The 55,526-nt window shown below is 59.4% G+C and carries 52 protein-coding genes; 31 read left to right on the top strand and 21 right to left on the bottom strand.

Translation table 11 applies throughout. The features are described from left to right. Window positions 1-179: 179 nt before the first annotated feature. Together AC07UI_RS25505 and aptA are read right to left on the bottom strand one after the other, a co-directional pair. Window positions 180-1,673, bottom strand: a complete 1,494-nt coding sequence (locus AC07UI_RS25505) for a CoA-acylating methylmalonate-semialdehyde dehydrogenase (protein ID WP_494995081.1) — start codon at window positions 1,671-1,673, stop codon at window positions 180-182. 140 nt (window positions 1,674-1,813) lie between these two features. Continuing rightward, window positions 1,814-3,163, bottom strand: coding sequence for an omega-aminotransferase AptA (aptA, locus tag AC07UI_RS25500; protein WP_494995080.1), 1,350 nt, complete (start codon window positions 3,161-3,163; stop codon window positions 1,814-1,816). Between the two features lie 124 nt (window positions 3,164-3,287). Here aptA and AC07UI_RS25495 point away from each other — a divergent pair, with 124 nt between their 5' ends. The 3 genes from AC07UI_RS25495 (at window position 3,288) to AC07UI_RS25485 (ending at window position 5,557) form a co-directional block, all read left to right on the top strand. Then, a complete protein-coding gene (locus AC07UI_RS25495; RefSeq protein ID WP_494995079.1) occupies window positions 3,288-4,208 on the top strand; it encodes a LysR family transcriptional regulator in 921 nt (306 codons plus the stop codon). A gap of 103 nt (window positions 4,209-4,311) precedes the next feature. Next, the gene (locus tag AC07UI_RS25490) at window positions 4,312-4,962 is read left to right on the top strand and encodes a TetR/AcrR family transcriptional regulator (protein WP_494995078.1); all 651 of its coding nucleotides are present in this window, start codon (window positions 4,312-4,314) and stop codon (window positions 4,960-4,962) included. A 13-nt stretch (window positions 4,963-4,975) separates the two neighbouring features. Beyond that, a complete protein-coding gene (locus AC07UI_RS25485) occupies window positions 4,976-5,557 on the top strand; it encodes an IMPACT family protein (RefSeq protein WP_494995077.1) in 582 nt (193 codons plus the stop codon). A 231-nt stretch (window positions 5,558-5,788) separates the two neighbouring features. Here AC07UI_RS25485 and AC07UI_RS25480 read toward each other — a convergent pair whose 3' ends face one another. Next, window positions 5,789-6,064 (bottom strand): hypothetical protein, encoded by a 276-nt coding sequence (locus AC07UI_RS25480; protein ID WP_494995076.1) that lies wholly within the window; start codon window positions 6,062-6,064, stop codon window positions 5,789-5,791. Window positions 6,065-6,094: 30 nt separating this feature from the next. Between AC07UI_RS25480 and AC07UI_RS25475 the strand changes: the two genes are divergently transcribed. The 3 genes from AC07UI_RS25475 to AC07UI_RS25465 are packed head-to-tail and all read left to right on the top strand — an operon-like array spanning window position 6,095 to window position 9,704. Beyond that, window positions 6,095-7,660, top strand: a complete 1,566-nt coding sequence (locus tag AC07UI_RS25475; protein WP_494995075.1) for an ABC transporter ATP-binding protein — start codon at window positions 6,095-6,097, stop codon at window positions 7,658-7,660. Window positions 7,661-7,671: 11 nt separating this feature from the next. Continuing rightward, window positions 7,672-8,778, top strand: coding sequence for an ABC transporter permease (locus AC07UI_RS25470; RefSeq protein WP_494995074.1), 1,107 nt, complete (start codon window positions 7,672-7,674; stop codon window positions 8,776-8,778). Then, complete coding sequence (locus tag AC07UI_RS25465; protein ID WP_494995073.1) at window positions 8,778-9,704, top strand: ABC transporter permease; 927 nt, start codon at window positions 8,778-8,780, stop codon at window positions 9,702-9,704. The genes AC07UI_RS25470 and AC07UI_RS25465 overlap by 1 nt, the downstream gene beginning before the upstream one ends. A gap of 117 nt (window positions 9,705-9,821) precedes the next feature. Here AC07UI_RS25465 and AC07UI_RS25460 read toward each other — a convergent pair whose 3' ends face one another. Next, a complete protein-coding gene (locus tag AC07UI_RS25460) occupies window positions 9,822-10,265 on the bottom strand; it encodes a hypothetical protein (RefSeq protein WP_494995072.1) in 444 nt (147 codons plus the stop codon). 82 nt (window positions 10,266-10,347) lie between these two features. On the opposite strand from AC07UI_RS25460, the gene AC07UI_RS25455 reads away from it, so the two are divergent. The 6 genes from AC07UI_RS25455 to AC07UI_RS25430 all read left to right on the top strand — a co-directional run bounded on the left by AC07UI_RS25455 (window position 10,348) and on the right by AC07UI_RS25430 (window position 16,455). Further along, window positions 10,348-10,698: a MerR family transcriptional regulator gene (locus tag AC07UI_RS25455; RefSeq protein WP_494995071.1), complete on the top strand. Its 351-nt coding sequence runs from the start codon at window positions 10,348-10,350 to the stop codon at window positions 10,696-10,698. Window positions 10,699-10,723: 25 nt separating this feature from the next. Then, a complete protein-coding gene (locus AC07UI_RS25450) occupies window positions 10,724-11,410 on the top strand; it encodes an SDR family oxidoreductase (RefSeq protein WP_494995070.1) in 687 nt (228 codons plus the stop codon). A gap of 143 nt (window positions 11,411-11,553) precedes the next feature. Beyond that, window positions 11,554-12,912 (top strand): 8-oxoguanine deaminase, encoded by a 1,359-nt coding sequence (locus AC07UI_RS25445; RefSeq protein ID WP_494995069.1) that lies wholly within the window; start codon window positions 11,554-11,556, stop codon window positions 12,910-12,912. 287 nt (window positions 12,913-13,199) lie between these two features. Continuing rightward, complete coding sequence (locus tag AC07UI_RS25440; protein ID WP_494995068.1) at window positions 13,200-14,282, top strand: BMP family ABC transporter substrate-binding protein; 1,083 nt, start codon at window positions 13,200-13,202, stop codon at window positions 14,280-14,282. A 172-nt stretch (window positions 14,283-14,454) separates the two neighbouring features. Then, window positions 14,455-15,420 (top strand): 2-oxoglutarate and iron-dependent oxygenase domain-containing protein, encoded by a 966-nt coding sequence (locus AC07UI_RS25435; RefSeq protein ID WP_494995067.1) that lies wholly within the window; start codon window positions 14,455-14,457, stop codon window positions 15,418-15,420. Between the two features lie 81 nt (window positions 15,421-15,501). After that, window positions 15,502-16,455 (top strand): adenosine deaminase, encoded by a 954-nt coding sequence (locus tag AC07UI_RS25430; RefSeq protein WP_494995066.1) that lies wholly within the window; start codon window positions 15,502-15,504, stop codon window positions 16,453-16,455. A 102-nt stretch (window positions 16,456-16,557) separates the two neighbouring features. Here the strand turns inward: AC07UI_RS25430 and AC07UI_RS25425 are convergent, their stop codons facing one another. From AC07UI_RS25425 to AC07UI_RS25415, 3 genes are all read right to left on the bottom strand, one after another. After that, window positions 16,558-17,151: an HAD family hydrolase gene (locus tag AC07UI_RS25425; RefSeq protein ID WP_494995065.1), complete on the bottom strand. Its 594-nt coding sequence runs from the start codon at window positions 17,149-17,151 to the stop codon at window positions 16,558-16,560. Then, window positions 17,148-18,017 (bottom strand): acyl-CoA thioesterase II, encoded by an 870-nt coding sequence (tesB, locus tag AC07UI_RS25420; protein WP_494995064.1) that lies wholly within the window; start codon window positions 18,015-18,017, stop codon window positions 17,148-17,150. Before tesB ends, AC07UI_RS25425 begins: the two co-directional genes overlap by 4 nt. A gap of 106 nt (window positions 18,018-18,123) precedes the next feature. After that, entirely contained in the window at window positions 18,124-18,693 is a 570-nt protein-coding gene (locus AC07UI_RS25415) for a GNAT family N-acetyltransferase (RefSeq protein WP_494995063.1), read from the bottom strand. Between the two features lie 86 nt (window positions 18,694-18,779). Here AC07UI_RS25415 and AC07UI_RS25410 point away from each other — a divergent pair, with 86 nt between their 5' ends. Both AC07UI_RS25410 and AC07UI_RS25405 read left to right on the top strand, forming a co-directional pair. After that, complete coding sequence (locus tag AC07UI_RS25410) at window positions 18,780-19,700, top strand: histone deacetylase family protein (protein WP_494995062.1); 921 nt, start codon at window positions 18,780-18,782, stop codon at window positions 19,698-19,700. Window positions 19,701-19,889: 189 nt separating this feature from the next. Beyond that, on the top strand, window positions 19,890-21,143 hold the full coding sequence (locus tag AC07UI_RS25405) for a TIGR03862 family flavoprotein (protein WP_494995061.1): 1,254 nt from the start codon (window positions 19,890-19,892) through the stop codon (window positions 21,141-21,143). Between the two features lie 104 nt (window positions 21,144-21,247). On the opposite strand, the gene rhlE1 is transcribed toward AC07UI_RS25405, so the two are convergent. Together rhlE1 and yedA are read right to left on the bottom strand one after the other, a co-directional pair. Beyond that, window positions 21,248-22,582, bottom strand: coding sequence for an RNA helicase RhlE1 (gene rhlE1, locus AC07UI_RS25400; protein WP_494995060.1), 1,335 nt, complete (start codon window positions 22,580-22,582; stop codon window positions 21,248-21,250). Between the two features lie 59 nt (window positions 22,583-22,641). After that, window positions 22,642-23,532, bottom strand: a complete 891-nt coding sequence (gene yedA / locus AC07UI_RS25395) for a drug/metabolite exporter YedA (RefSeq protein WP_494995087.1) — start codon at window positions 23,530-23,532, stop codon at window positions 22,642-22,644. 181 nt (window positions 23,533-23,713) lie between these two features. Between yedA and AC07UI_RS25390 the strand changes: the two genes are divergently transcribed. Beyond that, window positions 23,714-24,175: an Lrp/AsnC family transcriptional regulator gene (locus AC07UI_RS25390; RefSeq protein ID WP_494995059.1), complete on the top strand. Its 462-nt coding sequence runs from the start codon at window positions 23,714-23,716 to the stop codon at window positions 24,173-24,175. A 279-nt stretch (window positions 24,176-24,454) separates the two neighbouring features. On the opposite strand, the gene AC07UI_RS25385 is transcribed toward AC07UI_RS25390, so the two are convergent. The 3 genes from AC07UI_RS25385 to AC07UI_RS25375 all read right to left on the bottom strand — a co-directional run bounded on the left by AC07UI_RS25385 (window position 24,455) and on the right by AC07UI_RS25375 (window position 26,497). Continuing rightward, complete coding sequence (locus tag AC07UI_RS25385; RefSeq protein ID WP_494995058.1) at window positions 24,455-25,066, bottom strand: 3'-5' exonuclease; 612 nt, start codon at window positions 25,064-25,066, stop codon at window positions 24,455-24,457. A gap of 33 nt (window positions 25,067-25,099) precedes the next feature. Continuing rightward, window positions 25,100-25,579 carry a LabA-like NYN domain-containing protein gene (locus AC07UI_RS25380; protein WP_494995057.1) on the bottom strand — a complete coding sequence of 160 codons (480 nt, stop codon included), beginning with the start codon at window positions 25,577-25,579 and terminating at the stop codon, window positions 25,100-25,102. A 138-nt stretch (window positions 25,580-25,717) separates the two neighbouring features. Further along, window positions 25,718-26,497 carry a DUF2076 domain-containing protein gene (locus AC07UI_RS25375; RefSeq protein WP_494995056.1) on the bottom strand — a complete coding sequence of 260 codons (780 nt, stop codon included), beginning with the start codon at window positions 26,495-26,497 and terminating at the stop codon, window positions 25,718-25,720. Window positions 26,498-26,674: 177 nt separating this feature from the next. Here AC07UI_RS25375 and AC07UI_RS25370 point away from each other — a divergent pair, with 177 nt between their 5' ends. Then, on the top strand, window positions 26,675-27,340 hold the full coding sequence (locus tag AC07UI_RS25370) for a YciC family protein (protein WP_494995055.1): 666 nt from the start codon (window positions 26,675-26,677) through the stop codon (window positions 27,338-27,340). An 84-nt stretch (window positions 27,341-27,424) separates the two neighbouring features. Next, window positions 27,425-28,504, top strand: a complete 1,080-nt coding sequence (locus AC07UI_RS25365; protein WP_494995054.1) for an endonuclease/exonuclease/phosphatase family protein — start codon at window positions 27,425-27,427, stop codon at window positions 28,502-28,504. A 94-nt stretch (window positions 28,505-28,598) separates the two neighbouring features. Here AC07UI_RS25365 and hrpB read toward each other — a convergent pair whose 3' ends face one another. After that, window positions 28,599-31,130 carry an ATP-dependent helicase HrpB gene (gene hrpB, locus AC07UI_RS25360; RefSeq protein WP_494995053.1) on the bottom strand — a complete coding sequence of 844 codons (2,532 nt, stop codon included), beginning with the start codon at window positions 31,128-31,130 and terminating at the stop codon, window positions 28,599-28,601. A 119-nt stretch (window positions 31,131-31,249) separates the two neighbouring features. Between hrpB and pmcY the strand changes: the two genes are divergently transcribed. After that, a complete protein-coding gene (gene pmcY, locus AC07UI_RS25355) occupies window positions 31,250-31,669 on the top strand; it encodes a periplasmic Zn2+ metallochaperone PmcY (protein ID WP_494995052.1) in 420 nt (139 codons plus the stop codon). A gap of 30 nt (window positions 31,670-31,699) precedes the next feature. After that, a complete protein-coding gene (locus tag AC07UI_RS25350; protein ID WP_494995051.1) occupies window positions 31,700-32,593 on the top strand; it encodes a cation diffusion facilitator family transporter in 894 nt (297 codons plus the stop codon). Window positions 32,594-32,603: 10 nt separating this feature from the next. On the opposite strand, the gene AC07UI_RS25345 is transcribed toward AC07UI_RS25350, so the two are convergent. Beyond that, a complete protein-coding gene (locus tag AC07UI_RS25345; RefSeq protein WP_494995050.1) occupies window positions 32,604-33,776 on the bottom strand; it encodes a DUF6515 family protein in 1,173 nt (390 codons plus the stop codon). Between the two features lie 414 nt (window positions 33,777-34,190). Here AC07UI_RS25345 and AC07UI_RS25340 point away from each other — a divergent pair, with 414 nt between their 5' ends. Continuing rightward, window positions 34,191-34,670 carry an Lrp/AsnC family transcriptional regulator gene (locus AC07UI_RS25340; protein ID WP_040071220.1) on the top strand — a complete coding sequence of 160 codons (480 nt, stop codon included), beginning with the start codon at window positions 34,191-34,193 and terminating at the stop codon, window positions 34,668-34,670. 232 nt (window positions 34,671-34,902) lie between these two features. Beyond that, entirely contained in the window at window positions 34,903-35,112 is a 210-nt protein-coding gene (locus AC07UI_RS25335) for a DUF2788 domain-containing protein (protein WP_494995049.1), read from the top strand. On the opposite strand, the gene AC07UI_RS25330 is transcribed toward AC07UI_RS25335, so the two are convergent. From AC07UI_RS25330 to AC07UI_RS25315, 4 genes are all read right to left on the bottom strand, one after another. Further along, window positions 35,107-35,748 (bottom strand): pseudouridine synthase, encoded by a 642-nt coding sequence (locus AC07UI_RS25330; RefSeq protein WP_494995048.1) that lies wholly within the window; start codon window positions 35,746-35,748, stop codon window positions 35,107-35,109. The two genes, AC07UI_RS25335 and AC07UI_RS25330, sit on opposite strands and share 6 nt — an antisense overlap. Before the next feature lie 71 nt (window positions 35,749-35,819). After that, entirely contained in the window at window positions 35,820-37,319 is a 1,500-nt protein-coding gene (gene amn, locus AC07UI_RS25325) for an AMP nucleosidase (protein WP_494995047.1), read from the bottom strand. 21 nt (window positions 37,320-37,340) lie between these two features. Beyond that, window positions 37,341-38,990, bottom strand: coding sequence for an acyl-CoA dehydrogenase family protein (locus AC07UI_RS25320; protein ID WP_494995046.1), 1,650 nt, complete (start codon window positions 38,988-38,990; stop codon window positions 37,341-37,343). Between the two features lie 74 nt (window positions 38,991-39,064). Continuing rightward, window positions 39,065-41,455: a hybrid sensor histidine kinase/response regulator gene (locus tag AC07UI_RS25315; RefSeq protein WP_494995045.1), complete on the bottom strand. Its 2,391-nt coding sequence runs from the start codon at window positions 41,453-41,455 to the stop codon at window positions 39,065-39,067. Between the two features lie 289 nt (window positions 41,456-41,744). Between AC07UI_RS25315 and AC07UI_RS25310 the strand changes: the two genes are divergently transcribed. The 4 genes from AC07UI_RS25310 to AC07UI_RS25295 all read left to right on the top strand — a co-directional run bounded on the left by AC07UI_RS25310 (window position 41,745) and on the right by AC07UI_RS25295 (window position 45,285). Continuing rightward, window positions 41,745-42,542, top strand: a complete 798-nt coding sequence (locus AC07UI_RS25310) for a hydroxymethylpyrimidine/phosphomethylpyrimidine kinase (protein ID WP_494995044.1) — start codon at window positions 41,745-41,747, stop codon at window positions 42,540-42,542. A 17-nt stretch (window positions 42,543-42,559) separates the two neighbouring features. Continuing rightward, window positions 42,560-43,183, top strand: coding sequence for a thiamine phosphate synthase (gene thiE, locus AC07UI_RS25305; RefSeq protein WP_494995043.1), 624 nt, complete (start codon window positions 42,560-42,562; stop codon window positions 43,181-43,183). Window positions 43,184-43,214: 31 nt separating this feature from the next. After that, entirely contained in the window at window positions 43,215-44,498 is a 1,284-nt protein-coding gene (hemL, locus tag AC07UI_RS25300; RefSeq protein WP_494995042.1) for a glutamate-1-semialdehyde 2,1-aminomutase, read from the top strand. A 232-nt stretch (window positions 44,499-44,730) separates the two neighbouring features. Further along, window positions 44,731-45,285, top strand: coding sequence for a tetratricopeptide repeat protein (locus AC07UI_RS25295; protein WP_494995041.1), 555 nt, complete (start codon window positions 44,731-44,733; stop codon window positions 45,283-45,285). A gap of 110 nt (window positions 45,286-45,395) precedes the next feature. Here AC07UI_RS25295 and AC07UI_RS25290 read toward each other — a convergent pair whose 3' ends face one another. Next, the gene (locus AC07UI_RS25290; protein WP_419116665.1) at window positions 45,396-45,722 is read right to left on the bottom strand and encodes a DUF1820 family protein; all 327 of its coding nucleotides are present in this window, start codon (window positions 45,720-45,722) and stop codon (window positions 45,396-45,398) included. 133 nt (window positions 45,723-45,855) lie between these two features. Here AC07UI_RS25290 and miaB point away from each other — a divergent pair, with 133 nt between their 5' ends. The 5 genes from miaB to lnt all read left to right on the top strand — a co-directional run bounded on the left by miaB (window position 45,856) and on the right by lnt (window position 51,295). Beyond that, window positions 45,856-47,184: a tRNA (N6-isopentenyl adenosine(37)-C2)-methylthiotransferase MiaB gene (miaB, locus tag AC07UI_RS25285; RefSeq protein ID WP_494995040.1), complete on the top strand. Its 1,329-nt coding sequence runs from the start codon at window positions 45,856-45,858 to the stop codon at window positions 47,182-47,184. A 227-nt stretch (window positions 47,185-47,411) separates the two neighbouring features. Then, entirely contained in the window at window positions 47,412-48,431 is a 1,020-nt protein-coding gene (locus AC07UI_RS25280) for a PhoH family protein (protein ID WP_494995039.1), read from the top strand. Further along, on the top strand, window positions 48,424-48,918 hold the full coding sequence (gene ybeY, locus AC07UI_RS25275; RefSeq protein WP_494995038.1) for an rRNA maturation RNase YbeY: 495 nt from the start codon (window positions 48,424-48,426) through the stop codon (window positions 48,916-48,918). The genes AC07UI_RS25280 and ybeY overlap by 8 nt, the downstream gene beginning before the upstream one ends. Window positions 48,919-48,923: 5 nt before the next feature. After that, window positions 48,924-49,763 (top strand): CorC family transporter, encoded by an 840-nt coding sequence (locus tag AC07UI_RS25270; protein ID WP_494995037.1) that lies wholly within the window; start codon window positions 48,924-48,926, stop codon window positions 49,761-49,763. Window positions 49,764-49,771: 8 nt separating this feature from the next. Next, window positions 49,772-51,295 carry an apolipoprotein N-acyltransferase gene (lnt, locus tag AC07UI_RS25265; RefSeq protein WP_494995036.1) on the top strand — a complete coding sequence of 508 codons (1,524 nt, stop codon included), beginning with the start codon at window positions 49,772-49,774 and terminating at the stop codon, window positions 51,293-51,295. 62 nt (window positions 51,296-51,357) lie between these two features. Here lnt and AC07UI_RS25260 read toward each other — a convergent pair whose 3' ends face one another. Together AC07UI_RS25260 and AC07UI_RS25255 are read right to left on the bottom strand one after the other, a co-directional pair. After that, a complete protein-coding gene (locus AC07UI_RS25260) occupies window positions 51,358-52,119 on the bottom strand; it encodes a YdcF family protein (protein ID WP_494995035.1) in 762 nt (253 codons plus the stop codon). 129 nt (window positions 52,120-52,248) lie between these two features. Then, window positions 52,249-52,569, bottom strand: a complete 321-nt coding sequence (locus tag AC07UI_RS25255) for a hypothetical protein (protein ID WP_494995034.1) — start codon at window positions 52,567-52,569, stop codon at window positions 52,249-52,251. A 270-nt stretch (window positions 52,570-52,839) separates the two neighbouring features. Between AC07UI_RS25255 and leuS the strand changes: the two genes are divergently transcribed. Continuing rightward, window positions 52,840-55,446 carry a leucine--tRNA ligase gene (gene leuS, locus AC07UI_RS25250; protein ID WP_494995033.1) on the top strand — a complete coding sequence of 869 codons (2,607 nt, stop codon included), beginning with the start codon at window positions 52,840-52,842 and terminating at the stop codon, window positions 55,444-55,446. Window positions 55,447-55,526: the final 80 nt, after the last annotated feature.

Below are 55,526 nucleotides of genomic sequence, written 5' to 3'. Positions count from 1 at the left end.
TTTGTTTACCAAGGAGTTTTCCGTTTCGACTGCGCCGGAAGTGGGGCGAATTATAGGCTTCCAGATTCTGCCGTCAACCTCTATTTTCACAATTCTGTCATATGAGTCAAAAAGACCCTGAAAAGCAAAAGGCCGGCACCTTTTTTCAAATAAGGGAGCCGGCCTTTTTACTCTTCTACTTATAAGCTAGGGAAAGCGAACTGCGAAGCTTCGTGACTGGCACGTTGCGGCCAGCGCTGGGTAATTGCCTTACGGCGGGTATAGAAGCGCACACCATCCGGGCCATAAGCATGCAGGTCACCGAACAACGAACGCTTCCAGCCGCCAAAGCTGTGGTACGCCACTGGAACCGGCAGCGGTACGTTGACGCCCACCATCCCCACTTCAATCTCGTCGCAGAACAACCGGGCCGCTTCACCGTCACGGGTAAAGATGCAGGTGCCGTTGCCGTACTCGTGATCGTTGATCAGTTGCATCGCCTCTTCAAGGCTGTTCACTCGCACGATGCACAGCACCGGGCCGAAGATCTCTTCTTTATAGATACGCATCTCTGGAGTGACGCGATCGAACAGGCAGCCGCCGAGGAAGAAGCCCTCTTCGTGGCCCGTTACGCTCAGACCACGGCCATCGACCACCAACTCAGCGCCGGAAGAAACCCCGTCTTCTATATAGCCGCTGACTTTGTCGCGATGCTGACCGGTCACCAGTGGGCCCATGTCCAGACCACAGGAAGTGCCGGCACCAATTTTCAGCGCCTTGATTTGCGGCACCAACTTGGCGACCAATGCATCCGCCACCTGATCGCCGACACACACGGCCACCGAGATCGCCATGCAACGCTCACCGCAAGAACCATAGGCCGCGCCCATCAAGGCACTGACTGCGTTGTCCAGGTCTGCATCCGGCATCAGCACCGCATGGTTCTTCGCCCCGCCCAATGCTTGCACACGTTTGCCGCGCTTGGTGGCTTCGGCATAGATGTATTCAGCAATCGGAGTCGATCCGACAAAGCTAAGCGCTTTAACCTCTGGCGCTTCGATCAACGCATCCACCGCACCTTTGTCGCCGTGCACCACGCTCAACACACCTTTCGGCAAGCCGGCTTCTTGCAGCAGCTGGGCGATCAGCAGCGTTGAACTCGGATCACGCTCGGAAGGCTTGAGGATGAAGCAGTTTCCGCACACGATCGCCAATGGATACATCCACAGCGGAACCATGGCCGGGAAGTTGAACGGCGTGATGCCGGCAACCACGCCCAACGGCTGGAAGTCGGACCAGGCATCGATGTTCGGGCCGACGTTACGGCTGTACTCGCCCTTGAGGATTTCCGGAGCCGAGCAGGCGTATTCGACGTTCTCGATACCGCGCTTCAGTTCGCCAGCGGCGTCTTCCAGGGTCTTGCCGTGCTCTTCGCTGATCAACTGAGCGATACGCGCTTCGTTCTGCTCGAGCAGTTGTTTGAAGCGGAACATCACCTGAGCACGCTTGGCCGGCGGTGTGTTGCGCCATGCAGGAAAAGCAGCCTTGGCCGTGTCGATGGCTTTTTGCACTGTTTCGCGACTTGCCAGAGGAACCTTGTGAATCGGCTGGCCGGTGGACGGGTTGAACACATCAGCGCTGCGACCGTTGTCGGTCACCAGTTCGCCGTTGATCAAATGCTGGATAAGACTCATGCGGGGCTCCTGAAAAGTTGTCCACAGGCGCCCGACATGGGGCACCTGCTAAATAAACATGGCTTTTTGCAGGAGCACGGCTTGCCGGCGATGGCGTCCTTGAGGCCCATCGCGAGCAAGCTCGGCTCCTACAGGCTGGATCAGTCGACTTTGTTCAGCACTTCGCCGACCGCGTCGAACAGGCGATCAAGATCCTGCGGCTTGCTGTTGAAGGTTGGGCCGAACTGTAAGGTGTCGCCGCCGAAGCGCACGTAGAAACCAGCTTTCCATAGCGCCATACCGGCTTCGAACGGACGCACGATGGCGTCGCCGTCTCGCGGGGCGATCTGAATCGCGCCGGCCAGGCCATAGTTACGAATGTCGATGACGTTTTTCGAACCCTTCAAACCGTGCAACGCATTCTCGAAATGCGGCGCGACTTCAGCCACGCTCTGCACCAGGTTTTCCTTGTGCAGCAGATCCAGTGCAGCCAAACCAGCCGCGCAAGCCACCGGGTGCGCCGAGTAGGTGTAGCCGTGGGGGAATTCCACCGCGTATTCCGGCGTCGGTTGATTCATGAAGGTCTGATAAATCTCGGAACTGGCAATCACCGCGCCCATAGGGATTGCGCCGTTGGTGACTTGCTTGGCGATGCACATCAGGTCCGGGGTCACGCCAAAGCTGTCAGCACCGAACATCGAGCCGGTACGACCAAAGCCAGTAATCACTTCGTCGAAGACCAGCAGGATGTTGTGTTGATCACAGATTTCGCGCAGGCGCTTGAGGTAACCCTGAGGCGGAACCAGCACACCAGCGGAACCGGCCAGCGGCTCGACGAACACGGCGGCGATGTTCGAGGCATCGTGCAACTCGATCAGCTTGAGCAGCTCATCGGCCAGGGCAATACCGCCCTGCTCCGGCATTCCACGGGAATAGGCATTGCTCGCCAGCAAGGTGTGCGGCAGATGGTCGACATCCATCATTGCCTGACCGAACATTTTGCGGTTGCCGTTGACGCCGCCCAGACTGGTGCCGGCGATGTTCACGCCGTGGTAGCCACGGGCACGACCGATCATTTTGGTCTTGGTCGCCTGACCTTTCAGACGCCAGTAGGCACGCACCATCTTCACCGCGGTGTCAGCACACTCGGAGCCGGAATCGGTGAAGAACACGTGATTCAGGTTACCTGGGGTCAGCTCGGTGATTTTCTCTGCCAGCTGGAAAGACAGTGGGTGACCGTACTGAAAGCCCGGCGAGTAATCGAGGGTGCCCAACTGCTTTGCAACAGCTTCCTGGATTTCCTTGCGGGTATGCCCCGCACCACAGGTCCACAGACCGGACAACGAGTCATAGACCTTGCGGCCCTTGTCGTCGATCAGGTAGCTACCTTCTGCGGCAACAATCAGTCGCGGGTCGCGCTGGAAGTTGCGGTTGGCGGTGTAAGGCATCCAGTGAGCATCGAGCTTGAGTTGGCTGGCCAGGGAGACCGGAGCGTTTTCAGGCAAGTTCATGAGCAAAACCTCGCAGGGCAATAAGCGGCGTAGGGATCAAAAGCGTTCTTGCAGCTAAATTGCCACGGGGATAAAGTCGGTGAAATCCAACTTTTCTAACGTTCAGTCAGGCCAGCACTAAACTATGAGCAGTCGTCGCCCCGATCCGCTGGCGCAAGTCAGTGACTTTGATATCCGTCTGCTGCGCATATTTCGCAGCGTGGTCGAATGCGGCGGCTTCTCCGCAGCGGAAACCGTGCTGGGGATCGGCCGCTCAGCCATCAGCCAGCAGATGAGCGACCTTGAACAACGCCTCGGCCTGCGTCTGTGCCAACGCGGTCGCGCAGGGTTTTCTCTGACCGAGGAAGGACGCGAGGTCTATCAGTCGGCCTTGCAACTACTCAGTGCGCTGGAAAGCTTTCGCACCGAGGTCAACGGCCTGCACCAACATCTGCGCGGTGAGCTGACCATCGGCCTGACCGACAACCTGGTCACCCTCCCCCACATGCGCATCACCCATGCTTTGGCGCAGTTGAAGGAGCGGGGCCCGGACGTGCAGATTCAAATCCGCATGATCGCCCCCAACGAAGTGGAGCAAGGTGTACTCGACGGCCGTTTACATGTCGGTGTGGTGCCTCAGGCCAGCGCACTCTCGGGCCTGGAATACCAGCCGCTGTACAGCGAGCGTTCGCTGCTCTACTGCGCGGTCGGGCATCCGCTGTTTTATGTCGATGACAAACAACTGGATGACCAGCGGCTCAACAGTCAGGACGCCATCGCACCGACCTTCCGTTTGCCGTCCGAGATCCAGGCGCATTATCAGGCACTCAATTGCACCGCCAGCGCGTCGGATCGGGAAGGCATGGCGTTTCTGATTTTGACCGGACGCTATATCGGCTACCTGCCGGACCATTACGCCAGCCTCTGGGTGCAGCAAGGCCGACTGCGCGCTTTGAAACCCAAGGCGCGCTTCTACGACCTGAGCCTGGCTTCGGTCACCCGCAAGGGACGTCGCCCTCATTTGGTGTTGGAAAGTTTCTTGGAAAGCCTGGCGGCCACGCGGTAAAACCGAACGGCTTCGAGGCTTTTATGGTGACAAGGCTTGTCTGATTCTTGTGGGTGCGCTATCAACGCATTGGTTGCACCCACAGAACTGCTCGGAAACGTCCATGACCCTTGAAGTCCCAGCCCACACCGGCAAACCTGCCAGCCGAATTCGCCAAAAAAACGAAGACGCAATCATCAAGGCCGCCGAAGACGAGTTCGCTCGTCACGGGTTCAAAGGCACCAGCATGAACACCATTGCGCAGAATGCCGGACTGCCCAAGGCTAACCTGCATTACTACTTCACCAACAAGCTCGGGCTCTATGTGGCGGTGCTGAGCAACATCATCGAGTTGTGGGACAGCACCTTCAACACATTAACCGCCGAAGACGATCCGGCCGAAGCGCTGACGCGCTACATCCGCGCCAAGATGGAGTTTTCCCGCCGCCAACCGCAAGCCTCACGGATCTTCGCCATGGAGATCATCAGCGGCGGGGAATGCCTGAGCGAGCATTTCAGCCAGGACTATCGCGTCTGGTTCCAGGGCCGTGCAGGTGTATTTCAGGCCTGGATCGACGCTGGCAAGATGGACCCGGTCGACCCGGTAAACCTGATCTTTCTGTTGTGGGGCAGCACCCAGCATTACGCCGACTTCGCCACACAGATTTGTCGCGTGACGGGCCGCACCAAGCTGACCAGGCAGGACATGGAAGACGCTGGTAATAACCTGATCCGTATCATTCTCAAGGGCTGCGGCCTCAAGCCAACCCTTTAAAAGATCCTCGCACATGCCTTTTACCCTCGCCGGCCTTTGCGAATACCGCGAAGAAATTCGCAAAAGCCGCTTCATCGCCCTCGCTGCGCCGATCAGCAGCGCCGTTGATGCTCAGGCGTTCATCGAGCAGCACAGCGACTTGAATGCCTCGCACAATTGCTGGGCCTGGAAGCTCGCCGATCAATACCGCAGCAGCGACGATGGCGAACCGGGCGGCACTGCCGGACGGCCGATTCTGGCGGCCATCGAAGCGCAGGATTGTGATCAAGTAGCGGTAGTGGTGATTCGCTGGTACGGCGGCATCCAGTTAGGTACCGGCGGACTCGCTCGGGCCTATGGCGGCAGTGCCAACAAGTGCTTGCAAACCGCTGAACGAATTGCGCTGATCAGCCGGGTGCCGTTGCGTTGCGCCTGCGGCTTCGGCGAATTGGCGCTGGTCAAACTGCGGGTGGCCGAACTCGGGGGCCTGATGCTGGAAGAAACCTTCACCGCCAATGGCGTGGAGTTGCACCTGGCCGTAGGTGAATCACAGATCCAGACCCTGCAAACGCAACTGGCCGATCTGAGTCGCGGACGCATTCTGTTGCAGCGGTAAAAGGCTGCGATCTTTTGGGGCAAGACTTAATCCAAGTGTTTCCACGACTTGCCCACATCTGCTGTGCACCCGACTGTGGATAACCTGAGCACATTCCCCGCAACCCCTTCTGCAACGTGGCTTTGCGGCCATTGTTCATTTTTCGTCCAATCGCCCTTCTTCGGGATTAATCCCACTGAAAAACAATCAGTTAGAGCGGTTTATCGCCTTTAGAAGAAAGCCTTTCAGTGCTTATGCCTGGGCTTTTGGCTTGCGCACAAATACTGTGGAGCAATCTGTGGATAACCCGTGCAAGGCTGGCTCAGTCGCATAGGCAGCAACGCTCTCCGTCGGCTGCTCATTTTTTAACCAGTTCGATACGGGCGAAACCGGGGCCTTATCGACGGGCTTGCCCTGAAGTGGTGCCGGAGCAGGGATCAGTATATTGCGCGAGAGGCTGCGCAGCAGGCAGAACAACGACGACACCGGGTTTTCCTGACTCAATGGCCAGGAAATTGCTTTATCCACAGGCACAACTTCAATTGTCCCGAGCCTGTCATGCCAAATCCCGTGCCGATCCCTGATCAAACACCGCGTCTGCAATTGCGCAGAATCAGCAAACGCTATCCCGGCTGCCTGGCCAATGACGGTATCGACCTGAGTATTCAACCCGGTGAGATCCACGCCCTGCTCGGTGAAAACGGCGCCGGGAAAAGCACCCTGATGAAAATTATCTACGGCGTGACCCATGCCGACTCGGGCGAGATGATCTGGCAAGGACAACACTTGACCATGCGCAACCCGGCCCAGGCGCGCAGTCTGGGGATTGGCATGGTGTTCCAGCATTTCTCGCTGTTTGAAACCCTGAGCGTGGCGCAGAACATTGCCCTGGCCATGGGCGCTGCGGCAGGCACACCCACGCAACTGGAGCCGCGCATTCGTGAAGTCTCGCAACGTTATGGCATGGCGCTGGAGCCAGAACGGCTGGTGCACAGTTTGTCGATTGGCGAGCGTCAGCGGGTGGAGATCATTCGTTGCCTGATGCAAGACATTCGCCTGCTGATTCTCGATGAGCCGACCTCGGTCCTGACTCCGCAAGAGGCGGACGAGGTGTTCGTCACCCTGCGTCGATTGGCCGTCGAGGGCTGCAGCATTCTGTTTATCAGCCACAAGCTCGGCGAGGTTCGGGCGCTGTGTCATAAGGCCACGGTGCTGCGCGGTGGTCGAGTGGCCGGACATTGCGTTCCAGCCGAGTGCACGGATCAGCAACTGGCTCGTTTGATGGTGGGTGATGCGGCGGGGTTTATCGCTGATTATCCGAAGGTCGGCGGCCGCGAAACTTTCTTGCAGATACAAAAGCTGTCCTGGCATAACCCGGATCCGTTCGGCTGCTCACTGAGGGATATCCACCTTGAAGTGCGCAGCGGCGAAATCGTTGGGATCGCCGGTGTCGCCGGGAATGGCCAGGACGAATTGCTGGCCCTGCTCAGCGGCGAAGAATGCCTTGCACGTAATGACGCCGCGACCATCAGTTTCGCCGGGCAACCGGTCGCTCATTTACGCCCCGATGCAAGACGCGGCCTCGGCCTGGCATTTGTACCGGCAGAACGCCTCGGCCACGGGGCAGTGCCGCAATTGAGTCTGGCAGACAACGCCTTGCTGACCGCTTTTCAGCAAGGGCTGGTCAGCAATGGCCTGATTCAGCGTGGCAAAGTCCAGGCATTGGCCGAAGAGATCATCCGCCGCTTCGGGGTCAAGACACCGAATACTGAAACCTGTGCTCGCAGCCTGTCCGGCGGCAATTTGCAGAAATTCATTCTCGGCCGGGAAATCCTTCAGCAACCGAAACTGCTGATCGCGGCGCACCCGACCTGGGGCGTGGATGTGGGTGCCGCGGCGGTGATCCATCACGCGTTGATTGCCCTGCGCGATGCGGGTGCCGCGATCCTGGTGATCAGCGAAGACCTCGACGAATTGTTCCAGATCAGCGATCGACTGGCGGCACTATGCAGCGGTCGACTGTCGACGCTCAAACCGACCGCACAAACCAGCCTGATCGCAGTCGGTGGCTGGATGGCGGGGCAGTTCGACACGTCTCACCAATCCACGCCTTTGCCGGTTTAACGGAGTTTCACATGCTGCTTTCTCTCGAACCCCGTGGCCAGCAATCGCGCCTGATGCTGTGGTGCTCGCCGCTACTTGCCGCAACGTTGACCCTGGGTTGTGGCTCGCTGCTGTTTATTGCACTCGGTCACGACCCTTTGATGACCTTGCACACCTTGTTGATTGCGCCGATCAGTGACCTGTATGGCGTCTCTGAGCTGTTGGTCAAAGCCTTGCCGATTCTGCTGTGTGCGTTGGGTCTGGCGGTGGCGTATCAAGCGCGGATCTGGAACATCGGCGCCGAAGGTCAGTTGCTGCTCGGCGCTCTGGCCGGCAGTGCACTGGCAGTGAATATCATCAATGTGCAAAGTCGCTGGGCGCTGGTGTCAATCCTGATGATCGGCACGCTGGCCGGTGCTGCCTGGGCCGGGTTGACGGCATGGCTGCGCACGCGGTTCAACGCCAATGAAATCCTCACCAGCATCATGCTCAATTACATCGCCCTGAACCTGCTGCTGTTCTGCGTCCACGGGCCGCTGAAGGACCCGGCCGGCTTCAACTTCCCGGAATCGGCAATGTTCGGCGAGGCCAGCCGTTTGCCGCTGTTGCTGGAGGACGGCCGCGTGCACGCCGGGGTGTATTTCGCCCTGCTGGCGCTGGTTGCCGTTTGGGTGCTGCTGCACAAGAGCTTTGTCGGTTTTCAAATCAAGGTGCTCGGCCTGGACAAGCGCGCCGCCGGTTTCGTTGGTTTTCGCGAGAAGCGGCTGATCTGGCTCGCGCTGTTGATCAGCGGTGGATTGGCGGGGCTGGCTGGCGTTTGCGAAGTCACCGGGCCGATCGGACAACTGGTGCCGCAGGTATCGCCCGGTTATGGCTACGCGGCGATCACTGTGGCATTTCTTGGCCGACTGAATCCCATCGGCATTTTGTTTTCCAGCCTGCTGATGGCGCTGCTGTACATCGGCGGCGAGAGCGCGCAGATGAGCCTTAACCTGCCGCAGGCGATCACCCAATTGTTCCAGGGCATGATGCTGTTTTTTCTGCTCGCCAGTGATGTGCTGATTCTCTACCGCCCGCGCCTTAACCTGCGCTGGGCACGGCGCTCCTCGACCACCTCTGAACGCGTTGGAGCCCTGTGATGGATATCGATCTGCTGAGTAATATTTTCTACGCCATGGTCCGCTGCGGCACGCCGCTGCTGTTGGTGGCCTTGGGTGAACTGATCTGCGAAAAAAGCGGCGTCCTCAACCTCGGTCAGGAAGGCATGATGCTGTTCGGCGCGGTGATCGGTTTTATCGTCGCCTTGAGCACCGGTAACCTCTGGCTCGGCGTGTTGCTGGCGGTGCTCGCCGGTATGTTGCTGTCGACGCTGTTTGCCTTGGTGGCGCTGGTGTTCAACGCCAATCAGGTGGCGACCGGGCTGGCGCTGACTATCTTTGGCGTCGGCCTTTCGAGCTTTGTCGGTGCGGCCTGGGTTGGCAAGCCGCTGGCGGGTTTCGAGCCAGTGGCGATTCCTTTTCTGAGCGAGATCCCGCTGATCGGGCGGATGCTGTTTGCTCAGGATCTGTTGGTCTATCTGTCATTCGCGCTGTTTGCGCTGGTGGCTTGGGCGATTCTGAAAAGCCGCGTAGGCCTGATCGTTCAGGCCGTCGGGGAAAATCCGGACGCTGCCAGCGCCATGGGATTGCCGGTGCTTGGTGTGCGCACACTGGCGGTGCTGTTCGGTGGCGCCATGGCCGGGTTGGCCGGTGCCTATCTGTCACTGGCCTATACACCGATGTGGGCGGAGAACATGAGCGCCGGCCGTGGCTGGATTGCCCTGGCGCTAGTGGTGTTTGCCAGTTGGCGCGTATGGCGTTTGCTGCTGGGCGCTTACCTGTTCGGGCTCGCCAGCATCTTGCACCTGGTTGCCCAAGGCTTGGGGCTGGCGATCCCTTCGAACCTGCTGGCGATGCTGCCCTATGCCGCGACCATTCTGGTGTTGGTGCTGCTGTCGCGGAACGCGCTGCGAACACGCTTGTACGCACCGGTTTCGTTAGGGCAGCCGTGGCAGGCGGGGCATTAGGTTCTGCCTGGAACAGCAGGCTCTTCGTAGCAGCTGGCGAAGCCTGCGTTCGGCCGCGAAGCGGTCGTAATCCTGACGACTCGAATTTCGTCCAGAATCGCGTTATGGCCTTTACGACTACTTCGTAGCCGAACGCAGGCTGCTACGGGGGCTTCGGTCATCTGCGAGATGCTTGACCGGCAACAACTGTGCAACGCCCCACGCCAGTTCGAAGAACAGGAAAACCGCCAGCAATGAGCTGGCGCCGTGGGCCAGGGCATAGATCTGCCACGTTGCGAACAAAAACCGTCCAGCTGCGTCATAGCGGCCGAACGCTTGCTGCGGATCACGAATCCGTAACACCGACCAGACGCAAACGATCGAGCCCAACAGATTGGCCATCAGCATGTGCATCGGTTCGAACGGCGGCAGTTCACCAGGTAGATTGAATGTCCGGGAAAGACTCAGCATCAACCCGTGTAGCGCCATAAAACTCCAGGGGGTGACGAAAGCGACGGTCACGAGCAAGTCGTACCAGCCGCTCGCACGAACCAGTTGACGGTATTGGCTTGCAGTCCACATTGAGGCGTCTCCATTTATTCAGGGAGCACGCAGGCTAAAGCCTGGAGTATGCTCCAGGGTCAAGCCTCAAAGAGTCTTCAAGATGCGTATCGGTGAATTAGCCCAGGCCAGCGCCGTCAGCCGCGACACCCTGCGCTTTTACGAGCAACGGGGATTGATCGCCGCCCAACGCAGCGCCAACGGTTACCGCGACTATCCGGCCGAGATGGTGCAACTGGTGCTCTACATCAAGACCGCCCAACGCCTGGGCTTCAGCCTCGGCGAAATCGGTAGTAGTGTGGCCTCGCTGTGGCAGGCCAAAGACCCTGACAGCGCCGTGACCCGGTTGCTGCAAGACAAACTGAGCCTGATCGAAACCCGCATCGCCGAACTCGGAGAGCTACGCCAGGAGTTACAACTACGGCTCAGTCAGAGTTGCCCATTAAGACCGTGATCCTCTTTTCCAAAGGAACCCGTTTATGAACGCTGCAAAAAACGCATTAATCATCGGCGCCTCCCGTGGTTTGGGCCTCGGTCTGGTACAACGCTTGCTGGCCGACGGCTGGCAAGTCACCGCCACCGTGCGCAATCTGCAGAAAGCCGAGGCCTTGCAGGCATTGGGTAACGTCCGGATCGAGCAACTGGACATGGATGATCAGCAAGCCGTCATCGCCCTGAGCCAACGGCTGAAGGGCCAGGTGTTCGACTTGCTGTTCGTCAACGCCGGCGTCAAAGGACCGGATGATCAGACCCCAGGCAATGCAACCCTCGCCGAGGTTGGACAGTTGTTCTTCACCAACGCCGTGGCCCCGATCAATCTGGCTCAGCGCTTCATCGGCCAGATTCGCCCGGACAGCGGTGTGCTGGCGTTCATGAGTTCGGTACTCGGCAGCGTGACCATGCCCGATGCGCCGGAACTGGCGCTGTACAAGGCCAGCAAAGCCGCCTTGAACTCCATGACCAACAGCTTCGTCACTCAGTTGGGCGAGCAGAAAATGACTGTACTGTCGTTGCATCCGGGCTGGGTGAAAACCGATATGGGCGGTGAAGGTGCGGACATCGATGTCGAGACCAGCACCCGTGGGTTGATCGAGCAGGTGAATACTTACGCGGGTAAAGGCGGGCATCATTTTGTGAACTACAGAGGCGAGACAATTCCCTGGTAATTCATCGGTAGATCAGCGGCCCTATGTAGCCGACCAAATATGTGAGTAAACTCTGCACTTCGCCCTCCCCGGCGACCCTGGATCAGCAGACAGGGCAACACTGAGCTGGCGAACCTGAACCCATTTTTCAGAGGAGCCGGCCAATGCCTGCGACCCGTATCTGGTTAAAAAACCCCCTGGCCATTTTCACTGCCAACGCGCTCGATGCCCGTGGCGGCCTGGTGCTGCAAGACGGTTTGATCGTCGAAGTGCTCGGTATAGGGCAACAACCGGCCACTGCCTGTGGACAAGTCTTCGATGCTCGCGAGCATGTGATCCTTCCCGGGCTGATCAACACCCATCACCACTTCTATCAAACCCTGACCCGCGCCTGGGCGCCGGTGGTCAATCAGCCGTTGTTCCCCTGGTTGAAAACCCTCTATCCGGTCTGGGCTCGCCTGACCCCGGAAAAGTTGGCGCTGGCGACAAAAGTCGCTTTGGCCGAGTTGCTGCTGTCTGGCTGTACAACGGCGGCCGATCACCATTACCTGTTTCCCGAAGGTCTGGAAAACGCCATTGATGTGCAAGTCCAGAGCGTTCGCGAACTGGGCATGCGCGCGATGCTTACCCGTGGCTCGATGAGCCTGGGTGAAGCCGACGGCGGGTTGCCGCCGCAACAGACTGTGCAGCAGGGTGAAGTGATTCTCGCCGATAGCCAGCGGCTGATTGCCGAGTACCACGAACGCGGCGACGGCGCGCAAATCCAGATTGCTCTGGCACCCTGCTCGCCATTTTCCGTCACGCCGCAAATCATGTCGGCCAGCGCGGAACTGGCCAACGCACTCGACGTGCGCCTGCACACTCACCTTGCCGAAACCCTCGACGAAGAAGACTTCTGCCTGCAGCGCTTCGGCCTGCGCACCGTGGATTATCTGGACAGCGTCGGCTGGCTCGGACCGCGCACCTGGCTGGCCCATGGCATTCATTTCAACCCTGATGAAATCGCCCGTCTGGGCGCGGCCGGTACCGGCATCTGCCATTGCCCTAGCTCCAATATGCGCCTGGCTTCAGGCATTTGCCCGACGCTGGACTTGATCGCAGCAGGTGCGCCGCTGGGTTTGGGTGTGGATGGCTCGGCCTCAAACGATGCATCGAACATGATCCTCGAGACCCGCCAGGCGTTGTACCTGCAACGCCTGCGCTACGGCGCGGAAAAGATCACCCCCGAGTTAGTGCTCGGCTGGGCCACACGCGGTTCGGCGCAACTGCTCGGGCGCACCGATATCGGTGAACTGGCGGTGGGCAGGCAGGCGGATCTGGCGTTGTTCAAACTCGATGAGCTGCGCTTCTCCGGCAGCCATGACCCGCTGTCGGCGCTATTGCTGTGCGGCGCGGACAGGGCGGATCGGGTGATGATTGGCGGTAAATGGCGGGTGATCGATGGGCAGGTTGAAGGGCTTGATTTGAAGGGGTTGATTGCCGACCACAGTCAGGCGGCCAGGCAGTTGATTAGCGGCGTTTGATCAATCTTATCGCGGGCAAGCCTCGCTCCTACGGGTACATGCGATCCGTAGGAGCAAGGCTTGCCCGAGATGCTTTCAAAGCCCTGGCGCACCAGTGGCAGGCATGAGCTTGCAGGGGTGCACTGCCTTGGTTCTTGCTGTGTTCATACACTCCCCTTCACCGGTCAGCCCGCTCCCACAGGAATGCGCTATCCGGCATTTTGTTGTCTTGTTGGTCAGCTATTTGCATTGAGCTGCTCAAGCCTTTGAGCCCAGCCAACCCTCACAACAAAATGGAGTTCGAATTCATGCATGCACGTCCGTTGAAGAAGCTGCTGTGCGCCGTTGCAGCGGCCATTGGCCTGAGCGCCAGCCTGGCTGCCAGTGCGACTGATCCGTTGAAAGTCGGCTTCGTCTATATCGGTCCGATTGGTGACCATGGCTGGACTTATCAGCATGAACAAGGCCGTAAGGCGTTAGTGGAAAAATTCGGCGATCAGGTCACCACCAACTTCGTCGAGAACGTGGCCGAAGGCGCGGATGCCGAGCGAGTGATCCGCAATATGGCCAAGGACAAGTACGACATGATTTTCACCACATCCTTCGGCTACATGAACCCGACACTGAAGGTCGCCAGACAATTTCCCAACGTGACCTTCGAACATGCCACCGGCTACAAGCAGGACAAGAACCTCGGCACCTACCTGGCGCGCACTTACGAGGGGCGGTATGTCGGCGGCTTCCTCGCGGCAAAAATGACCAAGAGCAGAAAAATCGGCTACGTCGCCTCCTTCCCGATTCCGGAGGTCATCCGCGACATCAACGCCATCCAACTGGCTCTGAACAAATACAACCCGGGCACCGAGATCAAAGTGGTGTGGGTCAACTCCTGGTTCGATCCGGGCAAAGAGGCTGACGCCGCCAACGCCCTGATCGATCAGGGCGTGGACGTCGTGTTCCAGCACACCGACAGCCCGGCACCGATTCAGGCGGCCGAGCGTCGTGGCGTGTATGCGGTGGGCTATGCCTCGGACATGGCGCACTTCGGGCCCAAAGCGGTGCTGACCTCCATCGTCAACAACTGGGGGCCACACTATGTTCAGGCGACCCAAAGCGTGATCGACCATCGCTGGAAATCCCAGGACTATTGGGGCGGTTTGAAAGAAGGCACGGTTGAACTACCAATCAGTGATGTGGTGCCGGCCGAGGTGAAGGCTGAAGCCGAGCAGATCATCAGCCAAATCAAGAGCGGTGAATTTCACCCCTTCACCGGGCCGATCAAGGATCAGGCCGGCGTAGAGAAACTGGCGGCAGGTGTGACTGCCAGCAATGCCGAGCTGGCGTCGATGAACTATTACGTCGAAGGCATGAAGGCGGATATGCCGAAGTAATCCCTCAAACCAAACACACCTCCCCTGTGGGAGCAGCCGGTCGACGCTCGATTGCTCGCGATGAGTCCATAACATTCAGCATTTATGTTGACTGTCAGTCCGCTATCGCGAGCAATCGAGCGTCGACCGGCTGCTCCCACAATGGATCTTCGGTGCTATTCAGGACCGCAACATGAACCAACTTCCGATCATAGACATCGGCCCGCTCTACAGCGATGAGCAAACCGCTTGGCAAGAGGTCGCCGACCAGATCGACCGCGCCTGCCGTGAATGGGGCTTCTTCTATATCAAGGGCCACCCGATCACCGCGACACGCATCGGCCAATTGCTCGATTGCGCCAAACAGTTCTTCGCCTTGCCGGTCGTTGAGAAGCTCAAGATCGATATCACCCAGACCCGCCACCATCGCGGCTATGGCGCCATCGCCACCGAGCAACTCGACCCGAACAAACCCAGAGACCTGAAAGAAACCTTCGACATGGGTTTGCACCTGCCGGCCGATCACCCGCAAGTGCTGGCGGAGAAACCCTTGCGCGGCCCCAATCGGCATCCCGACCTGCCGGGCTGGGAAAGCCTGATGGAACAGCACTACATCGATATGCAAGGCCTCGCCCAAACCTTGCTACGGGCCATGGCCCTGGCGCTGGGGATCGAGCGCGACTTCTTCGATCAGCGTTTCGTCGAGCCGGTCAGCGTGTTGCGGATGATTCACTACCCGCCACGTCACACCGCCAGTTGCGAAGCGCAACAGGGCGCAGGCGCCCACACCGATTACGGCTGCATCACTCTGCTCTATCAGGACGCCGCCGGTGGCTTGCAGGTACGCAACGTCCACGGCGAATGGATCGATGCCCCGCCGATCGAGGGTACTTTCGTGGTCAACCTCGGCGACATGATGGCGCACTGGAGCAACGACCGTTATCTCTCGACGCCGCACCGGGTCATCAGCCCTTGGGGAGTTGATCGCTATTCCATGCCGTTCTTTGCCGAACCGCATCCTGATACGCGCATCGAATGCCTGCCCGGTTGCCAGGACAGTCAAAACCCGGCGAAATACCCGACCACCACCTGCGCCGAATTCCTGCTGTCGCGCTTTGCCGACACCTACGCTTATCGGCGAGAACGGAAAGCTGTGTGATGAACCGATTGGTCAGGTTTTGCCATATATTTGAGCGTCGACCTGTAGAATGCCACCATTGCACCTGATGAGAATTCGATAATGTACGACTGGCTGAACGCCCTGCCCAAGGCAGAACTGCACCTGCACCTGGAGGGCTCGCTGGAGCCCGAGCTGCTGTTCGCCCTGGCCGAACGCAACAAGATCGCCCTGCCGTGGGACGACGTCGAAACCCTGCGCAAGGCTTACGCCTTCAACAACCTGCAAGAGTTTCTCGACCTCTATTACCAGGGTGCTGATGTACTGCGCACGTCTCAGGACTTCTATGACCTGACCTGGGCTTACCTGTTGCGCTGCAAGGCGCAGAACGTGATTCACACCGAACCGTTCTTCGACCCGCAAACCCACACCGACCGTGGTGTGCCGTTCGAAGTGGTGCTCAACGGTATCGCCAGCGCGCTGAAAGATGGCGAGCACCAGCTGGGCATCACCAGCGGGCTGATCCTCAGTTTCCTGCGTCATTTGAGCGAAGAAGAAGCCGAGAAAACCCTTGATCAGGCGTTGCCATTCCGCGATGCGTTTATCGCCGTCGGCCTCGACAGTTCAGAGATGGGCCACCCGCCGAGCAAGTTCCAGCGCGTGTTTGATCGTGCCCGCAACGAAGGCTTCCTGACCGTCGCCCATGCCGGTGAAGAAGGCCCGCCCGAGTACATCTGGGAAGCCATCGACCTGCTGAAAATTCAGCGTATCGACCATGGTGTGCGCGCCATCGAAGATGAACGTCTGATGCAGCGGATTATCGACGAGCAGATTCCGCTGACCGTCTGCCCATTGTCCAACACCAAGCTTTGCGTGTTCGACGACATGTCAAAGCACAACATCCTCGACATGCTTGAGCGTGGCGTCAAGGTCACGGTGAACTCGGATGATCCGGCGTATTTCGGCGGTTACGTCACCGAGAACTTCCACGCGCTGTACACCCATCTTGGTATGACACAGGACCAGGCAAAGCGCCTGGCCCAGAACAGTCTGGATGCGCGACTGGTCAAGCCGTAATACCTCTATCGCGTCCCCCCTGCTCCTACAAGGGCCATGTCGAACCATACCATTGTGATCGACACCAAACCTGTAGGAGCGAGGCTTGCCCGCGATTGGGCCTCAAACGGACAACATTTGCCGCAACGCCACACAATCCTGCGCATGCCAATCCGTCAATTCCGGCCACGGATTATCCGGCAAGTTAACCAACACCGTCCGTGCTCCAGCCGCCCGACCGCAATCCAGGTCAAAGCGATAATCTCCGACCATCACCAACTCGCTCGGCGCCACATCCCAGGCTTGCGCCAGTTTCAGCAAACCACCCGGATGAGGTTTTGGCGGGGCTTCATCGCGGCCCAGCACATCCTCCACCGCGAAGCAGTCCGCCAGGCCGATTGCCTCCAGGGTCACGTGGGCCAGCTCACGGGCGTTGCGGGTCAGGATGCCGAGACGATAGCCGCGCCCCGCCAGTTCCCGCACCAACTCCACCGCGCCGGGCGCAGGCCTGGAGCCCAGCGCCAGATCCCGTTCGTGTTCGAGCAACCAGGCATGTTTGGCCGCGCACTCATCAGCAGGTAGCGCGGCGAGGTGGGTCAGAATGTCGCTTTGAGCGGGAATCGCCAGCGCCTCGCGGATCGCCACGAAGTCATGCACGGCAATTGTCAGCGTGCCGTCCATGTCGAACACCCAGTACCGCACCTCGGAGAGACTCATGCCCAATCCTTGCGGTGACGAATCAAGCCTTCCTGAGTGACCGACGCCACCAGTTGCCCGGCACGATTGAACACACTGCCCCGGGAAAAACCACGAGAATTTCCGGCCCATGGACTGTCCATCGCGTACAGCAGCCAATCATCGGCGCGCAGGTCGCCGTGGAACCACAGCGCATGGTCGAGGCTGGCGACTTGCATGTCCTTTTGCCAGACCGACTTGCCGTGGGGCAGCATGGCAGTGGTCAGCAAACCGAAGTCCGACGCATAAGCCAGCAGGTATTTGTGCAGCGCCGGCGAGTCGGCCAAGGTGCCGTCAGCCCGAAACCACACGTATTTGATCGGGTCGCCGGGTTGCGGGTTGTAGGGGTCTTTTTCCGTCACCGGGCGCACTTCGATCGGCTTGGGGCACAGCAGCTTTTCACGCATGTGTTCCGGAATCAGGTGCGCGCTCTGCTGGGTGATCTCCAGTTCCGACGGCAGATTTTCCGGGCCGACCACTTGCGGCATCTGCTGCTGGTGCTCGAAACCTTCTTCGTCGTACTGGAACGACGCGCTGCAGGTGAAGATCGGATTGCCCTTCTGGATCGCCGTGACACGACGGGTACTGAAACTGCCGCCATCGCGCACTCGATCAACCTGATAAACCACCGGCAAACCGGCATCGCCAGGGCGCAGAAAATAACCATGCATCGAATGCACATGGCGCGCTTCTTCTACGGTCTGGCTGGCCGCCGACAACGATTGGCCGAGTACCTGACCGCCGAACAACTGGCGGAAACCCAGATCCTGGCTACGACCGCGAAAAAGGTTTTCTTCGATCGGTTCCAGGGTCAACAGGTCGACCAGATCATCCAGTACATGGCTCATTCAGACTCTCCTCACAAAGAGCAATGCCGCGCAGTCTTGGCTGCAGCGGTCGATTCAGTTTTTGGCCCGAGCCAACTAGGGACACATTGTAAACGTCCGGGCAGGCTTATCCATGCAAGGTTTCCAACCATTGTTCACGGCTGATGCGGTACAGCACATGGTGGCGCAATGGATCATCGCTGCCGAGCTTCGGATGCTCGAAATCGGCCACCGGGTCGTGTTGCATGCCGATCGCCTGCATGACTTTCTGCGACAGCTGATTGGCAGCGGTGGTAAATGCCACGACTTCCTTCAGCGCCAACCGGTCAAAGCCGCAACGCAGAACGGTCCAGGCCGCTTCGCTGGCATACCCCAACCCCCAATGCTCGCGGGCCAGACGCCAGCTGATTTCGGTCGCCGGGGTAAACGGTGCATCGAACCCCACCACGCCGAGCCCGGTAAAACCGATAAACACCCCGGTGTCCTTACGCTCCAGCGCCCACAGGCCGAAGCCATATTCGGCAAAATGGCCGCGTATTCGCCCAATCAATGCCGCGCTTTGCAGACGACTCAAGGGCGCCGGAAAATAACGCATGACCTGAGGATCGGCACACATGACCGCAAATTCCGGCAAATCCTCATCGCGCCACTGACGCAACAGCAGCCGCGCGCTCTCAAGTTCCAGTATCGGCTCCATCATGCCCCTCCGTTTCCATGCCGCAAGTCTACATCGCTGGTAGGATCCTTCATTTATTCCTACATGCCTTCCTAGATGAATCTGCCATGTCCCTGCCGCTGATCTACCACGAAGACTACAGCCCCGAATTTCCGGCGGAACATCGCTTCCCCATGGACAAGTTTCGCCTGCTGCGCGATCACCTGGTGGACAGCGGTCTGACCCGCGATCCCGAGCTGTTGCGCCCGCAACTGTGCCCGCCGGACATTCTCGCCCTGGCTCATGACCCCGGGTATATCGAACGCTATATGGGCGGCGAGTTGTCCCGCGAAGACCAGCGGCGCCTCGGCCTGCCCTGGAGCGAAGCACTGGCCCGACGCACCGTGCGTGCGGTCGGCGGCTCGCTGCTGGCCGCCGAGCAAGCGCTGGAACACGGGCTGGCCTGCCATTTGGCCGGCGGCACCCATCACGCCCATTACGATCATCCGGCGGGATTCTGTATTTTTAATGACCTGGCGGTAATCAGCCGCTATCTGCTGGAAAGCGGTCGGGTGGGGCGAGTATTAATTTTTGATTGCGACGTGCATCAAGGCGACGGGACTGCACGCATTCTGGAAGACACGCCGGACGCAGTAACCGTTTCCCTGCATTGCGAAAAGAATTTTCCGGCGCGTAAAGCCCAAAGCGATTGGGATATTGCACTGCCGATGGGCATGGGCGATGCGGACTATCTCAACGTGGTCGACGATGCGTTGAGCTATCTGCTGCCGCTCTACAAGCCGGACCTGGTGCTGTATGACGCCGGGGTGGATGTGCATAAAGATGACGCTCTGGGCTACCTCAAGCTGACCGACCAAGGCGTCGCCGCTCGTGATGAAAGCGTGATGCGTCACTGCCTGGGGCGGGACATCCCGGTGGTCGGGGTGATTGGCGGTGGTTACAGCAAGGACCGTAAAGCCTTGGCGCGACGCCATGGCATTCTTCATCACAGCGCGCAGCGAGTCTGGGAGTCATCAGGTTGTCACTGAGTTGTGGATGCTTTACCCACAATGCCTGTGGAACTGCCTGTGGATAACCTGAGTGAAAGGACCTACAGGCCACAGACTGTATAGCCTTCAGAGCACTGTGCGTTTTTTAATCAGCTAAAAGCTTCGCGGGCGTACCTCGATTGTGCTGATAGAATGCCCGGCTTATTCCGCCGAACCGCAGCTCAAACCATGACCCAATCCTCCGCCAACCTCCTGCCTCACGTCACCATCATCGGCGGCGGCCCTGCCGGTTTGATGGCGGCCGAAGTACTGAGCCAGGCTGGAATCAAGGTCGAGTTGTACGACGGCATGCCCTCCGTGGGTCGCAAGTTTCTGCTGGCCGGCGTCGGCGGCATGAACATCACGCATTCCGAAGCCTACCCGGCGTTTCTCTCGCGCTATGCCGAGCGGGCACCACAAATCGCCCCACTGCTGCGTGCATTCGGCGCCGAAGCGCTGTGCCAATGGATTCATGAATTGGGGATCGAAACTTTTGTCGGCAGTTCCGGCCGAGTGTTTCCAACCGACATGAAGGCCGCGCCCCTGCTGCGTGCCTGGCTTAAACGCCTGCGCGACACGGGCGTAGTTATCCACACCCGTCACCGCTGGCTCGGCTGGAATAACGACGCCAGCCTGCGAATCGACAGCCCGGAAGGTGAAAAAGCCCTGCAAACCGATGCCCTGCTGCTGGCCCTTGGCGGTGCCAGTTGGGCGCGCCTGGGGTCGGACGGCGCCTGGTTACCTCTGCTGGAACAGCGCGGCATCAGCCTTGCACCGCTGCAACCCAGCAATTGCGGTTTCGAAGTAACCGCCTGGAGTGACCTGATGCGCAGCAAGTTCGCTGGCGCACCGCTGAAGAACATCGCTATTGGCCTGAATGACGACGTGCCGCGTCTGGGCGAATGCGTGATTACCGCCACTGGCATCGAGGGCAGTTTGATCTATGCCCTGTCTGCACCGATCCGCCAAGCCATCACTCAAAGCGGCTCGGCGACCATTCACCTGGACCTGTTGCCGGGAAAAACCCTCGACAAGATTCAAACAGCGCTGACCAAGCCTCGTGGTTCACGCTCGATGGCCAAACACCTGCACAGTCAACTCGGCATCGACGGCGTGAAAGCCGCCTTGCTGCGCGAACTAACGCCCGCTGAATGCTTCGCTGATCCGGTGCAGCTGGCCAAAGCAATAAAGGTCCTGCCCCTGACATTGGTGAAAACCCGCCCTCTGGACGAAGCCATCAGCAGCGCTGGTGGCGTGCCGTTCGAAGCGATGAATGAAAGCCTGATGCTCAAGCAACTGCCCGGCGTGTTTTGTGCCGGAGAGATGCTCGATTGGGAGGCGCCGACGGGCGGCTATCTGCTCACCGCCTGCTTTGCCAGTGGCCGAGCGGCGGGGTTGGGGATGCTGGAGTGGTTACAAGCGCACCGCGGAAAGCTTCTGTAGCAGCTGGCGAAGCCAGCGTTCGAGCACGCAGCGGTCGTGAAATGCCTGACCGTGATTTTTTTGATCGTTCCCACGCGTGGGAACGATCTCGGGTTCAGTCGGGCTTAAGGCTTACGCTTGCGCGGTCCGGTGTTGAACACCGGCACCTTACGCACAGGCTTGATCGCCGGTGCTTCAGCCGCCACTTCACCGCTGTCCACCCACTTGCCCAGGTTACGCTTGCCGCCACCGGAGACTTTGGGCTTCTTCGGCTTTTTCGGTTTCTTGATAACCTGGCCGCTGGCATCGGTGTCCGGCACACGGTGCTCGGGTTCGAAGTCCTGCTCTTCATGACGAGTCAACGTCTGACGGGTCAACATTTCGATAGCCGACAGCAAATTCACTTCATCAGCGCAAACCAGCGAAATCGCCTCGCCGGTAGCGCCCGCACGACCGGTACGGCCGATACGGTGGATGTAATCCTCAGCAACGATCGGCAGGTCGAAGTTCACCACCAGCGGCAAGTCTTCGATATCCAGACCACGGGCTGCCACGTCGGTGGCTACCAGAATCTGAATCTCGCTGGCCTTGAACCGGTCCAGCGCACGCTGGCGAGTAGCCTGGGGTTTGTCGCCATGAATACCGTCGGCATTCACGCCCAGGCCCTGGAGTTTTTCCACCAGTTGGTCGACGCCGTTGCGGGTCTTGGCGAACACCAGCACCTGCTTCCAGCGATTTTTGCGCAACAAGTGGCTGAACAGTTCCGGCTTGCGCTTCTTGTCCACCGTCACCACCCATTGCTTGACGGTGTTGGCGGCGACGTTGCGCGGGCTGACTTCGATGCTCAGCGGATCATTGAGCATTTGCCCGGCCAGCAGGCGGATCGCATCGGAGAAGGTCGCGGAGAACAACAGTGTCTGACGTTTCTTCGGTAAGGCTTTGTAAATGTCCCGCAGCTCTTCGGAAAATCCAAGGTCGAGCATACGGTCGGCTTCATCGAGGACCAGGGTTTGCAGCTGGTTGAACTTGAGCGCGTTCTGCCGATACAGGTCGAGCAAGCGGCCCGGGGTCGCTACCAACAGGTCAACACCCTTGCGCAGCTTCATCATCTGCGGGTTGATGCTGACACCGCCGTACACCGCATAGGTGCTCAACGGCAGGTGTTCGGCGTATTGGCGAACACTCTCGTGAACCTGTTCGGCAAGCTCGCGGGTCGGCACCAGAATCAGCGCGCGCACTGAGTTACTGCTGACCTTCGGCCCTTCCATGGCCAGCAACTGCAACAGCGGCACGGCAAAACCGGCGGTCTTGCCGGTGCCGGTCTGGGCCGCGGCCATCAAGTCGCGACCGGCCAGCACCGCAGGGATGGCTTGCACCTGAACCGGCGTCGGGGTCTGGTAACCGAGCGTCTCAAGGGCGCGCAGCAAGGGTTCGATCAGGCCAAGAGTGGCGAAAGTCATGGGGGGTACCGTAGGGAAATGTCAGCGCATGTGTGCAATGCGCCGCAGTTTACCCTAAATCAAGCCGGTTTCTGCCTGCGCCACTGCGGCAAGCCAATCAACACTACAGCACTGATGATCACCGCCATCGCCAGGGACTCTGCGATGCCGATGCTTTCGCCGGCAAAGACGATCCCCAGCAGCACCGCCACCGCCGGGTTGACATAGGCGTAGCTGGTCGCAGCCGCCGGGCGGACGTTTTTCAGCAGGTACATATAGGCGTTGAAGGCGATGATCGAGCCGAAGCCAATCAAATAGGCCAAAGCAACCCAGCCCTCGACAGGCGGCAAGCTGTCCAGATGCTCACCGCTCAGCGCGCTGCCGATCAACAGCACCACGCCGCCCACCAACATTTCTGCAGCGCTGGCCATCGCCCCTTGTGGCAGCGGCAAGTGTTTGCTCCAGACCGAGCCGAAAGCCCAGGCCGCTGCCGCAGACACCAGCAACACCGCGCCCAACGGGCTCGACTGCAAGTTGGAGCCGAGGTTGAGCATGGCAATGCCAACCAGTCCGAGCACGATCCCGGCCCACTCCAGACGGGTGTTGCGCGCGCCCCAGAAGTAGCCGCAAAGCAAGGTGAACAGCGGCACCGTCGCCACCGCCAACGCCGCGACCCCGGAGGCCACACCGATATGTTCGGCAACACTCACCGCGCCGTTACCCACACTCAGCAGCAAGATGCCGATCATCCCCGCCGCCCGCCATTGCGACCAGGTCGGCGCCGGTACTCCGCGCCAGCGCAGGAAGCCGTACATCAAGGTCCCGGCGATGATAAAACGAATCCCGCCGAGCATCAGCGGTGGCCAATATTGCACACCGATTCGAATCACCAGATAAGTCGATCCCCAAATCACATACAACGCGAAAAAGGCACCCACCAGCTGTAACGGAAAACGCCGTGGGCCAGGCACGGAAAGCTCGATGGCAGACATGGAACGCTCGAAGACTGGATAAGGGGAGCGCTATTTTAGAAAGCTATCGGGCGGAATTTAAGTTACAAAACCTTTTTATAGCGCCCGTACACTTTTCAAAACATGGAGATCACAGCTATAAACCGTGCTTTCGAAAGTTATGCATTTCAGGAGCCGAATGATGGATAAATACGACCGCATGCTCCTCAGTGCACTCCTGGAAAACGGCCGGGCCTCGTATGCGGAACTGGCGCGCAAGGTCAACCTATCCGCGCCGGCTGTGGCCGAGCGCGTGGCAAAACTGGAAACCAGTGGGGTGATTACCGGCTACCAGGCAAAGGTCGACATGACCAAGGTCGGCCTGCCGATCCAGTGCGTCATCGAACTACGACTGAGCCGCCACGGCAGCCAGAAATCCTACGATGAACTGATCAAAATCCCGCAACTGACCGAATGCCACCGAGTCACCGGCGACCCCTGCGTCATCATGCAGGCCGCCGTCGGCTCAATGCCGGAACTCGAAGAACTGATCAACCGCATCGCCCAGTTCGGGTTCAGCAAAACCTCGATCGTGCTCTCCAGCGCGATAGAAAAGCGTGTGCCGCTGGGGCAGTTGGAGAGTAATGGCAAGAATGGTGGGTGAATGCTCTACCGTCTGCCGCAAAGAGCATAGGTATCTACACATTTCTTGATGCTTGGCAGGGCGTAGCAGCTGTCGAGTAGAACGAGGCTGTGTCCGGCTGCGAAGCAGCCGTAAAACCCTGCACCTCGGTGTTTCAGATAAACCGCGCGCGCAGGTTTTACGAGGACTCCGCCCCCGGACGCTGCCTCGTTCTACTCGACAGCTGCTACGGGAGTTCTAACCTTTAGAGATATGTAGATACCTATGCCGTGAAGAGGCCGGCAGGATCAACGCTGAACTTTAAAACCCGCGATGGCGCTTGAGATGCTCATTGATCTTCGCCGCAGGGACTTTCTGCAAGCTGCACAGCAGATCATGAGACAACTCCCGCAAGCCATGTCGCTGACGAAGTTCCCGGGCCAGATGCGCGGTGAGGTTCGCGGCCATTTCGGCGTCGGCCATGGCTCGGTGAGCCTGGCCGGTGTGGGGCAGTTTGGCGAACGTGGTGAGGGTGCCGAGTTTGTGATTGGGTGCGGCCGGCATCAGGCGCCGGGCGAGTAACAGGGAGCAGGCAAAGTTCTGCAACCGTGTACGTTTGATTCGCCCCAGCTCGTAGTCCCAGAACTTCTGGTCGAACGCGGCATTGTGGGCCAACAGCGGTGTCGTACCGACGAATTCGTTGACTTCGTTCATCACCTGTTCGGCAGACGGTGCAGTGCGCAGCATGGCATTGCTGATGCCGGTCAGGCTTTCGATGAAGGCCGGGACCCGCACGCCGGCGTTCATCAGGCTTTGGTAACGCTCGACGATGCGTCCTTGCTCAAGAATCACCACGGCAATTTCCGTAGCCCGGCAGGTGCTGCTCGGGGAGATCCCGGTGGTTTCAAAGTCGATGACCGCTATCCGTTCCAAACCTGTTCCAACTCCGTCAAAAAGTAATCAATCTCAGTTTTTAAGCAGCAACGCGCCTTCGATCGGCACGTAGCGGCTGGCGGCGCGTATCAATGAGTTGGCAGTCAAGCCAGGGACGCCGTAGGCGACGGCTTCAACACCGTGTTTATTGATGATGCGTTCAAGCAGCATGTCGAAATCACCATCGCCGGACGCCAACACCACTTCGTCGACATGAGAGGCGGCGTCCATGATATCGATGGTGATGCCCACGTCCCAGTCGCCCTTGGCCGAGCCATCGCTGCGCTGGATGTAGGGTTTGAGTTTTACGGTGAAACCAATGTTGCGCAGGATCTGCTGGAACTGCTGTTGCTTGCTGTCGCCACGATCGATGGCGTAGGCGTAGGCCTCGACGATCTGCCCGCGCTGGCTGATATCAGCCCACAGGGCGGCGTAGTTGAAGTGGCAGCCGTAAGCCTGGCGCACGGTGTAGTAGAGGTTCTGGACATCGGCGAACACAGCGATTTTTTTCACCGTAAATCCTCATGGCGCAGACGCGCGCAGGCAATTGATCAAGTACAAGACCTGAAAAGTCGCCCAGTATGCCAGCCAGAAGGAAATTTCCGCGAATAATCGGTCTGGGGCGCTATAGCGCCCCGGACGAATGGTGCATCAGACGAAGGAATCGTCGTCGTCGAAGAACGATGAGCTGTCATCGCTGTAGTCGGCGTCGGTAAACCCGCCTTGGTCATTGCCATAGGAATCGTTACTGACCATACGTTGGTCGTCGTTGTCATTGCTTTTGTCATTGACCTGCGCAGGTTCTTCCTTGATGACTTCGACAATTTCCTGCGGCTGCTGATTGCTGTGGAACAGGCTGCTGATACCTTGCGCAAGCATCACACCACCGGCCACACCGGCCGCGGTTTTCAAGGCGCCGCCCAGGAAGCTGCTGCCGGCTGCGGCCGGAGCCTGTTGCTGTGGTGGCGCGTAGTTCTGTTGCGGGGCACCGAAATTTTGCTGTGGCGCAACACCCGGCTGAGTATTGAACGAAGGCCGCGCCGGCTCACGCCAGCCACCGCCAGTCGAGGCCGGAGCGCTTGGGGCCGGTTGCGAATCACGGGAACCGCCACCGAAGATGCTCGACAGGAAACCGCCGCCACCGCTGCTTGGTGCCGGAGCAGGCGCCGCTGCCTGGGATCTGGCTTGCTGCAGTTCAGCTTGCAGCTGCTGGTTTTGCTGAGTGAGCTGTTTGTTCTGTTCGTCGAGGCTTTTGATCGCCGCCTCTTGCACCAGAATCGCCTGGGTCATGAAATACCCCGCCGCAGGCTGGCGAGCCAGGTGCTCCTTGATCCGCGCCTCGGCCAGGGCATCGCGCGGGGCTGAATCCGTTTCGGCTTGCTGCAGCCGTGAAAACAGTCCATCGATCAGGGTTTGTTCTTCGCTGTTCATGGCGACCTCGTTAGATTGCCGGAAAAATCGTTGCCCTTTCCGTTGTGGAGAAGGTGCACACCAGTAATGGGGTTATTACGGGCCGTTTCAATGGCCTTTACCTAACGTTTACGTTTGCTCGCAGGGGCGCTGCATCGGTTAAAGTGTCGAACTGCTTTTTACCTGCGATATCGACCCATGAATCCGTTAGAAGTGCTCCGCGACTCTTTGTATTTCTTTAAGCGCAACCTGGGCCGGATTATTCCGCTGTGCCTGCCGTTGGTGGTGCTTGAGGCACTGATCCAGCAACTGGTCGATAACGCCCAGGGCCCGGATGCTTTCCCCGGTTATAGCGTGATCGTCGGGCTGTTGATCTATCCACTGTACACCGCTGCGCTGATTCTTTTTCTGGATGCGCGCAGCCGTGGCGAATCGCCACGAACCCGTGATCTGCTGGCGATGTCTGCCAGCCTGTGGCCCAGGTTCGCGTTGCTGACAGCGATCAATACACTGCTGATCCTGCTTGGCCTGTCGCTGTATTTCCTGCCAGGTTTGTGGCTGATGGTGACACTGGCCTTTGCCGAGTACCTGTTGGTCCTGCGAGGCCTGCAACCGCTGGCGGCCATCAAGGAGAGCTTTCGCCTGACCCGCGGGCACTTCCTGCGCATCCTGGTCTGCATTCTGTGTGTGATGGGCCCGCTGTGGCTACTCAAGGGCGCAAGCCTTGCGGTTTACCCCGAACCACAAAACCCGGTACTGGCACTGTTGATCGAAAGCGCCCACAGTTTTCTGCAACTCTTTACCAGCGTGGTGCTGTTTCGCCTGTTCATGTTGATCAGCGAAGCCACCGACAAGAATCGATAAAACGCTCTGACAGGCCTGGTCTTGGGGTCTGACCTGCTCTCGGGTATGCTCGGGCTTAATCCTGCAACGCTATAAGCCGAGCCGATGACCCGTCTACTGCGTTATACCCTGCTGGGCCTGCTGCTGATCGCCGGCCTTTTGTCAGCGCTGATCTACAGTTTGACCTGGCGCCCGGACGCCAAGGAGCAAATACCCGTCAGTTGCAGCGCCCAGGCACCGACCCTGGTGCCCGGCCAGGCGCTCAAGGTGATGACCTGGAACGTCCAGTACCTCGCGGGAAAACGCTATGTATTCTGGAACGACCTGGCCCATGGCGACGACGAAACCCCCACAGCCGAAGATATGGCCTTCAGCCTCGATGAAGTCGCACGAGTGATTCGCGATGAGCAGCCGGATATCGTCCTGCTGCAAGAACTGGATGACGGCGCCAAAGCCAGCGATTATCAAGACCAGCTAAAACTGCTCCGCGAGCGTCTGACCGACCTTTACCCGTGCAGCACTCATGCCTTCGACTGGAAGGCTGACTTCGTTCCCGAGCCGCACATTTTCGGCAGTGTCGGCCGACAACTGGCGACATTGAGCCGCTATCGGATCGCAGACGCCGAACGCCTGCAATTACCGCAAGCACCGGCCAATCTCATCAGTAGTCAATTCCAGCCGAAAAACGCGCTGCTGGTGAGTTATCTGCCGCTGAGCGACGGTGGGCAAATGGCAGTACTCAATACCCACCTGGACCGACCGGCTCAGCCTGACGACACGCCGCAACAGCAAGTGATGGAGACCGCCAGAGTGCTCGACACATTCGAACGTCAGGGTACGCCGTGGTTGATCGGCGGCGATTTCAACCTGTTGCCGCTGGGCCAGTATCAGCGCCTCGATCCCCAGCAGCGCGCGCCCTACTCCGTCGACAGCGCGCTGCATGTGCTCTGGGACAAATACCCGATGATCCCTGCCAACAACGAAGCCGGTGGCATCGACCGCGAGCAATGGCTGACCCACTACCCCAATGACCCGGCCCTCAGCGGCCCGGACCGGACCGTCGACTACCTGTTTTATAGCCCGCGGATCAAACGGGTTGAGGCTCAGGTGAGGCAGGACGACACGCTGCGTATATCTGATCATCTGCCGGTGATTGCACGGTTTCTGCTGCCTGCGGCACCGTAGGTCAAAAGCTTCGCGGCTAATAGAAGCGGACGCGGAGCGTCCAGTGTGCATTCCCACGCAGAGCGTGGGAACGATCGCCAATAGGCTCGCCGACTTACTTACGCGGCTTGATCCGCGCTGTCGCCTCGGCCACCAGCGGGTCATCCGGCCAGTAGTGTTTCGGGTAACGCCCCTTCAGATCCTTCTTCACTTCGGCGTAGGTGCTGCGCCAGAAATTCGCCAGATCCTGCGTCACCTGCACTGGCCGCCTGGCCGGTGACAACAGGTGCAGTTTGACCACCTGCCGGCCGCCAGCGATGCGCGGGGTTTCAGCCAACCCGAACAGCTCTTGCAAGCGCACCGCCAGAATCGGCGGCTGCTCACTGTAGTCCAGTCGAACCGAGGATCCGGAAGGTACCGTCAAATGGTGCGGCGCCAGTTCATCCAGGCGTTGAGGCAATGGCCACGGCAGCAGGTTATGGACAATGCTGGCCAGTTCCAGATTGGCGAAGTGACTGAGTCGCGACACCCGCCCCAGATACGGCAACAGCCAATGCTCCAGGCCTGCCAGCAGCGCCGCATCGCTGACATCCGGCCATTCGCTGTGCCCCAGGCTGCTCAGATCCAGCTGACGCAACAACGCCACCCGAGCCTGCCACTGGCGCAACTCCGGCGTCCACGGCAGCAACTCGAGCCCTTTACGTCGCACCAGATTGACCAGCGCCTGGCTGCGTGCCGCTTCATCCAGCCCGGTCAACGGCTCTCGACTGAGTATCAGCTCACCAACCTTGCGCTGCCGCTCGGCTCGTAGCACGCCTTCGCGCTCGTCCCAATCAAGCTGATCGACGTTGCGCACTTGTTCAGCCAGCACCGAATCAAACAGCGCCGGATCGAAATCCGCAGCCAGATAAATCCGCTCTTCACGCTGCCCCTGACGGCTGCCCAAATCAGCAATCACCAACCAGGGTTGTTTCATCAAGCTATCGGCCTCGGCGAACAGCGCGGCGCGACCGTTGGCCAGGCGATACTCCGCTCCACCGGCACGCCGCTGCTGTGCGACGCGATCCGGATAGGCCAGGGCCAGCAGCGCACCCAGCCAGCGCGGATGATCTGGATCGCTGACCGGCTGCAGTGCCTTGCCTCGCAGATAGCCGCGGTACTGCCGCGCCAGTTGCCGGGCCCGCTGAACGCCACCTTGAGCACCGCGAGCCGCTCGCTCTTCGCCCGACAACAGCACCAGCCGGCTGTGCAGATCCGCGCCGGCGCCGCGCAGAATGTCCCGCTCGCCCAGCAGCGCGGCGACGTCGCAGGCCATGTCCGCCAACCCCAGCGCCTGCCCGCGCAACAACAAATGTGCAATGCGCGGATGCGCCGGCAGTTCGGCCATCGCCTGCCCATGACGGGTCAGTTTCCAGTCATCTGCGGTCTTGCCCTCCAGCGCGCCCAATCGCTCAAGTAAATCCTGAGCCTGTGCATAAGCCGCCGTCGGTGGCACATCGAGCCAGACCAATTGCCCGGGTGTTACGCCCCAGCGACCCAGTTGCAAGGCCAGGCCGGCGAGGTCGGCTGAAAGAATCTCTGCACTGGCATAAGCCGCCAATTGTTCATGCTGGTCTTGCGACCACAGGCGATAACACACGCCCGGCTCCAGACGCCCCGCTCGCCCGGCACGTTGTGTAGCGCTGGCGCGGGAGATCCGTTGAGTATCGAGGCGAGTCATGCCGCTGCCCGGATCAAAACGCGGTACCCGCGCCAACCCGGCATCGATCACCACCCGCACACCATCGATAGTCAGACTGGTCTCGGCGATGTTGGTGGCCAGCACCACTTTGCGCTTGTCGGCGGGTGCCGGCTCAATGGCAGCGCGCTGTGCCGCCAGGTCCAGTTCGCCGTGCAGCGGGCAAAGCAATACCTCAGTGCGCTCACCCAACGCATCAGCCAGCTGCTGATGCACCCGACGAATCTCCGCTTGTCCCGGCAGAAAAACCAGGAGACTGCCGCTTTCGTCGTTCAAGGCCTCGAGGATGGTCTGCACCAAGCGCGGCTCGATGAATTCTCCCGGCTGAAACGCCCGGCCCCAACGTATCGTCACCGGGTACATGCGCCCTTCGCTGCGCAAAATCGGTGCGTCATCCAGCAACCCCGCCAGACGTTCGCCTTCGAGGGTCGCCGACATCAAGAGAATCTTCAGCGGCTGATCGTCACGAAACAGATCGCGGCCATTGAGGCTCAATGCCAGCGCCAGATCAGCGTCGAGGCTGCGCTCGTGGAATTCGTCAAAGATCAGCAATCCGACGCCATCCAGCGCCGGATCATCTTGCAAACGCCGGGTGAGAATCCCCTCGGTGACCACTTCGATGCGGGTGTTCGGCCCTACTTTGCTGTCGAGGCGAATGCGATAGCCCACGGTTTCACCGACCTTTTCCCCCAGCTCACTGGCCAGCCTCTCGGCTGCGGCCCGTGCAGCGAGTCGACGCGGTTCAAGCATCAAGATGGTTTGGCCGGCCAACCATGGCTCATTCAATAAAGCCAAGGGCACGCGGGTGGTTTTACCAGCGCCGGGCGGTGCTTCGAGCACGGCTTCGTGGCGTGTCGCCAAGGCTTCACGCAGCGCAGGTAAAACTTCATCAATCGGCAAAGAAATCATGCTGGCTCCAAAACAGAGGCACGAGTATAACGGCGAACTGCCTGGCGTTAATCACGGTCTGAACTGATACCAGCGACGCTCTTTCATCGTTTCGTTTCGAATTTGATCAGGAGATTCACATGCGTATTCCCTCCCGTATTGTTGGCGGCGTTCTGCTCGCCACCCTGTTGACCCAAATGACCGCTTGCGGCTCGATCTTCTTCCCGGATCGTCGTGGCCAGATCGAAGGCAAAATCGACCCGGTGGTAGCCGCCCTCGACGCTGTAGGCCTGTTGTTCTATATCATTCCGGGGCTGATCGCTTTCGGCGTGGACTTCGCCACCGGCGCCATTTACCTGGAACCGGGCAAGACCGTCCAGGTCGCCCCGGAAAAACTCCGGCAAGCCATCGATGCTGACGGCAAGGTCGATAACCGCAAGTTGCAGGCTATTCTCGAAAGTGAACTGGGCCGCAGCTTTGCGCTGGATGATCCGCGTCTGATTCAATACAAAGGCAGCGTCCAGCAACTGGCCATGTACGGTCTGCAACCCGCCGCTTGATCGCGTGTATTCGAAGGAACGCAAACGCCTATGACCAGTAACCCGGAACACGCTCGCCTGTTGCGTCTGGCGACACGCGCCTCGCTGGCGGTGGCGAGCATTCTGATCGTGACCAAGGCCATTGCCTGGTGGTTGAGTGGATCGGTCAGCCTGCTGGCCGGCCTGACCGACTCGCTGCTCGACGGCGCGGCATCGTTCCTCAATCTCCTGGCCGTGCATTACGCGCTACGCCCGGCGGATGATGACCATCGTTACGGACATGGCAAAGCCGAGTCGCTGTCGGGTATGGCGCAGGCGTTGTTTATTGCGGTGAGTGCGGTATTGATTGCCGTGCAAGCGATCGAACGCCTGAAACACCCCGAGCCACTGGGAGCCCCCTGGATCGGTATCGGCGTGATGCTCTTGTCGCTGGCACTGACGGTCGCCCTGCTGATGCTGCAACATCGGGTGATCCGCGAAACCGGCTCGACTGCGGTACGCGCTGACTCACTGCATTACCGTTCCGATCTGCTGCTCAATGCCAGCATCCTGGTAGCGCTGGTACTGGCCAGTTTCGGCTGGGAACAACTGGATGCCTGGTTTGGTCTGGCAATCGCCCTGTACATCCTCTGGAGCGCGGTGCAAATCGCTCGGGAGAGTGTGGCTGTGCTGATGGACGAAGAACTGCCGCCAGACGTCAGCCAGCACATGCTTGAGCTGGCCTGCAGCGTACCGGGCGTACTGGGTGCCCATGACCTGCGCACACGCATTTCCGGCAGCCACTGGTTCGTGCAATTGCATCTGGAGTTGCCGGGGGAGCTGACGTTATCCGTCGCTCACGGCATCAGCGATCGCGCTGCCGAGGCGATCAACGCCGCTTACCCACGGGCCGAGGTGCTGGTGCACGCCGACCCGCAAGAAGTGGTGACAGGCGCGAAGGCCTGAGTGCTTCGACCTAATAGGCAACCTGATAACCGCGACTGCTCAAGCAGTCGCCTTGCGCTTGACGGTAGGCTTGCACCACCGCAGGCGCCGGTTGGTAGGTGACGGCCGCGGGATCGAAGCCGCTTTGCTCAACCGCCCAGCGATAGCAATCGTAGCGATCCTGATCGACCTGCTCAGGCGTTTGTCCATTGGCCGGGTAAGCGACCACGTCATAGCCGTTACTGGCGAGTTGTGGTTGAGGTGGATCGACCACTACGTACTGCTGGGTGCTCTCTTCATACGTGTAATACGCGCCGGCCGCGAGGAAGAACAGTGCGCCGCCGATCCACACTTCCTGCGCGAAGTCGGGCAGGTAACTCACGCGGATGCCATGAGGAGGCCTTACCACCACATAACGCACCCCATGTGGGCGATACCAGTAACCGCCAGAGAAGAAGTAATCCTCGCCGCGATATGGCACGCGGAATTCACGATCAGGGAACCGATCGGTCTCGAAGCCAGGCCGATACTGCGGGCCTGGGCCCCAACCGTTGCCGTGCCCCTCCGGACGACCCGGCCAACGATGGTCATTATGGCGGTCGAAATCACCACGCATACCGGCACCACCGACCTGCCAGTTCTGATCGCGATCGTTACGCCGAGGAACGTCCTGATAGTAGCCACGCTGTGGCTCCTGGGTCTGGCGGACGGTATCCGGTCGGCTTTGAATCGGCAGGTTGATGCTCGGCTGCGGCGCCGGCCAACCCTGCCCGTTCGGATCATGCTGAGGACGGTTTTGCCACTGGCCGCCCTGCCCCTGATTCTGGCCGTTGTGTTCGAACTGACGGCTGTTGTCGCCGCGAATAATCTCATTCTGCAGGCGAGGCTGATTGTTTTCTGGTCGCGCTTGATTGATTTGTGGACGTGCCTGATTGATTTCCGGGCGCGGTTGAACGATTTGTGGACGCGGCTGATTAATTTCCGGGCGAGGTTGAACGATTTGTGGACGTGGCTGATTCATTTCCGGGCGCGGTTGATTATTTTCCGGACGCCCTTCAGGGCCATGCTCATGTTGTCCCCCGCCATTTTGACCATTATGTTGGCGAGGTTGCAGCGGATCATCTCGCGCCTCTGCCAGCAATTGCGCGCTGACACTCATGCAAAGCAATCCAACACCTGCCACACGCCAGATGCGCGACTTCATGCTATTCCTCACTGCGGTTCAGGACCTACTCATAAGACTGAAAAAGCGTAGGCCGGTTCTGCAACAGGTTATCAGTCACGAGACTTATTTCGCAGGCAATAAAAAAGGGAAACCCGTCGGCCTCCCCTTGAGAACTTCGTCCGTGCTCGACGCTTATGACGCCGGCTCACCTCACTCCGTCTTCTGGACAGTGTGCAGCCCGGGGGCCGACTCAACCCTGTGGGATTGGCGACCGCAGCTGGCCTGATTCGGCGAGCCGCACTGGACTGTTTGTCCGGGCAGTGATTCTGGTAATAAGAATAGGCTCAAGGCGCCGGCAGAGGATTGCGAAGATTGCTCAAATAAACATGGCTTGCGCAATTTTTAACTAAAGATAGATAATTAGCCGCAATAGTTACGACAAAGGCCTGATCCATGAGCAAACTAGACCGATACGACCTGAGCATTTTGGCGGAATTGCAGCGTGACGCCCGCATCTCCAATCAGGAGCTCGCCGAACGCATCGGCCTGTCACCGTCGCCCTGCTCACGACGGGTCAAGCAGCTGGAAGACGACGGTTATATTTCGCGCCAGGTCGCCTTGCTCGATCGCAAGATGCTTGGGTTGAGCCTGACTGCTTACGTACTGATCGGCATGGACCGCCACACGCCTGAGCGCTTCGAGAACTTCGAAGCGGCGATTCGCAGTCTGCCACAAGTGCTCGAATGCAGCCTGGTGACCGGAATGGACGCCGACTATCAGCTCAAAGTGGTGGTGCCGGACATGGATCACTACCAGAAGCTGCTGCTCGGCCACCTGACCCGCATCGAAGGCGTGACCAGCGTGAGGTCGAGTTTTGTGCTGAATCAGGTGCTCAACAGCACCGAGTTGCCGTTGACTCACCTTCGCAGCTGAACGCAGAAGAAGACCCGTAGCAGTTGGCGTAGCCTACGTTCGGCTGCGAAGCAGTCGCAATCCAGACAACTCGATCGTTGCTGGATAACGCGGCATGGCCTTTCACGACTGCTGCGCAGCCGAACGCAGCCTGCCGGCAGCTGCTACAGCCGACACAGGTCAATGCACCGGCAATCACCCTTGGCGTATACTCTCCTGGCCTTTTTTGCCCTGCCTGCGCTGGAGAGTTTCGATGGATCCTGCAGTATTCGAAGAGTGGATGATGACCGGTCTGGTGACCATCCTGATCATTTTCATGGGCTTCATCGTCTGGGATCTGGCGAAAAAATCCAAGGCAGGCAAGTTCGGTACTTTTATTCTGTTCTTTGTACTGGGCCTGGGCATTCTCGCGTTCATCATCAAAAGCGTTGTCATCGCTTATATCGAGAATGGCTCCTCATAGACTGGCAGGCACTTCCCGCCACTGACCCTGATCAAGCCCTTCAATCGTCCAGTCGCCGATTCGCACGCGCACCAGACGCAGCGTCGGCAAACCCACCGCGGCCGTCATGCGTCGCACCTGTCGATTGCGCCCTTCGCGAATCACCAGTTCCAGCCAACTGGTTGGCACGCTTTTGCGGAACCGCACCGGCGGATTGCGCGGCCACAGCTGCGGCTCTTCAAGTTGCCGCGCCTCGGCGGGCAAAGTCATGCCGTCATTCAACTCGACGCCGTCGCGCAAACGCTGCAATTGCTCAGCGTTTGGCTCCCCCTCCACCTGAACCCAATACGTCTTGGCCAACTTGTGTTTTGGGTCAGATATCCGTGCCTGTAGCTGGCCGTCGTTGGTCAGCAGCAGCAAGCCTTCGCTGTCACGGTCGAGTCGACCCGCCGGGTAAATACCGGGAATGTCGATAAAATCCTTGAGCGTCGCCCGCCCTTCGCCGTCGCTGAACTGGGTCAGCACGTCGAACGGTTTATTGAACACAATCAGCTTCGGCTCGGCCGGCGGCGCTTTGGCGACACGGCGTGGTGCCAAGGAGGGTTGCAGGTTATTCGCGCCAGGGCGGCGGGAAGCGGGACGAGTTGGACGAGACATGGCAAAAAGAACATCTAACGGTCAGGACTGGCAATGCTAGTGCCCTGACCGTCAAATGACCATCGCAACGATCAGCGGAACGGCGGTTCGTCGAAACTACGCAGCTTGCGTGAGTGCAGCGAATTGAGCTCGGTGCGCAGCAGATCCACCGCAGCAATGCCGATCTTCAAATGCTGGCTGACCGCACGTTCGTAGAACGCGTTGGCCGAACCCGGCAGTTTGATTTCGCTGTGCAACGGCTTGTCCGAAACACACAGCAAGGTGCCGTAAGGCACTCGCAGGCGATAACCCTGGGCAGCGATGGTGCCGCTCTCCATGTCCACCGCCACGGCTCGCGACAGGTTGATCAGCGGGCGCTCCTGAGCCCAACGCAGTTCCCAGTTACGGTCGTCATAGGTCAACACAGTGCCAGTACGCAGGCGTTTTTTCAGATCCTCGCCCTTCTCGCCGGTGATGTTGGCTGCTGCTTGCTGAAGCGCCAACTGCACCTCCGCCAGGGCCGGGATTGGAATATTCGGCGGCACGACCCGGTCAAGAATCCCGTCGCGACGCATATAGGCGTGAGCCAGCACGTAGTCGCCAATGGTCTGCGACTGACGCAAGCCGCCGCAGTGGCCAATCATCAGCCAGCAGTGCGGACGCAGCACGGCCAAATGGTCGGTAATGTTTTTCGCGTTGGATGGGCCGACACCGATATTCACCAGGGTCACGCCATGACCGTCACTGGCTTGCAGGTGATAGGCCGGCATTTGGTAGCGATGCCAGACCACTCCAGCGGCAATCGCCGAGGCTTCGCCGTGATCCATGCTTTTTTCGATGATGACGTTACCCGGCAACACCATACGCACGAAGCGTGGATCAGTGCGCAATTGCTCCAGGCCGTGAAGGATGAACTGGTCGACGTAACGGTGGTAGTTGGTCAGCAAGATCCACGGCTGGACATGCCGCCAGTCACTGCCGGTGTAGTGCACCAAACGACGAAGCGAGAAGTCGACCCGCGCCGCGTCGAACAACGCCAACGGCAGCGGATCGGTGTTTTCCCAATCGTACAGGCCATCGGCGATACCGTCGCTGGCGGCCGACAAATCGGTACTCGGGAACACCCGCGCCAGCGCCGCAGCGGTGACACCCGAACCGCCGAGCTCATCGCCCTGCTCAACCACGTACGGATAAGGAATGTTCTGCTCGCTGACACCCACTTCCACCGTCACGGTGAAGTCGTGCATCAGCGGCACCAGTTGCTCCAGCAGATAGTTACGAAAAGCTGCCGGGTGGGTCACGGTCACGCTGTAGGTGCCTGGCAACTGGACTTTGGCGTAAGCCCGAGTGGTCTGCGGGACTTCGCCCTGGCAGAGGTAGGTCAAGCGCAATTCGGGGTAGCGAAACAAGGCGCGCTGCTCGGCATCGGGCTCGACCCGATCCTTCAGGTAGCGTTTGAGGGCCTGGCTCAGTGCGGTGGTGGCACGCTCGTGCAGAGCGGCAAGCCGATCCACGGCCTGCTCGGCGGTTTGAACGACAATAAAGGCTTCGGTCACGATAAGCATCCTGTGTTCTGACTTGCAGGCCTTCATCTTGCCTGCAAGTCAGCGCGATCAGAAGCCCTGAGGTGTAGAACGCGCGACAATCGCTTGCACATCCAGGCCTCGCGGCAACGTGCCATAGACTCGACCGGCGGTACCCAGGCGGCTGGCAATGAAAGCATCGCTGACACTGGCATTGCCCGCTTCCAGCAATAGCTTGGCTTGCAAGCCCAGCGCTATGTCTTCTGTCAGCTGCCGAGCGCGGTATTGAATGTCGCTGAAGTCCTGAAACGCGGCTTTCAGATGGGCGATATGCCCGGCCAGGCGCTTGTCGCCATGACCATCGCCCAATTCGGCAAAGAGTGCGTCGAGCACGCCCGACTCTTTCGACAAGGCCCGCAGCACGTCAAGGCATTGCACGTTACCGGAGCCTTCCCACGTCGAGTTCACCGGCGCCTCACGGTACAGACGCGGCAGGATGCTGTCTTCGACGTAACCGGCACCGCCCATGCACTCAGCGGCTTCGTTGATCATGGCCGGTGCACGTTTGCAGATCCAGTATTTGCCCACCGCCGTCACCAGCCGGGCGAACCTGGCTTCCTGTGAGTCGTCGAGATGATCCAGAGCGCGGCCCATGCGCATGCTCAAGGCCAATGCGGCTTCACTTTCCAGCGCCAGATCGGCCAGTACGTTTTGCATCAAGGGTTGTTCGCTAAGCAAACGGCCGCCGACCATTCGATGCGCACAATGATGAGCGGCCTGAGTCAGCGCCTGACGCATCAGCGCGCTGGAACCGACCATGCAATCGAAACGGGTCATGGCGACCATCTCGATGATGGTCGGCACACCGCGCCCTTCCTCACCGACCATCCAGGCCAGAGCACCACGAAACTCCACTTCGCTGGAGGCGTTGGAGCAATTGCCGAGTTTGTTTTTCAGGCGCTGGATATAGAACTGGTTGCGGGTGTCATCCGGACGGTGGCGCGGCAGCAGGAAACAGGTCAATCCCTTATCGGTCTGGGCCAGGGTCAGGAACGCATCGCACATCGGCGCGGAACAGAACCATTTGTGTCCGACCAGTTCATAGGCTTGGCCCGGACCTGCAGCCCCTACCGGATAAGCCTTGGTGGTATTGGCCCGCACATCGGTGCCGCCCTGCTTTTCGGTCATGGCCATGCCGATGGTGGCGCCGGCCTTATGGGCGATACCGACGTTGCGTGGGTCGTATTCGGTGGCAAGAATTTTCGGTAACCATTGCTCGGCGATGTCCGGTTGCAGTCGCAGCGCCGGCACAGAGGCGAAGGTCATGGTCAGCGGGCAACCGCTGCCGGCCTCGGCCTGGCTGTGCAGGTAGCTCATGGCCGCTCGGGCCACGTGTGCACCGGACTGCGGATCGGTCCAGGGCAATGAAGTCAGGCCATGTTCGACTGCCGTACGCATCAGTTCATGGTAGGCCGGGTGAAACTCCACCAGGTCGATGCGATGGCCATAACGGTCATGACTCGAGAACACGGGTTTGTTCTGATTGGCCAGAAAACCCGCCGCCATCAACGGCCCACCGGCCAGCGCGCCATAGCCATCAATCCGTGCTTCGGCCCAGCCAGCGCCAAATCGCCGCGCCCACTCCTGTAGCGGCAGGTCGATACGATAGAGGTTAGTGCCATCCAGCGGTGGCGGCTGATTGGTGACCTCGTGGGTTTCGGCGAACTGATGCAGGTTCATGACGGGGCTCCTTGGGGGTGGACCAGAACTCCAGTTAATCACCGCCCCCCGCCCGAACAAAGTGGCATATGCGCCTAAATATCGGCGCTTTCACCATACCCAGGACACAGCACCCGGCGATACAAAACCGCCTGTAGCTCCTCGAATTTCACCGGTTTGCTCAAATAATCCGTCATCCCGGCCGCCTGGCAATGCTCACGTTCGGCACTCTGGGCCACCACCAGCACCGGCAGCTCTGCGCTACCTGGCAGAGCGCGCAATTGGCCGCAGATCGAGATGCCATCAAGCTGCGGCAGCTGACAATCGAGCAACACCGCATCAAAGGATTCTCGCCGCAACAGCTCCAGCATCGCCCGACCACTGTCCGCCGTGCGCACTCGATAACCCAACTTGAGCAGCATGCCGCGCACCACCAATTGATTGATGCTGTTGTCATCGACCAACAACACTGTGCACTCCTGAGGCACACGACGAACAATCGGCGCACGCCCTTTGAAGGTTTGCTCAGCCGGGGACGGCTGCACGCTGCGAACATCGAACTCGACGTCCAACTGGAAACGACTGCCGCGTCCAGGCTCCGATTGATGGGTCAAACGCCCGCCCAACAGTTCGATCAACTGCCGGCAAATTGCCAGACCGACTCCCAACCCGCCGTACTCGCGGGTCATCGAACCGTCGAGCTGGAAGAATCGCTGATACAGGGTGGCTTCATCCAGATCGGTGAACCCGATACCAGTGTCGATCACTGCGAAGGACAGCTCCATCCGCCCCTCGTCCGCCGACTTTCCGGTCACCCGCAACACCACCCCACCCACGCGGGTGAACTTGATGGCGTTGTCCAACAAGCACTCCAGGCATTGAATCAGCTTTGTGTTGTCACCTTGCAGGCGGTCTGGCAGACCCGTCGCCACCTCGAACTCAAAATCCAGCGCCTTGCTCATGGCATTGGCGGCGAACTGCATTCGCAGCCTGTCGAGCACGCCACGCAGGCTGAAATCTTCCGTTTGCACCTTGAGCCTGCCGGCCTGCAACTCCGTCAGGGTCAGGATGCCATTGACCATGCGCATCATGTCCCGCGCCGAGCCGGCGGCAGTCTGTTGGTATTGCTCCAGCTCCGGTTCCATATCCATGGTCTGCATGAGTTCCAATGAACCGATCACCCCGTTCATTGGCGTGCGCAACTCATGGGTCAGGGTCGCAAGAAACTCATCCTTGAGCCGGTTGCTGTGGGCCAACGCCTGGTTCAACACTTCGAGTTTCTGACCGGCATCGAACAAAGTCTGGGCCTGCTGTTCGCGCATCGAATTGATACGATCGGCCAGCGCCAGCGACAGCAATGCCACTTCAATTGCCGAACCGATCTGACTGGCATACATGGTCAAGAACACGTTAGGCAGATAACCCAACACCATCAGCGTGTTGATCACGCCACCAAACAGAAACGCCGACCAGGCGATGATGAAATACCGCGCCACTCGCAGACCGCGCCACCAGGCAAAAATCCCTGCTGCGAAGATCGTCACGGTAAAGGCCAACGCCAACGCCGTCGCCAAACGCAAGGCCAGGGCATAGCTGGTCATCAACGACAGTGCAATCACCACCGCGCTGCACGCGATCAGCAGCAATAGCAGCCGATCGAGCCAGCGGCTGTGGCGGGCCATCTGCAAAAAGCTGCGGGCAAACTGACTGCCGAACAAACCCGCAGCACCGATGAAGAAAGGTGTCGAGGCGTTGGCCCACCAAGGGTTGTTCGGCCAGAAATACTCGACCGCGGCACCATTCACCGACAGTTGGTACAAACCGAACGAAGCGATATAGAGGATGTAGTAGAGATAGCTGGTGTCACGTACAGCGAGGTAGATGAACAGGTTGTAGACCAGCATGCCCAGCAGTACGCCATAGATCAGGCCCAGTACATACAGACGCACCGGTTGCTCTTCCACAAAGGCGGTACTCGACCAAAGGGTCAGCGGAGCCTGGATCGAGCCTTGGCTTTGCAGGCGCAGATACACGATTTTGTGCTGATCCGGCGCGAAATCCAGGTCAAACAGATAGTTATTCTGGCGGATCTGCCGGCTGGAAAACGGCAAGGCGTCGCCCGTACGCTGGACCAATTGATAGCGGCCTGCAGCATCGGGGAGGTACAAGTCGAGGTGATCAAGGGGCGGATAGGCCAATTCCAACAACCAGTTGCGCTGAGCGGCAGGGTTGTTCGGGCGGTAATGCAAATCAATTTTCAGCCAGAATGCCGAGTGAGAGTAACCGGCATTGAGGGTGGCTTTATCGTGAGTCTTGAAGCTGCCGGCCAGCGCCTGCGAACTGACATCGTCAATACTGGCCTCGCCGCCCACGTCTTCGAACACCTGCATCACCCGGCCCAAAGGGAGGCTTTGAGTGAACTCATCAAACTCGGTCGCGCCTGCCAGCATCGGCAAGCTCAACAGCAACATCAGCAAATAGCGCATAAAGCCCCAGCGTGGCCTGTCCGGTTGTGTCAGGAAGCCCCCCATTCCCTTTGAGTAGACGTAAAACCGGCATTACCTGTTATTGGTTTGGATCCACTCTAGCATAGCCGTTGATGGCCATTGAACACCATTAAAAACTTTAGTTTAAAGGCTCTAGAACGGGCTTCTCAGCGAAATAAGTTGATCTAGAGCTGTTTGAGCTATCAACGCGTGCCGAAGCCTGCGCAAGGAAATTCGACAACACGCAGACAGCCCCGGAAAAAAGCGTTTGGTGGTAAGCTCGCGCACCATGAATATCTATAGCTCTCGCCCCGTTGTCCTCTGTCTCTCCGGCCACGACCCAAGTGGTGGCGCCGGCTTGCAGGCAGATATCGAAGCCCTGCTTGCTCAGGGTTGTCATGCGGCTCCCGCCGTTACCGCCCTGACCGTGCAAGACACGGTCAACGTCAGCGATTTCCGCGTCCTGGATCGCGAGTGGGTGTTGGCTCAAGCCAATGCCGTGCTCAACGATTCGACCGTCGCAGCGGTCAAGCTGGGCATGCTCGGCTCGCTGCAGATGGTCGACACCGTGGTCGAACTGCTCCAGGCGCACCCGCATCTGCCGCTGGTCTGTGACCCGGTATTGCGTGCCGGTGGCGGCGGTCGTCTGGGTAAAGATGAAGTCGGCTACGCCATGCGCGAACGACTGTTGCCGTTGGCGACTATCGCGACACCTAACCTTCCCGAAGCCCGTATCCTCGCTGAACTGCCGCAAGGCTCTCCTGACGAGTGCGCAGAGAAACTCCTGGCCTACTGCGAACACCTGCTGATCACCGGCGGCCATGGCGATGAACATGAAGTGCATAATCGCCTTTACAGCCGCGATGGCAGTCGTCAAACCTATACCTGTCAGCGCTTGCCGGGCAGTTATCACGGCTCGGGCTGCACCTTGGCCAGCGCCTTGGCCGGTCGCCTGGCCTTGGGCGAAAACCTCGCCAGTGCCGTGCAATCCGCTCTGAATTACACATGGCGCACCCTGCGTGATGCCGAACAGCTTGGCAAAGGCCAGTTCGTCCCGCGCCGTCTGCCGCTGGACTTTTGCTCGTAACGCATGAGGCTTGCTCGATGAAACTACGTGGCCTGTACGCCATTACCGACAGCCAACTGCTGGCCGGCAAATTTCTGCCCTATGTGGAAGCGGCGCTGGATGGCGGCGTCACGCTGCTGCAGTACCGCGACAAGAGCAGCGACGAAGCCCGTCGGCTGCGCGAAGCCGAAACCCTGCGCACCTTGTGCGAGCAATACAACGCCCAGTTGATCATCAATGACGATGCCGAACTGGCTGCGCGCCTTGGCGTCGGCGTACACCTGGGTCAGACCGACGGCCCACTGACACCGGCCCGGGCACTGCTCGGGCGCACGGCGATCATCGGTTCCACCTGCCACAGTCAGCTCGAACTCGCCGAACAAGCCGCCAAAGAAGGCGCCAGCTATGTCGCCTTCGGTCGCTTCTTCAACTCCAACACCAAGCCCGGCGCGCCGGCGGCAACCCTTGAGTTGCTTGACCAGGCCCGGACCAAATTGCACCTGCCGATTTGCGTGATTGGCGGCATCACCCTGGAAAACGCCGCCCCATTGGTGGCCCACGGCGCTGATCTGCTGGCCGTGGTCCACGGCCTGTTCGGCGCCGAGAACACCCAGGAAGTGACGCGTCGCGCCCGTGCCTTCAAAGCCCTGCTTCATATCTAAATAGCCGAATCCTGATTCAGAGAGCCCGATCATGTCTCGTTCCGAAACCCTGTTTGCCAATGCCCAGAAACACATTCCCGGCGGCGTAAACTCGCCCGTTCGTGCATTCAAGAGCGTCGGCGGCACGCCGTTGTTCTTCAAGCACGCCGAAGGCGCCTATGTGACGGACGAGGATGACAAACGCTATGTCGACTACGTGGGTTCCTGGGGCCCGATGATCCTCGGCCACAGCCACCCGGAGGTGCTCGATGCAGTGCGCAAGCAGCTCGAACACGGCCTTTCCTATGGTGCCCCGACGGAGATGGAAACCCGGATGGCCGATCTGGTCTGCTCCATCGTGCCATCGATGGAGATGGTCCGCATGGTCAGCTCCGGCACTGAAGCGACCATGAGCGCGATCCGTCTGGCCCGTGGTTTCACTGGCCGCGACAGCATCATCAAGTTCGAAGGCTGCTACCACGGCCACTCTGACAGTCTGCTGGTCAAAGCCGGTTCCGGCGCACTGACCCAAGGCGTTCCAAGCTCTGCCGGCGTACCCGCCGCGTTCGCCAAACATACCCTGACCCTGCCGTTCAACAACATCGGCGCAGTCGAGCAAATGCTCAGTGAAGTCGGTCAGGAAGTGGCGTGCATCATTGTCGAGCCAGTGGCCGGCAACATGAACTGCGTACCACCGGCGCCGGGCTTCCTCGAAGGTCTGCGCACGCTCTGCGACAAACATGGCGTGGTGCTGATTTTCGACGAAGTGATGACCGGTTTCCGTGTCGCCCTCGGTGGCGCCCAGGCGCACTATGGTGTGACCCCGGACCTGAGCACTTTCGGAAAAATCATTGGCGGCGGCATGCCGGTGGGCTGTTTCGGCGGCAAACGCGAAATCATGTCGCACATTGCCCCGTTGGGTCCGGTCTACCAGGCCGGTACTCTGTCCGGCAACCCCCTGGCCATGGCTGCGGGCCTGGCCACCCTGCGCCTGATCAGCCGTCCAGGCTTCCACGCAGAGTTGAGCGACTACACCACTCGCCTGCTCGATGGCCTGCAACAGCGCGCCGACGCAGCCGGTATTCCGTTCGTGACCACTCAGGCCGGCGGCATGTTCGGGCTGTACTTCAGCGGTGCTGACGATATCGTGACCTTCGACGACGTCATGTCCAGCGACGCTGGCCTGTTCAAACGCTTCTTCCACCTGATGCTCGAAGGCGGCGTTTACCTGGCACCGAGTGCCTTTGAGGCCGGTTTCACTTCGATAGCCCATGGCGATGCCGAGCTGAAACTGACTCTGGATGCTGCTGAGCGTGCATTTGCTGCTTTGAAATAAGCCGAGCAATGACCAATCTGACGCTGCTTGCGCGGCGTCCGGATTTTTCCCAGGCCTTTACGTCTCTTTTCCGCCCTTTAAGGTACGAAATTTCCTACAAACCGGACGATATCGGGCCGCGCAGCAGAAAAACGAGTAAAGACTTTGTAAGGTTGGCCCTGCTTATTTCATAATGCGCGCTTATTGGATCCCTCGATGGGTCCGCGCGCCCCTCAGAGGTAAGTCGATTCCCATGAACCGCACCGGCCGCGCCCTTGCATTGGGCTGCCTGTTGCTCCTTCAGCCCCTGCTCGCGCAAGCACAAGCAGGCGGCAACTCGTTGTTGATCCCAGCGATGGGTCGCTGCACCCTCAATACTCAGCCACAAGACCAGTCAGAGGCGCTTGCCGCCTGCAAGAAAGCGTCGGATGCCGGGGATGCGCAAGCACAATACGAGTTGGGTGAATTCTATTACGAGGGCAAAAATGCGCCGCGTGACCTCAATCAAGCCCTGAGCTACTTCGAAAAAGCCTCTCTGCAAGGCCATGCCCAGGCGCAATTCAAACTCGGCACCATGTTTTTCCACGGAGAAGGCGTTCCGGCCAATAACATTCAGGCGTATATCGTACTGAAGATGGCGGCAGTCAATGGCGCCGAGGATGCTCTGGACACTGCCGACGAAGTCGCTCAACACATGCAGCGTGACGAGCTGGAAGTCGCGACGCAGGTGCTCGGGCAGATTTTCCGCAAATACCTGCTGGAACTGCAAAGCGCCGATGGGCGCTCACCGTTTTCGCCACTGCCTTAAGCTCTGCATCGCCTTTCTGACGCCATCGCGGGCAAGCCTCGCTCCTACGGTTGTATGTGATCCGTAGGAGCGAGGCTTGCCCGCGATTGGCTGCGATTCGGTCTCGGGTGTTACTTCTCCGGCATCGGCATCGGAAACGGCATGACATTGCTCATACCGCGCGCTTCAGTGATCTTCGGCGTGCCCAGACGCTCGACTTCGTCGATGCGCACGATCGAATGCATTGGCACAAAACTGCGCACCACGCCTTCGAACTGCGCCTTGAGCTTCTCTTCGCCCGGGTCGACGACCAGCTGTGTGCGCTCGCCAAAGACGAACTCTTCCACTTCCAGGAAGCCCCACAGATCACTTTGATAGATCTGCTTGGCGTACATTTCGAACACTTGGCCCTGGTTGAGGAAAATCACCTTGTAGATTGGAGCTTCACGTTTGGTCATGGTGGGCGGGTAACAAATCGGGGGATATAAAAGAGGGCGCAAACTATAGCATAGCCACCCGATGCACAACGCTAGGAACCTCGGGTCGTGACCACTATAATGCGCGGTTCTTTGAATCACTTGATGAACTCCCATGGCCAAGAAGCTTTACATCGAAACCCACGGTTGCCAAATGAACGAGTACGACAGCTCGCGCATGGTCGATCTGCTGGGTGAACATCAGGCCCTGGAAGTCACCGCACGCGCCGAAGACGCGGACGTCATCCTGCTCAACACCTGTTCGATCCGCGAACGCGCCCAGGACCGGGTGTATTCCCAGCTCGGCCGCTGGCGCGAGTTGAAACTGGCCAACCCGGACATGGTCATCGCCGTCGGCGGTTGCGTGGCCAGCCAGGAAGGCGCGGCAATCCGCGACCGCGCACCCTATGTCGACGTGGTCTTCGGCCCGCAGACCCTGCACCGCCTACCGGAAATGATCGACGCCGCGCGCATCACCAAGCTGCCGCAAGTTGACGTTTCATTCCCGGAAATTGAAAAATTCGATCATTTGCCAGAACCGCGTATCGACGGCCCGAGCGCCTATGTCTCGGTCATGGAAGGCTGCAGCAAGTACTGCACGTTCTGCGTAGTGCCTTATACCCGCGGCGAAGAAGTCAGCCGGCCATTCGACGATGTGCTGGCCGAAATCATTCACCTGGCCGAGAACGGCGTACGTGAAGTCACCTTGCTTGGGCAAAACGTCAACGGCTATCGCGGCCAGACTCATGACGGTCGTCTGGCGGACCTGGCCGAACTGATCCGCGTGGTCGCCGCCGTCGATGGTATCGAACGTATTCGCTACACCACTTCGCACCCGCTGGAGTTCTCCGACAGCCTGATCCAGGCCCATGCCGAAGTCCCGGAGCTGGTCAAACATCTGCATTTGCCGGTGCAATCAGGCTCGGATCGCATTTTGGCGGCGATGAAGCGCAACCACACAGCACTGGAATACAAGTCCAAACTGCGCAAGCTGCGGGCCGCCGTGCCGGGCATCTGCATCAGTTCGGACTTCATCGTCGGCTTCCCCGGCGAGACCGAAAAAGACTTCGAACAGACCATGAAGCTGATCGAAGACGTCGGTTTCGACTTTTCCTACTCGTTCGTCTACAGCCAACGCCCGGGCACCCCGGCCGCGGATCTGGCCGACGAGACTCCGGAAGAGCTGAAAAAAGAGCGCCTGAACGCCCTGCAACATCGTCTCAACCAGCAAGGCTTCGAGATCAGCCGACAAATGGTTGGCTCCACCCAGCGCATTCTGGTGACCGATTATTCGAAGAAAGACCCGGGCGAACTGCAGGGGCGCACCGAGAATAATCGTATCGTCAACTTCCGCTGCGACAATCCCACGTTGATCGGCCAGTTCGCTGACGTGCGTATCGATGCCGCGCAACCGCACTCGCTGCGTGGTTCGCTGCTGCGGTAATCGTCAAGACACTGGAGATCAAATGTGGGAGCGGGCTTGCTCGCGATAGCGGACTTTCATTCAACATTGATGTTGCCTGATACACCGCTATCGCGAGCAAGCCCGCTCCCACATTGTAACTGCGTTGTTCTTGAGGACGCGCTCATCCATTTAAGAGCTTTCGCACCCAGGCCACTGGCGTTATCCTTGATTCCATATCAATTGCCTTAGGGCGGCTAAAAACGACCTTGAACGCACCCATAGCACCGCATCGTTTCATCCTCGAGCCCTTTGAGGCTCGCCGCTTCGCCAATCTGTGCGGGCAATTCGACGAGCATTTGCGCCTGATCGAACAGCGCCTGACCATCGAGATCCGCAACCGCGGAAACCAGTTCGAATTGATCGGCGAACCCAAACACACCACCTCCGCGGAAAACCTCCTGCGCCGTCTGTACCGGGAAACCAAGGGTACCGAGCTGTCGCCGGACATGGTTCACCTGTTCCTGCAGGAATCTGCGGTGGAAGAGCTGGACAGCTTTCCGGCCGCCGAACCCGCCGTCGCATTGCGCACCAAAAAAGGCATGATTCGCCCTCGCGGCCCGAATCAGCAGCGCTATGTGAAGGAAATTCTCGGCAACGACATCAACTTCGGCATCGGCCCGGCCGGTACCGGCAAGACCTATCTGGCGGTGGCCTGCGCGGTCGACGCTTTGGAGCGCGAGCAAGTACGCCGCATCCTGCTGGTGCGTCCGGCGGTCGAGGCCGGCGAAAAACTCGGCTTCCTGCCCGGCGATCTGGCACAGAAAATCGACCCGTATCTGCGTCCGCTGTATGACGCGCTGTACGAAATGCTGGGTTTCGAACACGTCGCCAAGCTGATCGAGCGTCAAGTGATCGAGATCGCGCCGCTGGCCTATATGCGCGGACGAACGCTGAACAACAGCTTCATCATTCTCGACGAAAGCCAGAACACCACCGTCGAGCAGATGAAGATGTTCCTGACGCGGATCGGCTTCGGCTCCACCGCGGTCATCACTGGCGACATCACCCAGATCGACTTGCCCAAAGGCACGCGCTCGGGTCTGACCCACGTGATCGATGTGCTCAAGGATGTGCCGGGTATCAGCTTTACCCACTTCACCTCCAAAGATGTCGTGCGCCATCCGCTGGTGCAACGCATCGTCGAAGCCTACGAGCGTTTCGAGCATCGCGCTGAAGGCGAGCCGGTCAAATTTTCCTCTGCGAAGGACAGTCGCCGCGATGCTTGAGCTTGATCTGCAACTGGCAACCGATGCCCCTGCCCCCAGCGAAGCCGAGTTCCGCCAATGGTGCGGGCTGGCCCTGCGACAACGCACCGCCGACTCCGAGCTGACCATCCGCCTGGTCGACGAGCCAGAAGGCCGTGAGTTGAACCACACCTGGCGGCAAAAGGATTACGCCACCAACGTACTGTCCTTCCCTGCCGATGTGCCGGACGAGCTGCTGGACATCCCGCTGCTCGGCGATCTGGTGATCTGCGTGCCCGTGGTCGTCCGCGAGGCAGCCGAACAAGGCAAGGCACTCAACGCCCATTGGGCACACCTGGTCATTCACGGCTGCTTGCATCTGCTGGGTTACGACCACATCGATGACGACGAAGCCGAAGAAATGGAAGCACTGGAACGAACGTTGCTTGCTGAACTGGGTCATCCTGACCCGTATGCAGATGACGAAACCTGCGAACCTCCAACTGTAATAACCAAGGATTTAGAGTAATCGCTATGAGCGAAGACCGATCGAGCAGCGGGCAAAAGTCCTGGCTGGGCAAACTGACCCAGGCTTTTGCCCACGAACCGAAAAACCGTCAGGAGCTGCTGGAGCTGTTGCGCGAAGCCCATCAGAACAAGTTGCTGGACAGCGAAGCGCTGGCCATCGTGGAAGGTGCCATCCAGGTCGCTGACCTGCAAGTACGGGACATCATGGTTCCGCGCTCGCAGATGATCAGCATCAAGGCGGCCCATACACCCCGCGAATTCCTCCCGGCAGTCATCGATTCCGCGCACTCGCGCTACCCGGTGATTGGCGAAAGCCACGACGACGTCATGGGCGTCCTGCTGGCCAAGGATCTGCTGCCGCTGATCCTTCAGGAAAACGGCGACAGCTTCAACGTCAAGGATTTGCTGCGTCCGGCGACCTTCGTCCCCGAGTCCAAGCGCCTGAACGTGCTGCTGCGCGAATTCCGCGCCAACCATAATCACATGGCCATCGTCATCGACGAATACGGCGGCGTGGCTGGCCTGGTGACCATTGAAGACGTGCTGGAACAGATCGTCGGCGATATCGAAGACGAGCACGACGTCGAGGAAGACAGCTACATCAAGCCGCTGCCCAGCGGTGACTTCCTGATCAAGGCGCTGACCCCGATCGAGAACTTCAACGAGTTCTTCGACAGTGAATTCTCCGACGATGAATTCGACACCGTCGGCGGCCTGGTGATGAGCGCGTTCGGGCATCTGCCTAAACGCAATGAAATTACCGAAATTGGCGCCTATCGCTTCCGCATTCTGAATGCCGACAGCCGCCGGATTCACCTGCTGCGCCTGACTCCTATTGCCCGTTAAGGACTGAAATGCGTTGGATCACCCGCCCCGGCTGGCCCGGTAACCTGCTGGCCGTGGCGGCCGGTGCACTCACCACCCTGGCGTTGGCGCCGTTCGATATCTGGCCACTGGCATTACTGGCTGCCGGTTTTTTCTATGCCGGCTTGCGTGAACTGACGCCCCGTCAGGCGCTGGGGCGTGGCTGGTGTTTCGGCTTTGGCCTGTTTGGCGCCGGCACCAGTTGGATCTACTACAGCATTCACAACTTTGGCGGCGCTTCGGTGCTGCTGGCCGGGTTGCTGATGCTGGCTTTCACCGCTGCGATTGCCTGGTTCTTCGCCCTGCCCGCCTGGCTCTGGGCGCGCTGGCTGCGCCGTAACGAAGCGCCGCTGGCCGATGCCTTGGCCTTTGCCGCGTTGTGGCTGGCCCAGGAAGCGTTCCGTGGCTGGTTTCTGACCGGTTTCCCGTGGCTTTATTCCGGCTACAGCCAACTCAATGGCCCGCTGGCCGGGCTCGCACCATTGGGAGGCATGTGGCTGATTTCCTTCAGTCTGGCGCTGACCGCCGCGCTTGTGTACAACCTGCCACGCCTGATCAAGGCCGGACGCAAAGGGTTTATCGTCGCAGGCCTGCTGTTGCTGGCCGCACCATGGGTCATCGGCCTGTCGCTCAAGGGCCACGCCTGGACCAGCCCTTCGGGCAACCCGCTGAGCGTCGCGGCGATTCAAGGCAACATCGAACAAAGCATGAAGTGGGACCCGGCGCAGCTCAACAAGCAGCTGGCGCTGTACCGCGACATGAGCTTGAGCTCCAAACGCGTCGACCTGCTAATCTGGCCGGAAACTGCGGTCCCGGTGCTCAAGGAGTCTGCCGAGGGCTACCTGAACATGATGGGCAGCTTCGCCGCCGAACGTAACTCGACACTGATTACCGGTGTGCCGATCCGCCAACAAGTGCGCCACGAAAAACGCTACTTCAATGGCATCACCGTGGTAGGCGAAGGCGACGGTACTTACCTCAAGCAGAAACTGGTGCCGTTTGGTGAGTACGTACCACTGCAAGAAGTGCTGCGAGGCCTGATTGCGTTCTTCGACCTGCCAATGTCGGATTTCGCCCGTGGTCCGGCTGATCAGCCGTTGCTGCAAGCCAAGGGCTATCAGATTGCACCATTCATCTGCTACGAAGTGGTCTACCCGGAATTCGCAGCCAGCCTTTCGGCCCGCAGCGACCTGCTGCTGACCATCAGCAACGACACCTGGTTCGGCACCTCCATCGGCCCGCTGCAACACTTGCAGATGGCACAGATGCGCGCCCTGGAAGCCGGACGCTGGATGATTCGCGCCACCAACAACGGCGTCACTGGTTTGATCGACCCATTTGGCAGGATCACCGTGCAGATCCCGCAATTCGAACGCGGCATCCTCTACGGCGAAGTGGTGCCAATGCACAACCTGACCCCTTACCTGCAATGGCGTTCGTGGCCGCTGATCATTCTGTGCATGCTGCTGTTCGGTTGGGCGCTACTGGCCAGCCGGATTGCCAAGACGGTTTAACACCCAGGATCCGGGTGCCCGCAAAAAGATCGTCCGAACGCGTTCGGACGATCTTTTGACTTTCAGCGGTAGAACAACGAATAACCGATCTGCCCTACGGCCTCATTCAGCAACAGGCCACTTTGCCAAATCGACTTGAACTCGGGCATCCAGCCTCCGAACGGCTGGGCATTATCAACACCCAAAAAGCCCACCGGTGCAGCCACGACGGTGAAACCTGCCCGCTCGAAACTCCACACTGAACGCGGCATATGCCAGGCCTGGGTCACCACAACCACCCGTTTGATACCCAGCGGCACAAGCACCTCAGCGCTGAACTGAGCGTTCTCCCAGGTCGTGCGACTGCGCCCTTCCTGCCAACTGACCGCCACACCAAAATCATCTTGCATGGACTCGGCCATCATTGCCGCCTCAGTGGGCGGTGTTCCGTAATGCAAGCCGCCACTGGTCAACACCGGCAAACCCGAGGCCTTGGCCAGGCGGGCCGCATAACGCTCGCGCTCCAGCCCCACGCCGGTAGGCTGGTCAGAGCCCCACGCCGGATCGCCCCGTTCCCGCCCCGAGCCCAAGACCACAATCGCATCCGCGCGCTCGGCCAGCGTCGCCCATTCGCTACGGGCCAGTGGCGGATCGCGCTCAAGCGCCCGGGCACTCCATTCCACGACAACCGGCAAACTCATCAACCAAAAACCACCAACCCCCAGCGCAAAAAAAGCGCCTGCCAAGCGGGGTCGGGAGCGACGGAACCACCAGGCAGCCAGAAGCAACAGCAAAAAAATGCCGGGCGGCAAAAAAAGTTGTTTGACGAAATAACGAAAAGGCATCGAGCATCTCCAAAGATGCCCGAAGCCTAAGTGGGTTGAAGCAAAGCAACAACAGGTTCTGTAGGCATTTCAATCGAAAAGCCTGAACGTGTGACGTCATGCAATGCACTTGAGCGGGGCTGCAGACTCTTATTTGAACAGCTGGGACCGGAGTTTTGCCGCGTCCCCAACAGGTGCTTTGCCTCTCAACCAGATGATTTTGGCCGTATGTGGTACTTCTTTATGTTTTACGGCTTCCAACACGTTTGAATGTGCCTCACGTATGCTGCGGTCCAGATAGGCCTTGATCAACTCAAACTCAGCGCGACTCAAACCACGCAGCTCCAACTCGACAGGACGTTCATCGCGCAACTGGCCTGCCGTTCTTGCCGCATCCAGGGCCAGACCAAGACGATCAATCAGCCGTTCGTACAACTCGGGTTTTGTTTCTTTTCGCTGCGACTCAACCATCCGTTCACCTCATTGAACATAAGACTCACTCCCCTTTAAGAGCTTAGTCCCACTGAGAAAACCGGCCTGTTGCCGCGACCAACGGCCCCTGAGGCCCTGCCGGGTGCAATCAGGGTTTCCCTCGGTAGAGCGCGGTCATGTATGCTACGGCGCTTCCTGTAACTCCACTTCCAGCTCGACTGGGCACCGAAAACGCCACATTTGGCGTCGTCACCGCCCAGCGTCGCATTGAAGAGGATTAGGCCACCCCTATTCAGTTCAAAAGTAGCCATGCACGAACAATATCAGCCCCGTGAAATCGAAGCCGCCGCCCAGTCGTTCTGGGACGAGCAAAAGTCCTTTGAAGTCAGTGAACAGCCAGGCAAGGAGACGTTCTACTGCCTGTCGATGTTCCCTTACCCCAGCGGCAAGCTACACATGGGGCATGTGCGCAACTACACCATCGGCGACGTGATCTCCCGCTATCAGCGCATGCAAGGCAAAAACGTCCTGCAACCCATGGGTTGGGATGCCTTCGGCATGCCGGCAGAAAACGCCGCGATGAAAAACAACGTCGCACCGGCCAAGTGGACTTACGAAAACATCGCCTACATGAAGACCCAGCTGCGAAGCCTGGGCCTGGCGGTCGACTGGTCGCGCGAAGTCACCACCTGCAAACCTGATTACTATCGCTGGGAACAATGGCTGTTCACTCGCCTGTTCGAAAAAGGCGTGATCTATCGCAAGAACGGCACCGTCAACTGGGACCCGGTAGACCAGACCGTTCTGGCCAACGAACAGGTGATCGATGGTCGCGGCTGGCGTTCCGGCGCGCTGATCGAGAAGCGCGAAATCCCGATGTACTACTTCAAGATCACCGCCTACGCGGATGAGTTGCTGGAGAGTCTCGACGATTTGCCAGGCTGGCCTGAGCAAGTCAAAACCATGCAGCGCAACTGGATCGGAAAATCCCGCGGCATGGAAGTGCAGTTCCCATACAACGTCGACTCGATTGGCGAAGCCGGCGCACTGAAAGTCTTCACCACCCGTCCGGACACCCTGATGGGTGCGACCTACGTTGCCGTGGCAGCCGAGCACCACCTGGCGACCCTGGCGGCGCAGAACAACCCTGAACTGCAAGCGTTCATTGCTGAATGCAAAGGCGGCAGCGTGGCCGAAGCCGACGTTGCCACCCAGGAGAAAAAAGGCCTGCCGACCTCGCTGTTCGTCGAGCACCCGTTGACCGGCGAAAAGCTGCCGGTCTGGGTCGCCAACTACGTACTGATGCACTACGGCGATGGCGCGGTTATGGCTGTGCCGGCTCACGATGAGCGTGACTTCGAATTCGCCACCAAGTACGGTCTGCCGATCAAATCCGTGGTGCGCACCAGCGCAGGCGACGAGAACCCGGCCCCATGGCAAGACGCCTACGGCGAATACGGCACGCTGATCAATTCCGGTGAATTCGACGGCCTGGACTTCGCTGGCGCGTTCGACGCCATGGAAGTTGCCCTGATCAAGAAAAATCTCGGCGCCTCGCGCACCCAGTTCCGTCTGCGCGACTGGGGCATCAGCCGTCAGCGTTACTGGGGCTGCCCGATCCCGATCATCCACTGCGATACCTGCGGTGACGTGCCGGTGCCGGAAGACCAGCTGCCTGTCGTGCTGCCCGAAGACGTCGTACCCGACGGCGCCGGTTCGCCTTTGGCGCGCATGCCCGAGTTCTATGAATGCAGCTGCCCGAAATGCGGCAAACCGGCCAAGCGTGAAACCGACACCATGGACACCTTCGTCGAGTCGTCCTGGTACTACGCCCGTTACGCCTCGCCGCATTACGAAGGTGGTTTGGTCGACCCGGCTGCTGCCAACCACTGGCTGCCGGTCGATCAATACATCGGCGGCATCGAACACGCCATTCTTCACCTGCTCTACGCGCGCTTCTTCCACAAACTGATGCGCGACGAAGGCCTGGTCAGCTCCAACGAGCCATTCAAGAACCTGCTGACCCAGGGCATGGTGATCGCCGAGACTTACTACCGTCGCGAAGCCAATGGCAGCTTCACCTGGTACAACCCGGCGGACGTTGAACTCGAGCGCGACAGCAAGGCCAAGATCATTGGTGCCAAGCTGATCAGCGACGGCCTGCCCGTCGAAATCGGCGGCACCGAGAAGATGGCCAAGTCGAAAAACAACGGCGTTGACCCGCAGTCGATGATCGACCAGTACGGCGCCGACACCTGCCGCCTGTTCATGATGTTCGCCTCGCCGCCCGACATGAGCCTGGAGTGGTCCGACTCCGGCGTCGAGGGCTCGCACCGTTTCCTCAAGCGTGTCTGGCGCCTGGCGCAGACCCACGTTGGCCAAGGCCTGCCGGGCGCACTGGATCTCGGTACGCTGAACGACGAACAAAAAGTCATTCGTCGGGCTATCCACCTGGCAATCAAACAGGCCAGCCAGGACGTCGGCCAGTACCACAAATTCAACACCGCCATCGCTCAGGTGATGACGCTGATGAACGTGCTGGAAAAAGCCCCGCAAGGCACCGATCAGGATCGCGCACTGATTCACGAAGGCCTGGAAACCGTTGCCCTGTTGCTGGCGCCCATCACGCCGCACATCAGCCATGAACTGTGGCATCGACTGGGTCACGCCGATCCAGTGATCGACGCCGGCTGGCCGGTTCTGGATGACAGCGCGCTGGTGCAAGACAGCCTGCAACTGGTGATTCAGGTCAACGGCAAGCTGCGCGGTCAGATCGAAATGCCTGCCAGCGCCAGCCGCGAAGAAGTTGAAGCCGCTGCGCGGACCAATGAAAACGTGCTGCGTTTCACCGAAGGCCTGACTATTCGTAAAGTGATCGTAGTGCCCGGCAAACTGGTCAATATCGTCGCTAGCTAATTGGATCAGGCGCCAGGTCGCTGACCTGGCGCCGAACAAATCCTCCAGGGCCGCACAGTCGACCCACATGGTTTGAAGGG

It is taken from the genome of Pseudomonas sp. GW821-FHT04C07 (genome assembly GCF_059420325.1).
Note: the sequence above shows the minus strand (reverse complement) of the source record. Positions and strands in the feature narration are given on the sequence as shown.

Excerpts from the sequence above, each read along its gene's own strand:
- AC07UI_RS25455 (WP_494995071.1), top strand. The coding sequence starts at position 10,348 with ATGCGTATCGGTGAATTAGCCCAGGCCAGCGCCGTCAGCCGCGACACC.
- miaB (WP_494995040.1), top strand. The coding sequence starts at position 45,856 with ATGGCCAAGAAGCTTTACATCGAAACCCACGGTTGCCAAATGAACGAG.
- AC07UI_RS25255 (WP_494995034.1), bottom strand. The coding sequence starts at position 52,569 with ATGGTTGAGTCGCAGCGAAAAGAAACAAAACCCGAGTTGTACGAACGG.
- AC07UI_RS25370 (WP_494995055.1), top strand. The coding sequence starts at position 26,675 with ATGAATCCGTTAGAAGTGCTCCGCGACTCTTTGTATTTCTTTAAGCGC.
- AC07UI_RS25310 (WP_494995044.1), top strand. The coding sequence starts at position 41,745 with ATGAATATCTATAGCTCTCGCCCCGTTGTCCTCTGTCTCTCCGGCCAC.
- AC07UI_RS25490 (WP_494995078.1), top strand. The coding sequence starts at position 4,312 with ATGACCCTTGAAGTCCCAGCCCACACCGGCAAACCTGCCAGCCGAATT.
- AC07UI_RS25375 (WP_494995056.1), bottom strand. The coding sequence starts at position 26,497 with ATGAACAGCGAAGAACAAACCCTGATCGATGGACTGTTTTCACGGCTG.
- AC07UI_RS25460 (WP_494995072.1), bottom strand. The coding sequence starts at position 10,265 with ATGTGGACTGCAAGCCAATACCGTCAACTGGTTCGTGCGAGCGGCTGG.
- AC07UI_RS25415 (WP_494995063.1), bottom strand. The coding sequence starts at position 18,693 with ATGGAGCCGATACTGGAACTTGAGAGCGCGCGGCTGCTGTTGCGTCAG.
- tesB (WP_494995064.1), bottom strand. The coding sequence starts at position 18,017 with ATGAGCCATGTACTGGATGATCTGGTCGACCTGTTGACCCTGGAACCG.
- AC07UI_RS25425 (WP_494995065.1), bottom strand. The coding sequence starts at position 17,151 with ATGAGTCTCTCCGAGGTGCGGTACTGGGTGTTCGACATGGACGGCACG.
- AC07UI_RS25450 (WP_494995070.1), top strand. The coding sequence starts at position 10,724 with ATGAACGCTGCAAAAAACGCATTAATCATCGGCGCCTCCCGTGGTTTG.
- AC07UI_RS25505 (WP_494995081.1), bottom strand. The coding sequence starts at position 1,673 with ATGAGTCTTATCCAGCATTTGATCAACGGCGAACTGGTGACCGACAAC.
- AC07UI_RS25405 (WP_494995061.1), top strand. The coding sequence starts at position 19,890 with ATGACCCAATCCTCCGCCAACCTCCTGCCTCACGTCACCATCATCGGC.
- AC07UI_RS25435 (WP_494995067.1), top strand. The coding sequence starts at position 14,455 with ATGAACCAACTTCCGATCATAGACATCGGCCCGCTCTACAGCGATGAG.
- amn (WP_494995047.1), bottom strand. The coding sequence starts at position 37,319 with ATGAAGGCCTGCAAGTCAGAACACAGGATGCTTATCGTGACCGAAGCC.
- AC07UI_RS25365 (WP_494995054.1), top strand. The coding sequence starts at position 27,425 with ATGACCCGTCTACTGCGTTATACCCTGCTGGGCCTGCTGCTGATCGCC.
- AC07UI_RS25345 (WP_494995050.1), bottom strand. The coding sequence starts at position 33,776 with ATGAAGTCGCGCATCTGGCGTGTGGCAGGTGTTGGATTGCTTTGCATG.
- AC07UI_RS25495 (WP_494995079.1), top strand. The coding sequence starts at position 3,288 with ATGAGCAGTCGTCGCCCCGATCCGCTGGCGCAAGTCAGTGACTTTGAT.
- AC07UI_RS25320 (WP_494995046.1), bottom strand. The coding sequence starts at position 38,990 with ATGAACCTGCATCAGTTCGCCGAAACCCACGAGGTCACCAATCAGCCG.
- AC07UI_RS25340 (WP_040071220.1), top strand. The coding sequence starts at position 34,191 with ATGAGCAAACTAGACCGATACGACCTGAGCATTTTGGCGGAATTGCAG.
- AC07UI_RS25465 (WP_494995073.1), top strand. The coding sequence starts at position 8,778 with ATGGATATCGATCTGCTGAGTAATATTTTCTACGCCATGGTCCGCTGC.
- AC07UI_RS25470 (WP_494995074.1), top strand. The coding sequence starts at position 7,672 with ATGCTGCTTTCTCTCGAACCCCGTGGCCAGCAATCGCGCCTGATGCTG.
- AC07UI_RS25410 (WP_494995062.1), top strand. The coding sequence starts at position 18,780 with ATGTCCCTGCCGCTGATCTACCACGAAGACTACAGCCCCGAATTTCCG.
- AC07UI_RS25350 (WP_494995051.1), top strand. The coding sequence starts at position 31,700 with ATGACCAGTAACCCGGAACACGCTCGCCTGTTGCGTCTGGCGACACGC.
- thiE (WP_494995043.1), top strand. The coding sequence starts at position 42,560 with ATGAAACTACGTGGCCTGTACGCCATTACCGACAGCCAACTGCTGGCC.
- hemL (WP_494995042.1), top strand. The coding sequence starts at position 43,215 with ATGTCTCGTTCCGAAACCCTGTTTGCCAATGCCCAGAAACACATTCCC.
- hrpB (WP_494995053.1), bottom strand. The coding sequence starts at position 31,130 with ATGATTTCTTTGCCGATTGATGAAGTTTTACCTGCGCTGCGTGAAGCC.
- AC07UI_RS25485 (WP_494995077.1), top strand. The coding sequence starts at position 4,976 with ATGCCTTTTACCCTCGCCGGCCTTTGCGAATACCGCGAAGAAATTCGC.
- AC07UI_RS25445 (WP_494995069.1), top strand. The coding sequence starts at position 11,554 with ATGCCTGCGACCCGTATCTGGTTAAAAAACCCCCTGGCCATTTTCACT.
- rhlE1 (WP_494995060.1), bottom strand. The coding sequence starts at position 22,582 with ATGACTTTCGCCACTCTTGGCCTGATCGAACCCTTGCTGCGCGCCCTT.
- AC07UI_RS25260 (WP_494995035.1), bottom strand. The coding sequence starts at position 52,119 with ATGCCTTTTCGTTATTTCGTCAAACAACTTTTTTTGCCGCCCGGCATT.
- AC07UI_RS25315 (WP_494995045.1), bottom strand. The coding sequence starts at position 41,455 with ATGCGCTATTTGCTGATGTTGCTGTTGAGCTTGCCGATGCTGGCAGGC.
- lnt (WP_494995036.1), top strand. The coding sequence starts at position 49,772 with ATGCGTTGGATCACCCGCCCCGGCTGGCCCGGTAACCTGCTGGCCGTG.
- AC07UI_RS25335 (WP_494995049.1), top strand. The coding sequence starts at position 34,903 with ATGGATCCTGCAGTATTCGAAGAGTGGATGATGACCGGTCTGGTGACC.
- AC07UI_RS25290 (WP_419116665.1), bottom strand. The coding sequence starts at position 45,722 with ATGACCAAACGTGAAGCTCCAATCTACAAGGTGATTTTCCTCAACCAG.
- aptA (WP_494995080.1), bottom strand. The coding sequence starts at position 3,163 with ATGAACTTGCCTGAAAACGCTCCGGTCTCCCTGGCCAGCCAACTCAAG.
- ybeY (WP_494995038.1), top strand. The coding sequence starts at position 48,424 with ATGCTTGAGCTTGATCTGCAACTGGCAACCGATGCCCCTGCCCCCAGC.
- AC07UI_RS25270 (WP_494995037.1), top strand. The coding sequence starts at position 48,924 with ATGAGCGAAGACCGATCGAGCAGCGGGCAAAAGTCCTGGCTGGGCAAA.
- AC07UI_RS25430 (WP_494995066.1), top strand. The coding sequence starts at position 15,502 with ATGTACGACTGGCTGAACGCCCTGCCCAAGGCAGAACTGCACCTGCAC.
- AC07UI_RS25295 (WP_494995041.1), top strand. The coding sequence starts at position 44,731 with ATGAACCGCACCGGCCGCGCCCTTGCATTGGGCTGCCTGTTGCTCCTT.
- AC07UI_RS25475 (WP_494995075.1), top strand. The coding sequence starts at position 6,095 with ATGCCAAATCCCGTGCCGATCCCTGATCAAACACCGCGTCTGCAATTG.
- AC07UI_RS25330 (WP_494995048.1), bottom strand. The coding sequence starts at position 35,748 with ATGTCTCGTCCAACTCGTCCCGCTTCCCGCCGCCCTGGCGCGAATAAC.
- leuS (WP_494995033.1), top strand. The coding sequence starts at position 52,840 with ATGCACGAACAATATCAGCCCCGTGAAATCGAAGCCGCCGCCCAGTCG.
- pmcY (WP_494995052.1), top strand. The coding sequence starts at position 31,250 with ATGCGTATTCCCTCCCGTATTGTTGGCGGCGTTCTGCTCGCCACCCTG.
- AC07UI_RS25440 (WP_494995068.1), top strand. The coding sequence starts at position 13,200 with ATGCATGCACGTCCGTTGAAGAAGCTGCTGTGCGCCGTTGCAGCGGCC.
- AC07UI_RS25390 (WP_494995059.1), top strand. The coding sequence starts at position 23,714 with ATGGATAAATACGACCGCATGCTCCTCAGTGCACTCCTGGAAAACGGC.